Source organism: Haliea sp. (assembly GCF_040221975.1).
Lineage (GTDB): Bacteria > Pseudomonadota > Gammaproteobacteria > Pseudomonadales > Halieaceae > Haliea.
In genome coordinates this window covers 1-56191 of sequence record NZ_JAVJWR010000018.1, presented here as the reverse complement: position 1 = coordinate 56191, position 56191 = coordinate 1, and the positions used below count along the sequence as shown (strand labels likewise).

At 64.5% G+C, this 56191-nt stretch carries 56 protein-coding genes and 1 other RNA gene (1 of these 57 cut by a window edge); 37 read left to right on the top strand and 20 right to left on the bottom strand.

Features of this window, described 5'->3' with window-relative positions:
* Both RLO07_RS07430 and RLO07_RS07425 read left to right on the top strand, forming a co-directional pair.
* Positions 1 to 109, top strand: the 3' portion of a protein-coding gene (locus RLO07_RS07430; RefSeq protein WP_462291507.1) for an Rne/Rng family ribonuclease. It extends 1130 nt beyond the left edge of the window; the window shows 109 of its 1239 coding nt (coding positions 1131-1239); the start codon falls outside the window, past its left edge; its stop codon occupies positions 107 to 109.
* A gap of 1 nt (position 110) precedes the next feature.
* Positions 111 to 4052 carry a YhdP family protein gene (locus RLO07_RS07425; RefSeq protein WP_462291506.1) on the top strand — a complete coding sequence of 1314 codons (3942 nt, stop codon included), beginning with the start codon at positions 111 to 113 and terminating at the stop codon, positions 4050 to 4052.
* Here RLO07_RS07425 and yjgA read toward each other — a convergent pair.
* The 13 genes from yjgA to RLO07_RS07360 form a co-directional block, all read right to left on the bottom strand.
* Complete coding sequence (gene yjgA / locus RLO07_RS07420) at positions 3989 to 4546, bottom strand: ribosome biogenesis factor YjgA (protein WP_462291505.1); 558 nt, start codon at positions 4544 to 4546, stop codon at positions 3989 to 3991. The genes RLO07_RS07425 and yjgA overlap by 64 nt on opposite strands.
* Entirely contained in the window at positions 4539 to 5891 is a 1353-nt protein-coding gene (gene mgtE / locus RLO07_RS07415) for a magnesium transporter (protein ID WP_462291504.1), read from the bottom strand. The genes yjgA and mgtE overlap by 8 nt, the downstream gene beginning before the upstream one ends.
* A 5-nt stretch (positions 5892 to 5896) precedes the next feature.
* The gene (locus tag RLO07_RS07410) at positions 5897 to 6166 is read right to left on the bottom strand and encodes an HPr family phosphocarrier protein (RefSeq protein WP_462291503.1); all 270 of its coding nucleotides are present in this window, start codon (positions 6164 to 6166) and stop codon (positions 5897 to 5899) included.
* Positions 6167 to 6177: 11 nt separating this feature from the next.
* Positions 6178 to 7032 carry an RNase adapter RapZ gene (gene rapZ / locus RLO07_RS07405; RefSeq protein WP_462291502.1) on the bottom strand — a complete coding sequence of 285 codons (855 nt, stop codon included), beginning with the start codon at positions 7030 to 7032 and terminating at the stop codon, positions 6178 to 6180.
* Positions 7033 to 7042: 10 nt separating this feature from the next.
* Positions 7043 to 7501 carry a PTS IIA-like nitrogen regulatory protein PtsN gene (gene ptsN / locus RLO07_RS07400; protein ID WP_462291501.1) on the bottom strand — a complete coding sequence of 153 codons (459 nt, stop codon included), beginning with the start codon at positions 7499 to 7501 and terminating at the stop codon, positions 7043 to 7045.
* A gap of 9 nt (positions 7502 to 7510) precedes the next feature.
* A complete protein-coding gene (gene hpf, locus RLO07_RS07395; RefSeq protein ID WP_462291500.1) occupies positions 7511 to 7798 on the bottom strand; it encodes a ribosome hibernation-promoting factor, HPF/YfiA family in 288 nt (95 codons plus the stop codon).
* A 106-nt stretch (positions 7799 to 7904) separates the two neighbouring features.
* Positions 7905 to 9410 (bottom strand): RNA polymerase factor sigma-54, encoded by a 1506-nt coding sequence (locus tag RLO07_RS07390; RefSeq protein ID WP_462291499.1) that lies wholly within the window; start codon positions 9408 to 9410, stop codon positions 7905 to 7907.
* A gap of 127 nt (positions 9411 to 9537) precedes the next feature.
* A complete protein-coding gene (gene lptB / locus RLO07_RS07385; protein WP_462291498.1) occupies positions 9538 to 10263 on the bottom strand; it encodes an LPS export ABC transporter ATP-binding protein in 726 nt (241 codons plus the stop codon).
* Entirely contained in the window at positions 10241 to 10825 is a 585-nt protein-coding gene (lptA, locus tag RLO07_RS07380; protein WP_462291497.1) for a lipopolysaccharide transport periplasmic protein LptA, read from the bottom strand. The genes lptB and lptA overlap by 23 nt, the downstream gene beginning before the upstream one ends.
* A complete protein-coding gene (gene lptC, locus RLO07_RS07375; protein ID WP_462291496.1) occupies positions 10806 to 11366 on the bottom strand; it encodes an LPS export ABC transporter periplasmic protein LptC in 561 nt (186 codons plus the stop codon). Before lptC ends, lptA begins: the two co-directional genes overlap by 20 nt.
* Positions 11366 to 11902: a KdsC family phosphatase gene (locus RLO07_RS07370; RefSeq protein ID WP_462291495.1), complete on the bottom strand. Its 537-nt coding sequence runs from the start codon at positions 11900 to 11902 to the stop codon at positions 11366 to 11368. The genes lptC and RLO07_RS07370 overlap by 1 nt, the downstream gene beginning before the upstream one ends.
* A gap of 1 nt (position 11903) precedes the next feature.
* On the bottom strand, positions 11904 to 12881 hold the full coding sequence (locus tag RLO07_RS07365; RefSeq protein ID WP_462291494.1) for a KpsF/GutQ family sugar-phosphate isomerase: 978 nt from the start codon (positions 12879 to 12881) through the stop codon (positions 11904 to 11906).
* A gap of 14 nt (positions 12882 to 12895) precedes the next feature.
* On the bottom strand, positions 12896 to 13876 hold the full coding sequence (locus RLO07_RS07360) for a calcium/sodium antiporter (protein WP_462291493.1): 981 nt from the start codon (positions 13874 to 13876) through the stop codon (positions 12896 to 12898).
* 160 nt (positions 13877 to 14036) lie between these two features.
* Here RLO07_RS07360 and RLO07_RS07355 point away from each other — a divergent pair, with 160 nt between their 5' ends.
* From RLO07_RS07355 to hisD, 5 genes are all read left to right on the top strand, one after another.
* Positions 14037 to 14714 (top strand): MlaC/ttg2D family ABC transporter substrate-binding protein, encoded by a 678-nt coding sequence (locus RLO07_RS07355; RefSeq protein ID WP_462291492.1) that lies wholly within the window; start codon positions 14037 to 14039, stop codon positions 14712 to 14714.
* A gap of 130 nt (positions 14715 to 14844) precedes the next feature.
* A complete protein-coding gene (locus tag RLO07_RS07350; RefSeq protein ID WP_462291491.1) occupies positions 14845 to 15087 on the top strand; it encodes a BolA family protein in 243 nt (80 codons plus the stop codon).
* Between the two features lie 25 nt (positions 15088 to 15112).
* The gene (gene murA / locus RLO07_RS07345; RefSeq protein ID WP_462291490.1) at positions 15113 to 16375 is read left to right on the top strand and encodes a UDP-N-acetylglucosamine 1-carboxyvinyltransferase; all 1263 of its coding nucleotides are present in this window, start codon (positions 15113 to 15115) and stop codon (positions 16373 to 16375) included.
* Between the two features lie 7 nt (positions 16376 to 16382).
* Entirely contained in the window at positions 16383 to 17018 is a 636-nt protein-coding gene (gene hisG / locus RLO07_RS07340) for an ATP phosphoribosyltransferase (protein WP_462291489.1), read from the top strand.
* A complete protein-coding gene (gene hisD / locus RLO07_RS07335; RefSeq protein ID WP_462291488.1) occupies positions 17018 to 18307 on the top strand; it encodes a histidinol dehydrogenase in 1290 nt (429 codons plus the stop codon). The genes hisG and hisD overlap by 1 nt, the downstream gene beginning before the upstream one ends.
* Positions 18308 to 18323: 16 nt before the next feature.
* Here the strand turns inward: hisD and RLO07_RS07330 are convergent, their stop codons facing one another.
* Positions 18324 to 19436, bottom strand: coding sequence for a S1C family serine protease (locus tag RLO07_RS07330; RefSeq protein ID WP_462291487.1), 1113 nt, complete (start codon positions 19434 to 19436; stop codon positions 18324 to 18326).
* 97 nt (positions 19437 to 19533) lie between these two features.
* Between RLO07_RS07330 and RLO07_RS07325 the strand changes: the two genes are divergently transcribed.
* On the top strand, positions 19534 to 20295 hold the full coding sequence (locus tag RLO07_RS07325; protein ID WP_462291486.1) for a Nif3-like dinuclear metal center hexameric protein: 762 nt from the start codon (positions 19534 to 19536) through the stop codon (positions 20293 to 20295).
* Between the two features lie 10 nt (positions 20296 to 20305).
* On the opposite strand, the gene RLO07_RS07320 is transcribed toward RLO07_RS07325, so the two are convergent.
* The gene (locus RLO07_RS07320) at positions 20306 to 20770 is read right to left on the bottom strand and encodes a Z-ring associated ZapG family protein (RefSeq protein WP_462291485.1); all 465 of its coding nucleotides are present in this window, start codon (positions 20768 to 20770) and stop codon (positions 20306 to 20308) included.
* 176 nt (positions 20771 to 20946) lie between these two features.
* Here RLO07_RS07320 and zapE point away from each other — a divergent pair, with 176 nt between their 5' ends.
* The 7 genes from zapE (at position 20947) to RLO07_RS07285 (ending at position 27052) form a co-directional block, all read left to right on the top strand.
* Positions 20947 to 22053 (top strand): cell division protein ZapE, encoded by a 1107-nt coding sequence (gene zapE / locus RLO07_RS07315; protein WP_462291484.1) that lies wholly within the window; start codon positions 20947 to 20949, stop codon positions 22051 to 22053.
* A gap of 143 nt (positions 22054 to 22196) precedes the next feature.
* Positions 22197 to 22625 (top strand): 50S ribosomal protein L13, encoded by a 429-nt coding sequence (rplM, locus tag RLO07_RS07310; RefSeq protein ID WP_462291483.1) that lies wholly within the window; start codon positions 22197 to 22199, stop codon positions 22623 to 22625.
* 12 nt (positions 22626 to 22637) lie between these two features.
* Complete coding sequence (rpsI, locus tag RLO07_RS07305; RefSeq protein WP_462291482.1) at positions 22638 to 23030, top strand: 30S ribosomal protein S9; 393 nt, start codon at positions 22638 to 22640, stop codon at positions 23028 to 23030.
* Positions 23031 to 23269: 239 nt separating this feature from the next.
* A complete protein-coding gene (gene petA, locus RLO07_RS07300) occupies positions 23270 to 23866 on the top strand; it encodes a ubiquinol-cytochrome c reductase iron-sulfur subunit (RefSeq protein WP_462291481.1) in 597 nt (198 codons plus the stop codon).
* Positions 23866 to 25905, top strand: a complete 2040-nt coding sequence (locus RLO07_RS07295; RefSeq protein WP_462291480.1) for a ubiquinol-cytochrome c reductase — start codon at positions 23866 to 23868, stop codon at positions 25903 to 25905. The genes petA and RLO07_RS07295 overlap by 1 nt, the downstream gene beginning before the upstream one ends.
* 80 nt (positions 25906 to 25985) lie before the next feature.
* Positions 25986 to 26618 carry a glutathione S-transferase N-terminal domain-containing protein gene (locus RLO07_RS07290; RefSeq protein ID WP_462291526.1) on the top strand — a complete coding sequence of 211 codons (633 nt, stop codon included), beginning with the start codon at positions 25986 to 25988 and terminating at the stop codon, positions 26616 to 26618.
* 32 nt (positions 26619 to 26650) lie between these two features.
* Complete coding sequence (locus RLO07_RS07285) at positions 26651 to 27052, top strand: ClpXP protease specificity-enhancing factor (protein ID WP_462291525.1); 402 nt, start codon at positions 26651 to 26653, stop codon at positions 27050 to 27052.
* A 27-nt stretch (positions 27053 to 27079) separates the two neighbouring features.
* On the opposite strand, the gene RLO07_RS07280 is transcribed toward RLO07_RS07285, so the two are convergent.
* Genes RLO07_RS07280 through RLO07_RS07265 form a run of 4 tightly spaced genes read right to left on the bottom strand, consistent with a single transcriptional unit; the run spans position 27080 to position 30486 of the window.
* A complete protein-coding gene (locus tag RLO07_RS07280; RefSeq protein ID WP_462291479.1) occupies positions 27080 to 27652 on the bottom strand; it encodes a BON domain-containing protein in 573 nt (190 codons plus the stop codon).
* The gene (locus tag RLO07_RS07275; RefSeq protein ID WP_462291478.1) at positions 27649 to 28257 is read right to left on the bottom strand and encodes an SIS domain-containing protein; all 609 of its coding nucleotides are present in this window, start codon (positions 28255 to 28257) and stop codon (positions 27649 to 27651) included. Before RLO07_RS07275 ends, RLO07_RS07280 begins: the two co-directional genes overlap by 4 nt.
* A 23-nt stretch (positions 28258 to 28280) precedes the next feature.
* A complete protein-coding gene (locus RLO07_RS07270; RefSeq protein WP_462291477.1) occupies positions 28281 to 28640 on the bottom strand; it encodes a YraN family protein in 360 nt (119 codons plus the stop codon).
* A gap of 31 nt (positions 28641 to 28671) precedes the next feature.
* Positions 28672 to 30486: a penicillin-binding protein activator gene (locus RLO07_RS07265; protein WP_462291476.1), complete on the bottom strand. Its 1815-nt coding sequence runs from the start codon at positions 30484 to 30486 to the stop codon at positions 28672 to 28674.
* An 85-nt stretch (positions 30487 to 30571) separates the two neighbouring features.
* On the opposite strand from RLO07_RS07265, the gene rsmI reads away from it, so the two are divergent.
* From rsmI to mutT, 22 genes are all read left to right on the top strand, one after another.
* Positions 30572 to 31405: a 16S rRNA (cytidine(1402)-2'-O)-methyltransferase gene (rsmI, locus tag RLO07_RS07260; RefSeq protein ID WP_462291475.1), complete on the top strand. Its 834-nt coding sequence runs from the start codon at positions 30572 to 30574 to the stop codon at positions 31403 to 31405.
* 113 nt (positions 31406 to 31518) lie between these two features.
* Positions 31519 to 31864: RNase P RNA component class A (gene rnpB, locus RLO07_RS07255), an RNA gene on the top strand.
* A 349-nt stretch (positions 31865 to 32213) separates the two neighbouring features.
* Positions 32214 to 32669 (top strand): division/cell wall cluster transcriptional repressor MraZ, encoded by a 456-nt coding sequence (mraZ, locus tag RLO07_RS07250; RefSeq protein ID WP_462291474.1) that lies wholly within the window; start codon positions 32214 to 32216, stop codon positions 32667 to 32669.
* Positions 32670 to 32678: 9 nt separating this feature from the next.
* Positions 32679 to 33596 carry a 16S rRNA (cytosine(1402)-N(4))-methyltransferase RsmH gene (gene rsmH, locus RLO07_RS07245; protein WP_462291473.1) on the top strand — a complete coding sequence of 306 codons (918 nt, stop codon included), beginning with the start codon at positions 32679 to 32681 and terminating at the stop codon, positions 33594 to 33596.
* Positions 33596 to 33922, top strand: coding sequence for a cell division protein FtsL (gene ftsL, locus RLO07_RS07240; RefSeq protein ID WP_462291472.1), 327 nt, complete (start codon positions 33596 to 33598; stop codon positions 33920 to 33922). The genes rsmH and ftsL overlap by 1 nt, the downstream gene beginning before the upstream one ends.
* Complete coding sequence (locus RLO07_RS07235) at positions 33919 to 35646, top strand: peptidoglycan D,D-transpeptidase FtsI family protein (protein ID WP_462291471.1); 1728 nt, start codon at positions 33919 to 33921, stop codon at positions 35644 to 35646. The genes ftsL and RLO07_RS07235 overlap by 4 nt, the downstream gene beginning before the upstream one ends.
* Positions 35643 to 37136, top strand: coding sequence for a UDP-N-acetylmuramoyl-L-alanyl-D-glutamate--2,6-diaminopimelate ligase (locus RLO07_RS07230; protein ID WP_462291470.1), 1494 nt, complete (start codon positions 35643 to 35645; stop codon positions 37134 to 37136). The genes RLO07_RS07235 and RLO07_RS07230 overlap by 4 nt, the downstream gene beginning before the upstream one ends.
* Positions 37133 to 38494 carry a UDP-N-acetylmuramoyl-tripeptide--D-alanyl-D-alanine ligase gene (locus RLO07_RS07225; RefSeq protein ID WP_462291469.1) on the top strand — a complete coding sequence of 454 codons (1362 nt, stop codon included), beginning with the start codon at positions 37133 to 37135 and terminating at the stop codon, positions 38492 to 38494. Before RLO07_RS07230 ends, RLO07_RS07225 begins: the two co-directional genes overlap by 4 nt.
* A gap of 1 nt (position 38495) precedes the next feature.
* The gene (gene mraY, locus RLO07_RS07220; protein ID WP_462291468.1) at positions 38496 to 39578 is read left to right on the top strand and encodes a phospho-N-acetylmuramoyl-pentapeptide-transferase; all 1083 of its coding nucleotides are present in this window, start codon (positions 38496 to 38498) and stop codon (positions 39576 to 39578) included.
* Between the two features lie 14 nt (positions 39579 to 39592).
* Positions 39593 to 40963, top strand: coding sequence for a UDP-N-acetylmuramoyl-L-alanine--D-glutamate ligase (murD, locus tag RLO07_RS07215; RefSeq protein ID WP_462291467.1), 1371 nt, complete (start codon positions 39593 to 39595; stop codon positions 40961 to 40963).
* On the top strand, positions 40960 to 42117 hold the full coding sequence (gene ftsW, locus RLO07_RS07210; protein ID WP_462291466.1) for a putative lipid II flippase FtsW: 1158 nt from the start codon (positions 40960 to 40962) through the stop codon (positions 42115 to 42117). Before murD ends, ftsW begins: the two co-directional genes overlap by 4 nt.
* Positions 42114 to 43217, top strand: a complete 1104-nt coding sequence (gene murG / locus RLO07_RS07205; protein WP_462291465.1) for an undecaprenyldiphospho-muramoylpentapeptide beta-N-acetylglucosaminyltransferase — start codon at positions 42114 to 42116, stop codon at positions 43215 to 43217. The genes ftsW and murG overlap by 4 nt, the downstream gene beginning before the upstream one ends.
* Complete coding sequence (gene murC / locus RLO07_RS07200; RefSeq protein ID WP_462291464.1) at positions 43210 to 44646, top strand: UDP-N-acetylmuramate--L-alanine ligase; 1437 nt, start codon at positions 43210 to 43212, stop codon at positions 44644 to 44646. The genes murG and murC overlap by 8 nt, the downstream gene beginning before the upstream one ends.
* A complete protein-coding gene (locus RLO07_RS07195) occupies positions 44643 to 45575 on the top strand; it encodes a D-alanine--D-alanine ligase (protein ID WP_462291463.1) in 933 nt (310 codons plus the stop codon). Before murC ends, RLO07_RS07195 begins: the two co-directional genes overlap by 4 nt.
* Entirely contained in the window at positions 45568 to 46446 is an 879-nt protein-coding gene (locus tag RLO07_RS07190) for a cell division protein FtsQ/DivIB (RefSeq protein ID WP_462291462.1), read from the top strand. The genes RLO07_RS07195 and RLO07_RS07190 overlap by 8 nt, the downstream gene beginning before the upstream one ends.
* Positions 46447 to 46469: 23 nt before the next feature.
* Entirely contained in the window at positions 46470 to 47708 is a 1239-nt protein-coding gene (gene ftsA, locus RLO07_RS07185; RefSeq protein WP_462291461.1) for a cell division protein FtsA, read from the top strand.
* 60 nt (positions 47709 to 47768) lie between these two features.
* Positions 47769 to 48929 (top strand): cell division protein FtsZ, encoded by a 1161-nt coding sequence (gene ftsZ / locus RLO07_RS07180; protein ID WP_462291460.1) that lies wholly within the window; start codon positions 47769 to 47771, stop codon positions 48927 to 48929.
* Positions 48930 to 48997: 68 nt separating this feature from the next.
* Complete coding sequence (gene lpxC, locus RLO07_RS07175) at positions 48998 to 49909, top strand: UDP-3-O-acyl-N-acetylglucosamine deacetylase (protein WP_462291459.1); 912 nt, start codon at positions 48998 to 49000, stop codon at positions 49907 to 49909.
* A gap of 161 nt (positions 49910 to 50070) precedes the next feature.
* Positions 50071 to 51003: a M23 family metallopeptidase gene (locus tag RLO07_RS07170; RefSeq protein ID WP_462291458.1), complete on the top strand. Its 933-nt coding sequence runs from the start codon at positions 50071 to 50073 to the stop codon at positions 51001 to 51003.
* 84 nt (positions 51004 to 51087) lie between these two features.
* Entirely contained in the window at positions 51088 to 53805 is a 2718-nt protein-coding gene (gene secA / locus RLO07_RS07165) for a preprotein translocase subunit SecA (protein WP_462291457.1), read from the top strand.
* 20 nt (positions 53806 to 53825) lie between these two features.
* On the top strand, positions 53826 to 55052 hold the full coding sequence (argJ, locus tag RLO07_RS07160; protein WP_462291456.1) for a bifunctional glutamate N-acetyltransferase/amino-acid acetyltransferase ArgJ: 1227 nt from the start codon (positions 53826 to 53828) through the stop codon (positions 55050 to 55052).
* Positions 55053 to 55484 carry an 8-oxo-dGTP diphosphatase MutT gene (gene mutT, locus RLO07_RS07155; RefSeq protein ID WP_462291455.1) on the top strand — a complete coding sequence of 144 codons (432 nt, stop codon included), beginning with the start codon at positions 55053 to 55055 and terminating at the stop codon, positions 55482 to 55484.
* Between the two features lie 211 nt (positions 55485 to 55695).
* On the opposite strand, the gene RLO07_RS07150 is transcribed toward mutT, so the two are convergent.
* Positions 55696 to 56191 (bottom strand): HNH endonuclease signature motif containing protein (locus RLO07_RS07150; protein WP_462291454.1); only part of this gene is annotated, 496 nt, incomplete at its 5' end.

Genomic DNA, 56191 nt, shown 5'->3' with positions numbered 1-56191 from the left:
CCTCACCCGCAGGCAGACCCGGCCACCACTGGCAGAGGTGCTGCGGGTGCCCTGCCCCGAGTGCGCTGGCAGTGGCCGAGTCGCCCGGCCTGCCGCAGGGGGGCTCTGAAGTGACGGCAGGTTCTGTGCAGGCATCACTCTACCACCGCTTGAGCAGTGCGCTCTGGGTGGGCATTGTCGGCTTCGTGGTGCTGCTGGCGGTGTATGTCAGTAGTGGACGCCTGCTGGTCTCCATGGTGGCGGACAACCAGGCCTGGGTGGTGAAGCAGGTGAATTCCCGTGCTCCTTTTGTCATCGAGGAGGGGCACTTGTCTGCCGAGTGGCAGGGTTTCAGCCCGGTGCTGGTATTTGCAGACCTGCGCCTCGGGTTTCCCGATGGTGAGCCGCTGCTGCTGGGCGGTGGCCGGGTGACGCTGGATATCTGGCACAGCCTGGTCAGCCGCTCGCTGCGGTTCAGTCGCCTGCGCCTGCAGGACCTGCTGCTGACGGGGGAACTGGGCGCGGATGGCAGTTTCCGGCTGCAGGGCCTGGGTGGCGGTGGTGGCGCTGCCGCTGCCTGGTTGCAGGCCGTGCTGCTGGACATAGAGCGGGTAACGCTGGTGGCCAACACTCTGCAGCTGACGGGACCGGCTGGGGAGCAGGAACAGCTGGCCCTGGACCTGACGCTGTTGCGGGATGGCGCCCGGCGCCAGCTCCGGGGGCAGCTGACCTCGGTGGATGGGTCCCAGGTGCTGATTCTGGCTGATGGACTCGGCAATCCGCTGGTGCCGGAAAACTACAGCGGCGATGTCTATGTTCGTGCCGAGCTTGCCGATCTGGCGCAGTTGGCGCGCTGGCAGCCGCTGCTGGGAGAAACGCTGCCGCTCAAGGCAACAGGCGAGGCAGTTGTCGAGGGTTGGCTGGCCTGGTCTGGCGGCATATCCGGGTTGCAGCTGCGCCTGATCGGCGAGGACTTGTTGCTGCAAGGCAACAACGAGCGCTGGTCGTTGCCACTGGCGTCGCTGCGGCTGGAGTCCAGCCTGCTGCAGCGCGGCCAACGCCTGACCCTGTTTACCTCGGACCTGGAGATCGGTCACGGTGGTACGGTAATAACCCTGCCGCGCCTGCAAGTGGATCTCTGGGGAGATTCGCTGCGCGTGCGTGGCAGCGGACTGCCCCTGGCAGACAGCAGTGGGTTGCTGAGCCAGGCGCGGCTGCTGCCCCCGGCTCTGGCAACGGCAATGGCGGAGCTGACGCCGTCCGGCAAGGTGGGTGCCCTGCAGTTGTATCTGGAGGATGTGACCAGCGGCAGCAGGGCGTGGACACTGGATCTGGGCTTTGACAACCTGGCGCTGAACTCCTGGCGTGGCGCTCCGGGTGTCAGCGGAGCCAGCGGGTTTCTGCACCTGGCACCCGGTCGTGGCGAGCTGATCCTTGACAGCGATGCGGTGGTACTGGATTTCCCTTCAGTGTACCGGGAGCCCCTCGCCTACCGGGAATTGTTCGGCAGTCTGGACATGGCCTGGGACGGCGACGGCCTGCGCCTGCAGAGCGGATTGCTGACCGCGATCGGTGAGGAGGGTACGGCGCGGGCACTGCTGGGTCTGTCGATACCGTTCGCCGCCAGCCCGGCGGGTGTGGAAATGGACCTGCTGGTGGGATTGCGCGACACGGATGCAGGCTACCGGGCTCGCTACCTGCCCTACATGTTGAACGAAAACCTCCTGGCCTGGTTGCAAGCCAGCCTGGAGCACGGTGTGGTGGATGCCGGCGCATTTCTGTGGCGCGGCAGCCTGCGCCGCGGTGCCGGCGCATTGCGCACTGTGCAGCTGTTCTTCGACGTGCGTGACGCACAACTGGAATATCATCCGGACTGGCCGGCGCTGGCGGATGTCCAGGGCACTGTGCTGATTGATGACACCAATGTCAGCGTCTGGGCCGATCGCGCGCGCCTGTACGATACCGAGATCGAGACGCTGTCTGCGGAGGCCTGGCGGGATAGCGGGGGCGACATGCGCCTGGCCATCGCCGCAAGTCTTGCGGGCACTGCCAGCGATGGCTTGCAGTTGCTGAACCAATCACCTGCCGGCACCGGCCTGCGGGGCGCCCTTGCCGACTGGCAGGCGCAGGGGAGCATGGCGGCAGAGATTCGCCTGCAGTTGTTGTTGGCAGCAGCACCACCACCGCCTGCGGTGGAATTGACCGTGGTGGTGAGCGATGCCGAGCTGGATATTCGCCCGGGCAATCTGCAGCTCAGGGATATCAGCGGCACGCTGTTCTACAATTCGGCCAGCGGCTTCAGCGCCGAGCAGCTGACGGCCAGCCTCTGGCAGCAGCCTCTGTCGCTCGGGCTGAGACAACTCCCGGCCCTGCCGGCACCGGATGGTGGCCGAGCGGGGGGCATGGCGCCGGTGCAGCTGGCTTTTGCCACCGAAGTCCAGGTGGATGCCCTGCGGGAGTGGCTGGGGCCGGAGCTGCCGCCTCTGGTCAGCGGTGCGGCGTCAGTCGCCGGCACCCTGGACTTTGCCCCGGGACGGTTGCCGCGGCTGCAACTTGAGTCTGACCTGCAGGGCCTGGCGCTGGACCTGCCGGCGACCTGGGCCAAGCCCGCAGACTCAAGACTGCCGTTCCAGTTGCGGACCGAACTCGGAGCCAGACCGCTGCAGCTGGAGGTGAGTGGCGGGCGCCGCTGGCATGCACGGCTGGGTATCGGCGAGGCGGGGCTTGAGGGCGCTGCGCTTGGACTGCAGGATCGCTCCCTGCCGCTGTTGCCCGGCCGGCTGCGGGTTTCCGGCCACGCCGCGCTGATCGATGTCGCCGCCTGGCAGGCCTTGTTTGGGGATCTGTTCGGACAGGCTCGCAACGGACAGGTACCGGCGGGGCTGCGTTTGACGGTGGAGCAGCTGCTGATCGACAGTCTTCAGTTCCGTGGTCAGGACTGGCGCAGCGTGGTTGTGGATCTGGAGCAGGAGCCGCAGCATTGGCGCATCGGGCTGGAGACGGACTGGGTCCAGGGCGCCGTCACGGTAGCTGCTGATCGCACTCGCGCGGCCGTCGACCTGTCCTATCTCGACCTGTCCGGCTGGCGAACCGGCGGCGACGCTGAAGCCGATCCCGCACAATTCCGCGACTGGCCTGCTCTGGAAGTGGACATTGCCGACCTGCAGCGCGGTTCGCGACCGCTCGGGCATCTGGCCTTTGCCCTGCAACCGGGTGAGGGCCGCCTGGAGGCGCAGCGCATCCGCGGTGAACTGCTCGGCTTGACGCTGCCGGCGGAAAACCCGGGCGAGCTGGTGTGGACCGCGGAGGGCACCCGCCTGCAGGCACAACTGCAGGCTGCTGATCTTGGTGACACCCTCGCAATGCTGGACTATGAACGCATCCTCGAGACCAGCAGCGGGCGTTTCGCGCTGGATCTCCGCTGGCCGGGAGCGCCGCAGGCGTTTGCCCTGGCGGCCAGTACCGGCACGTTGTCGGTGGCGGTGGAGGAGGGGCGTTTTCTGACCGCGTCCGCAGGTGCTTCGGGCACCCTGCGGGTGGTCAGCATTCTCAATCTCGCCGACATCATCCAGCGTCTGAGCCTGACCCAGCTGTTCGAATCCGGAATCCCCTTTGACAGCATGCAAGGGGAGGTGAATTTCGCCAACGGCAAGATTGAGGTGCCGCGACTGGACGTTGCCAGCGCCGCCACCGGCTTCCGCTTCAGCGGCAGTTCGGATATTGCGTCCCGCAGTCTCGATGGCGAGCTGGTGGCCACGCTGCCGGTGGTCAACAACCTGCCATGGGTGGCGGCGCTGACGGCGGGTCTGCCGATTGCCGCGGGTGTCTTTGTCGTCAGCAAGCTTTTTGAAAAGCAGGTGTCGCAACTGGCCAGTGCGGTCTACAGCATCGGCGGCAGCTGGGATGATCCACAGATCCGCCTCGACCGCATCTTCGATACCGGCAATGGACGGGATGGGCGCAGTGATGAGGCCAGCGGTGACGCTGCTGCTGGCGCAGAGGCTGCGGCTCAGTCTGCCGGGGGCGAATCCGCGTCCGGCCCGGCTGCTGATTCGTCCAGCTCCCGCAGATAACGGAACAGCTTGCGCCTCGCGCCCGGCGCCTGCTTGCGCTGCTGCTCGCGCTGGTCCTGCAACAGCAGCTGGCGCAAGTGCTGGCGGTCGGCATCTGGCCAGCGCCCGACGATATCCTCTATGCCGGGCAGTCCCGCTGCCAGCAGCCGGTCGCGCACTTGCTCGAGCTCCTGGAACTGCTCCGCGGCCTGGTTGCGCTCCCGGTCCAGGGCGGCCAGTGCCTCGGCAATCGGCTCGGCGTCAATATCGCGCATCAACTTGCCGATAAATTGCAGATGGCGCCGTCGGGCGCTGTTGGACGTGATGCGGCGAGTTTCCTGGATGGCGTCGGCGAGCCGCTGGTCGTCAATCGGAATCTTGCGCAGCTGCTTGTCGCTGAGTCCGGTCAGGGTTTCGCCCAGCGCCTGCAGGGCGGTCATGCGTCGCTTGAGCTCGCTCTTGCTGGGCCCTTCGTGCAGGTCCCCGCAGTCGTCGGTGGAATCATGATCAGGCATAGAACCAGGTCGCCAGGCCGAGGAAAGAGAAAAACCCGACCACATCCGTCACTGTGGTCAGGACCACGCCGCCGGCCAGCGCCGGGTCTATTTTCATGCGCTTGAGCAGTAGTGGCAGGGCGGCGCCGGTGAAGGCCGCGGTCACCAGGTTGATGACCATTGCCAGTGCAATGATCAGGCCCAGGCTCCAGTCGCCGAACCAGAGTGACGCGGCGACCGCCACGACCGAGGCCCACAGCATGCCGTTCAGTGCGCCGACCGCAACCTCGCGGTTGATCAGCCACGACTCGTTGTTCTTGCTGACCTGCCCGAGCGCGATACCGCGAACCATCACGGTCAGGGTCTGGGTGCCGGCAATACCGCCCATGGAAGCGACGATCGGCATCAACACCGCCAGCGCTACCACTTTTTCGATAGTGTCCTGGAACAGGTTGATTACCGAAGAGGCGAGGAAGGCGGTCGCGAGGTTGGCACCCAGCCAGATGGCCCGGCGGCTGGCAGTATGCATCACCGGCGCGAAAGTATCGGTGTCGTCCGAGAGGCCTGCCATGGAGGTCAGCGAGTGGTCGGCGTCCTCGCGGATCACGTCTACCACGTCGTCAATGGTGATTCGACCCACAAGCCGGCCGTCATCATCCACCACCGGTGCCGATACCCAGTCGTTGCGCTCGAACAGGCGCGCCACCTCGTCGTCCGCCATCCAGGCCGGTATCGGGGCGATGTCGGTGATCATCATCTCGCGCACGGTCGAGTTGGGGTCCGATACCAGCAGCGTGTTCAGCGGCAGCAGGCCGATGAATTGATCATTGCGATTGACCACGAACAGGTTGTCGGTCATCGCCGGTATTTTGTCGTGCCGGCGCAGGTAACGCAGCACCACATCCAGGGTCAGCGGCGGGCGGATGGTGATGGTATCCGTGCTCATCAGGCCGCCGGCTGTATCGTCCGGGTAGGTCATCACCTGTTCCAGGCGTGCCCGGTCCCGGTAGTCCATGGAATCGAGGACTTCCCGGGTTATCCGGTCCGGCAGCTGCTGCAGGATGTCGGCGAGGTCATCGTCCTGCAGGTGTTCGGTGATCTGCGCGACCTCGGCGGCGTCCATGTCGCTGAGGAAGTGGCCCCGCAACTCTTCGCCAAGCTCATTGATGACGTCGCCTTCGTTCTCCAGCTCCACCATCTGCCAGAGAATGTGGCGGAACTTGGGCGGCGAGGACTCCAGCAGGTGGGCAACGTCGGCAGCCGGCAGGCCATTGAGCATCCGCTTGACGTCGGCAAACGTCCCGCTACCGAGAGCTTCGGACAGGCGCTCGAGGCGCGCCTGGGATGTCGTGGAGCGTTGGGCCATGGAGGCTACTCGGCTTCGTCGAAGCGGTTGTCGATGAGCGTTTGCAGCGCCGCAAGGACGGCGTCTTCATCTTCGCCATCGATTTCGAGATCGAGCACCGTACCCTGGCCAGCGGCCAGCATCATGACGGCCATGATGCTTTTGCCATCGACCATCTGGCCATCGCGGCCGGCCCTGACAGCGCTGGCATAAGTCGTGGTGCAACCGACAAACTTGGCGGCGGCGCGGGCATGCAGGCCCAGCTTGTTGATGATTGTGACTTGTGTCTGGATCACTGTTCCCGCTGCTACTGCAGCTCCCTGTGTCGAACGTGTACTTGCGGAAACTCCTGTTGATAGTGCCGGAACAGCCTGGCCGCGAGATATACTGACCGATGTTGGCCACCGGTACAACCGATCGCCACGGTCATGTAGCTGCGGTTGCTGTCCCGGTAGTGGGGCAGCCAGCGGTCAAGGTACTCGCAGATACTGGCAAACAGGTCGCCGGTCATCGGCTGTGCTTCGAGAAACGTACTGACATCCTCATCCAGGCCGTTCTGCAGGCGCAGCTCCTTGACCCAGTGCGGGTTGGGCAGCATGCGCACGTCAAAGACAAGATCCGCGTCAGTGGGGACTCCGCGCTTGAAGCCAAAGGACTGTATCAGGATCGACATGCTGCCGGACATGTCCCCTACCAGGCGCTGGCGCACGGCGTCCCGCAGCTCATAAATCGTCATCTGGCTGGTATCCAGCACCAGGGCTGCGGCACTGGCGATGGGTTCCAGCAACTGCCGCTCGCGCTCGATCGCCTCGGCCAGCGGCATGCGCTCATCGCTCAGCGGGTGTTTGCGCCGGGTTTCACTGAAGCGCTTGATGAGGACACTGTCCTGGGCGTCCAGAAACAGGATTTCGCTCCTGACCGTGTCCGGCAGCGACTCGACAATGGCGCTGAAGTTCTCCAGGTTACGCCAGGCGTTGCGGGCGTCAATGCAGACTGCCGCGCCGCGGAAGTGTTCGAATTCGGGCCGGCTGGCTTCCTCGACCAGGGCCGGCAGCAGTGCCACGGGCAGGTTGTCGATGCAATAGTAGCCCTCGTCCTCGAGCTGGTGCAGGGCAGTACTCTTGCCTGAGCCGGAGCGACCTGAAATGATGACCAGCTGCATGCCAGGCAACTCAGTCGCTCCACTCGGTGGCCCTGCGGTACAGGGTATCGGCATCGGGGGCGCTGCGCAGCTGTGCGCAAAAATCGGACTGGCTGAACAGGCGGGCGATACGCGCCAGGATATCCAGGTGCTCCTGGTGCGCCTGCTCCGGGACCAGCAGGACGAACAGTATGTCCACCGGGATATCGTCCGGGGCATCGAAGTCGATGGCCTCTTCCAGGGTGGCCAGGCAGCCAACCGGCTCGCTGCAGTTGGCGATGCGACAGTGGGGTATGGCGATGCCGGCGCCGAGACCCGTACTACCCAGGCGCTCGCGTGCAATCAGCTGGGCAAATATGTCGGTGTCAGCGAGATCGGGGTTGTTCTCGCTGATGACCTGGGCCAGGGTCTCGAACAGTCTTTTCTTGCTGCTACCCGGCGCACGACAGACCGTGCGTCCGGGAGAGAGTAGTTCCGAGAGAACTTGCATGATGGGATCCTAGTGACCTCGGGCCTTTTCCTTGTGCTTGATCAGCTGGCGGTCCAGCTTGTCGGCGAGGGCGTCAATGGCGGCATACATGTCCTCTGATTCGGCAGCGGCGAAAATATCGGCGCCGGAGATGTGAATGGTGGCCTCGGCCTTCTGTACCATTTTTTCCACGATCAGGGTCACGTCGGTATTGGTGATCTGGTCGAAGTGTCGCTGCAGCCGTTCGAACTTGCTGGCCACGTACTCGCGCAGCGGATCGGTGACGTCTACATGATGACCACTGACATTCAATTGCATACCTGACTCCTTCTTCATCGATAACCCGGGCAGTTGTCCCCGGAACTGGCGAGCCGACATGTCAACGGCCGCCTGCTAACGTACTGCAGGGCAGTACTCTGGCATTCTAGACCAATCTCTTGCGCTCGTTGGAAGGGGGGATCAACAGCATCTCCCGATACTTGGCCACTGTTCTTCGCGCTACCTGCATGCCCTGTTCTTCCAGCAGACTGGCGATCTTGTTGTCGCTGAGGGGTTTGCGCGGGTTTTCCGCCGCTACCAGCTTGCGAATCAGCGCCTTGATCGCGGTGGAGGACGCTTCGCCGCCAGCGGTGGTGCCGACATGGCTGGAAAAGAAATACTTGAGCTCAAAAATGCCGCGGGGGGTGTGCATGTACTTGCGGGTGGTCACCCGCGAAATGGTGGATTCATGCATCTCGACGGCATCGGCAATGTCGTGCAGCACCAGCGGTTTCATCGCCTCCTCGCCGTGTTCCAGAAAGTTGCGCTGGTGTTCGACAATCTTGCTGGCCACCTTCATCAGGGTCTCGTTGCGGCTGTACAGGCTTTTCAGGAACCAGCGCGCCTCCTGCAGGTTGTCCTTGAGGAAGGTGTTGTCGGCGCTGCTGTCGGCGCGCTTGATGAGGCTGGCATAGCTATCGTTGATGCGCAAGCGCGGGGCGATGTCAGGGTTGAGCTCCACTATCCAGCGGCCGTTGCGCTTGCTGACGAACACGTCCGGGATTACATATTCGGTAGTGTCATCGCCAAGGTTTTCACCCGGGTTGGGATCCAGTGAGCGGATCAGGTCCAGCACTGCCTTGAGCTGGTCCTCGTCCAGGCGCATGCGCCGCATGATCTGCCGGTAGTCGCCGCTGCCCAGCTGCGCCATGTGCCGGCTGACCATCAGCCTTGCCTGCTCCAGCCAGGGGGTGTCGGCAGGCTTCTGTTGCAGTTGTACCAGCAGGCACTCCTGCAGGTCGCGGGTACAAACGCCCGCGGGTTCGAATTGCTGCAGGCAGTGCAGTACGGCAATGACCTCGTCGACGTCGATATCCAGCTCCGGCGTCAGCGCCTGATGGATGTCCTCGACGCTGGTCTGCAGCCTGCCGTTGCTGTCCGTGGCGTCGATCAGGGCCAGTGCGATCACCCTGTCGGTATCCGACAGTCGGGTCAGGTTGAGCTGCCAGCGCAGCAGATCCTGCAGGCTTTCGCTGGCATTGTTGCGGCTGTCGTAGTCGCCGTCGAAGCTGTCTTCACCGCCGCCGCCGGGAGCCGCGGAGGAGGAGGGCATCAGGTCCTCCCACTGGGTGTCCACCGGCAGCTCCTCGGGCATGTTGGCCGGCTGCCAGTCCTCAGCCAGGTTCTGACTGCTGGCGGAGTCACTCTCCAGGCTGTCCAGCAGGCTGTCGCCGGTCTGGTCGCTGCTGCGCTCGAGGCGCGTGGTATTGTCCACCTCCACATCGCCGTCAAAATCGTCTTCCGCCAGCTCCAGTAGCGGGTTGCTGTCCAGGGCTTGCTGGATTTCCTGCTGCAGATCCAGAGTGCTCAGCTGCAGCAGCCGGATAGCCTGCTGCAGCTGGGGTGTCATGGTCAGCTGTTGGCCAAGCTTGAGCTGAAGCGACTGTTTCATCGGTGTGCTGGTGTCATCCCGGGTACCATCTTGGATGGGGTTGTCGGCTGAGTGTAGCGCCGGCCGGCGTGGCCGCGCAACAGTGTGGCGCGAATTTTGCTAGAGCGCCCCTGGCCAGGGGCCGGGATCACAGTCGGAAGTGTTCGCCCAGGTACACCTTGCGCACGCGCGGGCTGTCCAGCACCTCCTGGGCGGTACCCTCGGCGATGATGTGGCCTTCACCGACGATGAAGGCGCGCTCGCAGATATCCAGAGTGTCGCGCACGTTGTGATCGGTGATCAAAACCCCGATACCGCGCTTGCGCAGATGGGTAATGATGTCCTTGATGTCACTGACCGAGATCGGGTCAACGCCGGCGAAGGGTTCATCCAGCAGGATGAAGTCCGGCTCGGTGGCCAGCGCCCTGGCGATTTCCACCCGGCGGCGCTCGCCGCCAGACAGGGATTGCCCGAGATTGTTGCGCAGGTGGGTGAGGTGGAATTCCTCCAGCAGGCGGTCACAGTGGCTGTGGCGCTCCTGCCTGTTCAGGTCAGGCCGTGTTTCCAGTATTGCCAGCAGGTTGTCCTGCACCGACAGTTTGCGAAAGATCGATGCTTCCTGGGGCAGGTAGCCCAGCCCCCGGCGTGCGCGCTCATGCATGGGGAGGGCAGTGATGTCCTCGCCGTTCAGCTCGATCCTGCCATCATCGGCGGCGATAATGCCGACGATCATGTAAAAACAGGTGGTCTTGCCGGCGCCGTTGGGACCCAGCAGGCCCACGACTTCGCCGCTGCCGAGTTCCACGGAAACGTCCACCACGACCTTGCGCCCGCGGTAGGCCTTGGCCAGATTACTTGCTTTGAGTCGCGCCACTGGCTGCTCCGTTTGCCGCGTCGCCCTCGAGGACCTGTGCGGGTATCACCACCTCGACCCTGCCGCCGTCCTCGCGCCGACCGGAATCGGCGCGCACCCGCTGCTCGGCCATATAGTAGTCGATGCTGTCACCGGTGACGATCGAGCCTTCCTGTTCGATACGGGCCTGCCGCGTCAGGTTTACCCGTTCTTCCGCCTTGAAATATTCAATGCGCTGGGCGGCGGCGTGGACGATGCCCTTGTCGGCCTCGGGCTGTTGCTGCAGGCGCGCGGGGTTGCCCTCGGCGAGGATACGGTCCGCGGCCACCTGTTGGTGGAAAACAGTGATTTTCTCCGCCTCTATTTGCAGGCTGCCCTGCTGCAGGCGCACGTTGCCGGTATATTCGGTGAAGCCCTGGCGCTCGTCCCGCAGGGCCTGATCGGCGCTGATGCGGATGGGCTGTTGCCGATCCTCGGGCAGGGCGATGGCGCCCGGGGCCAGCAGCAGCCAGGCCGCGGCGGCGACTGCCACCCGCAGCGATCGGCAGAGAGCACGTCCCGGATCAGGACCCTGTCGGAACATAAATGCCCTCCACATTGGGCTGCAGCAGAATGGTTTCGTTGGCGAGGTCGGTGAACATGCCGTCGGCTCGCAGGATATTGCCGCCCAGTTGCGCGGTCACCGCAACTTGCGATCTGGCGGTCCGCAGCCTGAGATTCAGGGTCATGGCCTCCGCTTGCAGGGTGCCCCCTGACTGGTCGTTGCTGAGCACCACGTCCCGGCGCAGGATCAACAAACCGCCGGGATGTTCGAGCCTGCCCTGTTCTGACCTCGCAGACCAGGTACGGTTGTTGCCGTCGTGCGAGTAGAAGCGTGGCTGCTCCAGTTCTGAGACATTCTCCCGCGCGAAGTGTTCAATTCGCTCGGCCTCCATGACCTCGGCCAGTGCACCGTCTTCCGCAAAGGACATACTGCGGGTATCGAGCAAGTAGGTCTGCACCAGTTCCGCGTCCCCCTGCAACAGGGTGCGGTCGATGCCGCCGTCCCCGACCAGCGACCAGTACCACAGGGCGAGTGAGGCCAGCACCGCAGCCAGCAGCCAGGTTCTCTTGCCGCCGCCCATCAGTTGAACTCCGCGACGATGGCCAGCCACTCGCCCCGCAACTGCAGCAGCCACTCGCAGGCCTCCCGTACCGCCCCGGCACCGCCGTTGGCGGTACTGCACCAGTCGGCTGCCGCCCGCACCTCGGCCACCGCATCGGCTACCGTCAGCCCCAGCCCGGCGGCCCTGATGGCGCCGAGATCGGGCAGGTCGTCGCCCATGTAGGCACACTGAGCAAGATCCAGGTCCAGGCTTGCACACAATTCGTTCAGGGCGGTCAGCTTGTCCTCCCGGCCCTCAACGAGGTGAAATATGCCCAGTTCCGCGGCGCGGCGTCCGACGACCCCGGATTTGCGGCCGGTAATGATGGCTATCGTGATCCCGGCGCGTTGCAGCAACTTGATGCCGAGGCCGTCCTTGATATTGAAGGCCTTGAGTTCACTGCCGTCACTGGCGTAGATCACGCGGCCATCGCTCAGCACCCCGTCGACATCCAGTGCCAGCAGCCTGATGCCCCGTGCCATTGCAGCGGCGGTGGTGTTCCCGATGATGGTCATATCAGGCAATACCCGCCTGCAGCAGGCTCATCAGGTGCAGTACTCCCACCATCCCGTTGTTGTCCTTGACCACGAGGGAGCTGATCTTGTTCTCCTCCATGATCCGCAGGGCTTCCGCCGCCAGCATGTTGGGGGCAATGGTCTTGGCGTTGTGAGTCATCAGGGCGCTGATCAGGGTGCTGCGGACGTCGACGTTTTCATCCAGTGCCCGGCGCAGGTCACCGTCGGTGAAGATGCCGAGCAGCTGGCCGTCGGCGCCGGTGACCGTGGTCATGCCCAGGCCCTTGCGGCTGATTTCCAGCAGCGCCTCTGCCAGTACGGTGTCTGCCTGCACCCGGGGGATGGCGGCGCCGGTGTGCATGACATCCTCGACCTTGAGCAGGAGTTTCTTGCCGAGGGTGCCGCCGGGATGGGAGAAAGCAAAGTCTTCCGCCGTGAAACCGCGCGCTTCCAGCAGGGCAATGGCCAGCGCATCGCCCATGACCAGCGCGGTAGTGGTACTGGAGGTGGGCGCCAGATTCAGCGGGCAGGCCTCGGTCGCCACGCCGGTATTCAGGTGCGCATCGGCCGCCTCGGCCAGCGGGGAGCGCGAGTCCCCGGTCATGCTGACCAGGGGAATGCCCAGGCGCTTCAGCAGTGGCAGCAGGGTGACGACTTCCGGGGAGCGACCGCTGTTGGACAGGGCGACGACGGCATCATCGGCGGTAATCATGCCGATATCACCGTGACTGGCTTCTGCCGGATGCACGTAGAACGCGGGTGTGCCGGTGCTGGCCAGCGTGGCTGCGATCTTGGTGGCGATGTGGCCGGATTTGCCCATCCCGGTAACGATCACCCGGCCGCGTATTTCCAGCAGCAACTCGCAGGCTGTGACGAAGCTGCCGTCTATGCGTTGCTCGAGTGCGGCCACCGCATCGCACTCCATGCGGATGGTGCGCCGCGCGGAAGCAACGTAGCTGTCGTGATCGTGTGCGTGCATGATGGCCAGGTGGCTCAGCGGGTCCGGTACAGCCAGTAATAGTACAGGGCGTACAGCGAGAGTAACAGTACGCCCACCGAGCGGCCCAGATAGGCTTCCCCGCCGCCGCCGCCCGACCTGCGCCGGCCGCGGCTGAGGAAGATTGCGGCGGCGAGCAGCACTGTGAGGGCGGTCATGGTCAGGTAGTCCCGGTACAACACCATGGGTTCGAGCACCTCCGGCGTGACCAGGCCCGGTATTGCCATTACTGCCAGCAGGTTGAACAGATTGGAGCCAATGATATTGCCAACGGCGATATCGGTGTGACCGCGCAGGGCGCCAGCGAGGGTTGCCGCCAGTTCGGGCAGGCTGGTGCCGATGGCGACCACGGTCAGGCCAATCACCAGTTGCGACACGCCGAGGTATTCCGCCACATCAGTGGCCCCCCAGACCAGCAGCCGGGAACTGGCCACCAGCAACAGCAAGCCGAAAAAGAAGGTGAACCAGGCCTTGCCCGGACCGAGCGGAGCCGCCGTGATGCTGGACACCTCCTGCAGCAGTTCGGGGTCGGCCTCCTCGCTGCGCACGATCTGGATCATGATGATGGTGAGGGTTGCCAGCATGATCAGGCCGTCCACGCGCGACAGCACACCGTCCAGGATCAACAGGGCAGTGCCCAGGGTCACCATCAACAGTGCCGGCAGCTCGCGCCGCATGCAGCCCGGCTGCACCGTCATCGGGGCAAGTATCAGGGTCGCTCCCAGGACCAGGCCAACATTGGCAATGTTGGAGCCGATGGCGTTGCCGATGGCAAGTTCACCGGCATCCGTGAGCGCCGCCATGACCGACACCAGGATCTCCGGCGCCGAGGTGCCTATGGAGACGATGGTAAGGCCGATGATGATGGGCGAGAGCCCCATGTTGGAGGCGATCGCTGCTGCGCCGGTGACAAACAGGTCGGCGCTCTTGATCAGGACGACGAATCCGACAAGGATGGCGGCTGTGGCTAACAGCATAAGTCTGGAAATCCTGTTAAAGTAGGGGGCTGCCGGGTGATTGAACTGTACCCCTGTGGGGTTGTCAAAAGCCGCGCCGGGTGGAGTCGCCGGGTACTAGCGTAGCGCCGGTAGTATACAGAGCGTCAGCAAACTTGTAATTCAATTCAAGGATCATGTTATGAAGCGATTGCTGCATTTTGCCGCGACGTTGGTGCTGGCTGGAACGGCAGCCATGGCCGGCGCAGTGGACACCAATCCACCCGAGGGTGCTCACGAAGTCGTGCGCCAGGCGACGGAAGCGGTCATGTCGACGGTAGACGAGGCACAGGCTTATATCGATGCCGAGCCCGACCGATTCTACGATCAGCTGCAGGACATTCTCGACCCGGTGGTCGACTTCCGCGGCTTTGCTCGCGGTGTCATGGGGCCCTACGCCAGCAGCGAGCGCTACCGCTCCCTGGATCCCGAGGGCCGCGAGCAGCTGCGCGGGCAACTGGAGCGGTTTACCGAGGTGATGCGTGTGGGCCTGGTGCGCACCTATGGCAAGGGACTGCTGGCCTTTGGCGGTTCCCGCATTGAGGTGCCCGAGCTCAGCGAGGAGGAGGCCGCCGGTTCCCGCGCGGCGGTGCGGCAGCTGATATTCAGCGACGGCAGTGAGCCCTATGTGCTGGTCTACCACATGGGGCGCGACAAGGACGGCGCCTGGAAGCTGCGCAACATGGTTATCGAGAATGTGAATCTCGGCGAGATCTACCGCAGCCAGTTCGAATCCGCCGCTCGCAAGCATGACGGTGACCTGGACCAGGTGATCGCGGGCTGGACCGCGGTCGAGATCGAGACCGAAACCGAGACCTGAGTCCACGCCCCGGGCCGAGTGGCCTGCGCGGCCCGACCCGACCCGACCCGACCGGACTCGCCATGGCGGGTGAATTCTCCTAGAATGCGCGTCTTTTGGCCCCGATGGGTCGGTTGGCAGAGGGACAGACATGATGGATGCGGCAACGGTGACGGCACTGCTGGAGGCTCACCTCGAGGGCTGTCAGATTCAGGTCGAGGGTGCGGGTAACCGCTACGACATCACGGTCATCGGCGACCTCTTCGAGGGCAAGCGCCCGGTGCAGCGGCAGCAACTGGTGTACGCCGCGCTCAACGAACAGATAGCCAACGGCAGTATCCACGCGGTGAATATCCGTACCTTTACCCCCGGGCAGTGGCAGGCCGGCGCCTGAGGCGCGGCACCAGCAGGAGCAGCAAGTGGACAAACTGGCTATTCGCGGCGGGCGTCGCCTGGATGGGGAATTGCGAATTTCCGGCGCCAAGAATGCGGCGCTGCCCATTCTCGCGGCAACTCTGCTGACAGAGGAGCTGGTCACCATTCGCAATCTGCCGCACCTGAACGACATCACCACCATGATCGAGCTGCTGGGTTGTCTGGGAGTGGACCTGACCCTGGACGAAAACCTCAGCATCGCGGTCAACGCCAGCTGCTTGACAGGGTTTTCGGCGCCCTACGAGCTGGTCAAGACCATGCGCGCCTCGATCCTGGTCCTCGGGCCCATGGTGGCGCGTTTTGGCAGGGCCCATGTCTCCTTTCCCGGTGGCTGTGCGATCGGCAGTCGCCCCGTCGATCTTCATCTCAAGGGCCTGGAGGCCATGGGTGCGACCATTGCCGTGGCCAACGGCTATATCAACGCCGAGGTCGAGGGGCGCCTGCAGGGTGCCCGTATCGTGATGGAGACGGTCACTGTTGGCGGCACCGAAAACCTGATGATGGCGGCCACCCTCGCCAATGGTCGCACGGTCCTGGAGAATGCGGCCCGGGAGCCCGAGGTGGTGGACCTGGCGGAGTGCCTGATTGCGATGGGGGCCCGGATCAGTGGCCACGGCACTGACACCATTGTCATCGATGGCGTCGAGCGCCTGCACGGCTGTGATTACACGGTAATGCCGGATCGCATCGAAACCGGCACCTTCCTCGTCGCTGCGGCGGCGACGGGTGGTCGGGTGCTGTTGAAGGGAACCTGTCCGCACACCCTGGAAGTGGTACTGGCCAAGCTGGAGGAAGCGGGCGCCCTGATAGAGCAGGGTGAAGACTGGGTTTCCCTGGACATGGCGGGCAAGCGGCCCAGGGCTGTGAGCATCAAGACCGCGCCCTATCCCGGTTTTCCGACCGACATGCAGGCCCAGTTCACCGCCATGAATGCCATTGCCGAGGGCACGGCGACGGTCACTGAAACCGTGTTCGAGAACCGCCTGATCCAGACCCATGAGATGAACCGCATGGGTGCGCACATCGTGATCGAGGGCCACACCGCGATCATTACCGGGCAACCTGGTCTGCAGGGCGCTCCGGTCATGGCCAGCGACCTGCGCGCATCCGCCAGCCTGGTGATCGCCGGCCTGGTTGCCCAGGGCGAAACCGTCATCGACCGCATCTACCACATCGATCGCGGTTACGAGCGCATAGAGGAGAAGCTGCAGACCCTGGGGGCGGATATCCGCCGCCTGTCGAGCTGAGACTGCCATGACCAAGCCGCTGACCATGGCCCTGACCAAGGGCCGCATCCTCAAGGAAACCCTGCCGCTGCTGGCGCGGGCGGGCATTGAGCCGCTGGAAGACATCCACAGCAGCCGCAAGCTGATCTTTGCCACTACCCGCGCCGACCTGCAGCTGGTGGTGATCCGCGGCACCGATGTCCCCACCTACGTGCGCCACGGTGCCGCCGATCTGGGCGTGGTGGGCAAGGATATTCTGCTGGAGCACGGTGCCGAGGGCCTGTACGAGCCCCTGGATCTGGGTATCGCCCGCTGCCGCCTGATGACCGCGGGGCCGGTGGGCTGGCAGGGTGGCGGCGCCCGGGTGCGGGTCGCCACCAAGTTCGCCAATATCGCCCGGCGTTATTTTGCGGCCCAGGGTGTTCACGCCGACGTCATCAAGCTCTACGGTGCCATGGAACTGGCGCCGATGATGGACCTGGCTGATCTGATCGTGGATATCGTTGATACCGGCAACACCTTGCGTGCCAATGGCATGGAGCCACTGGAGGAGATCGCCCATATCAGCTCCCGCCTGATCGTCAACAAGGCGGCCATGCGCTCCCAGTATCGCGCTATCCAGGGGCTGGTGGACCAGCTGGCGGCTGCCGCGGGAGAGTGCTGATGCAGCGCCTGGCGACCACGGATGCGGATTTCGCGGCGCGCCTGCGGGCGCTGACCGAGTGGGAGGCGGGGCTGGATGCCGCGGTAGAGCAGACCGTCGCCGGTATCCTGGCGGATGTCCGCGCCCGCGGCGATGCCGCCCTGCTCGAGTACACGGCCCGGTTTGATCGCCTGCAGGTGGCGGCTGCCTCCGAGCTGGAAATTTCCCGCGAGCGAATCGACGCGGCGCTGGCGGCGATTCCCGCCGCGCAGCTCGGGGCACTCGAACAGGCCGCTGCCCGGGTACGCAACTATCACGAACACCAGCGCCAGGACAGCTGGCAGTACCGGGACGCCGAGGGCAACCTGCTGGGTCAGCAGATTACCGCGCTGGATCGGGTCGGGATCTACGTGCCGGGAGGCAAGGCCAGTTACCCGTCATCGGTACTGATGAACGCGCTGCCGGCCCATGTGGCCGGTGTCGGGGAAATCATCATGGTGGTGCCGGCTCCCGGCGGCGAACTCAACGACCTGGTGCTGGCGGCAGCCGCGATCGCCGGTGTAGACCGCGTCTTTACCCTTGGCGGCGCCCAGGCGGTGGCGGCGCTGACCTACGGTACCGCCACGGTGCCGGCGGTGGACAAGATCGTGGGCCCCGGCAATATCTTTGTTGCCACCGCCAAGCGTCAGGTGTTCGGCCGGGTCGGCATCGACATGGTGGCGGGGCCATCCGAGATTCTGGTGATCTGCGATGGTTCCACCGATCCCGACTGGGTGGCGATGGACCTGTTCTCCCAGGCCGAGCATGACGAGAATGCCCAGGCCATCCTGCTGTGTCCGGACGCCGACTATCTCGCGCAGGTGGAGGCGAGTATCCAGCGCCTGTTGCCCACCATGGAGCGCGCCGACATCATTCGCGCCTCCCTGGCGGGCCGCGGCGCCATGGTGTTGACCCGCGACCTGGAGGAGGCGGTGGCGGTCAGCAACCAGCTGGCGCCAGAACATCTGGAGCTGTCTGTGGCGGATCCGGAGTCGCTGCTGCCCGCCGTGCGCCACGCCGGTGCGATTTTCATGGGTCGCTATACGTCTGAAAGTCTGGGCGATTACTGTGCTGGCCCCAACCACGTGCTGCCGACCTCCCGTACCGCGCGTTTTTTCTCGCCGCTGGGGGTCTATGACTTCCAGAAGCGCAGCTCGCTGATCATGTGCAGCGAGCAGGGAGTGCAGGCACTGGGCCGGATCGCCTCCGTGCTGGCTCGGGGCGAGCAGCTTACCGCGCATGCCCGCAGCGCCGAGTACCGGTTGAAGTAGCCCTCGTCTGTTCCGCTTACAGCATCGGCGATTGCCGCAGGGTGCCGACGATGGCCTGCAGGTCCAGTGACTGGTTGTTGCGCACGACCGTGATGTCAATCTTGTCGCCGGGGCGCAACTGGGCAATGCGGTGCATGGTCAGGCGACCGTCCTGTACCGGCTCGCCGTCGATATGAGTGATGATGTCCCTGACCTGGATGCCCGCTCGCTGGGCGGGGCTGTCAGCGGCGACGGCGGTTACCTCCAGTAGCTGCAGACCCGGCCGCTGCTCGTTCAGGCCCCGCACCGGCGTCACGCTCACGCCGAGCCAGCCGCGAATGACCTCGCCGTAGCGGATCAGGTCCGTCATCACAAAAAGTGCCAGATTGGACGGGATCGCCAGGCTGATGCCAATGCCGGTAGAGGCCCCCCTGGACTGGTCCGCGCCGGTGTAGATCAGCGTATTGATGCCCAGCAGTTCACCCCTGGCGTTGATCAGCGCGCCGCCGGAGTTGCCCAGGTGAATGATGGCGTCAGTCTGGATGTAATCCTCGTACACTGACAGTTGCAGGCCATAGCGGCCCAGGGCGGAGACGATGCCCTGGGTTACCGAGTGGCCAAAACCCAGGGGGTTGCCGATGGCCAGCACCACATCACCGGCCCGGGCGGTGTCGGAATCGGCGATGGCGATGGGCTGCAGGTCGGGCAGTTCAACGCGCAGTACCGCGAGGTCAGTGGCCGGGTCGGTGCCAATGACCACGGCATTGGCCGAGCGGCCATCGTGCAGCAGGACCTGGATCAGTTCGGCCTCGTGGATAACGTGGTTGTTGGTGAGAATGTGGCCCTCGGCGGTCATGATGACGCCCGACCCCAGCGACCGTTCGATCCGTTGCCGCTGACCGGGGGAGGGGTCAAAGTGGCGATTGAGCATTTCGTCCCGCAGCGGGTTGCTGCGGCGCGGGACCAGTTTCGCGGTATAAATGTTCACGACTGCCGGCGCGGCGCTGCCCACGGCGGCGGCGTAACTTTCCATGGCGCCGTCATCGCTGACCGCTACGGGCCGCGGCAGCACCCAGCGGTCCAGGATCAGCAGCGCTGCCAGCAGGCCGGCAATGGCTGGCCAGATCATGAAACGGAGGCTGTTGGTCATAGGGCAGAGGCCGTGTGTCGGTTCGCGCCTGCATTGTATATGATGGCGAGCATTACAGCAGCCGTGAACCCGTCATCATCTGTCCCGGAACGTCTTTATGCCTGTCGATCTCCAGCAATTGGTTACCTACACCGACAACCTGCTGCAAGCGGGGCGCTTCGCCGACTACTGCCCCAACGGCTTGCAGGTGCAGGGGCGCCCACAGGTCGTGCGCGTGGTCAGCGGGGTGACGGCCTGCCAGCCCCTGCTGGATGCCGCCGCGGAGCTTGGCGCGGATCTGGTGCTGGTGCACCACGGTTTTTTCTGGCGCGGCGAGGCTCAGCCGGTGGTGGGAATGAAGCGACGCCGGTTGGGCGCGCTGTTGCAGCACGACATGAGCCTGTTGGCCTACCACCTGCCGCTGGACGCGCACCCGGAGCTGGGCAACAACGCGCGGCTGGGGGCCCTGCTGGGGATTCGCGACCAGCAGCCTCTCGACCAGGACAGCCGGGAGGCGGTGGGCAACATCGGTAGCTTGCCGGCGCCGCTGGAAGCAGCTGCCCTGGTGGCGCAGCTGGAGGCCCTGACCGGACGTGCAGCGCTGCACATTGGCGATCCCGCCCTGTCGGTGCAGCGCATCGCCTGGTGCACCGGCGCCGCCCAGTCCTGGATCGGCGCGGCCGTTGCTGCGGGGGCAGACCTGTTTCTAACTGGCGAGGCCTCGGAACAGACTGTGCATATAGCCAGGGAAGAAGGCATACAGTTCATCGCCGCGGGGCACCATGCCACCGAGCGCTATGGCGTCCAGGCACTCGGTGAGCATTTGGCGGCGCGCTTTGGGCTGGAACACCGGTTTGTGGATATCGACAACCCGGTCTGAATGTCGCCTCTCAAGCTTCGGATTCTTTGTTCTCCCGCTTGTGGCTGCGGTCAATCCCGAATTCCTCATTGAGCATGCCCGTTTCTTCCGGCGATGATTTGGGAGCGTAATCCAGAGGTGGCTGGATGCGGGCCAGGTGGGCGGGAATCTCGGCGTCGTCGGCGCGGCCCTGCAGGCGCCCCAGGGATACCGGCCCGTTCTCATGACACAGGGTCTCGGCGCCGCTGGCAAGGTGGTTGTGCACGTTGCGGTAGCTGTCGGTCAGCGTATTGAGCAGCGCTGCGGTCTGGGTAAAGTGCTCTACCACCTCCTCTTCATAGGCCCGCTTGTCCTGGGTCAGCTGGTCCAGCTTGCGCTCCGTATCGCGCAGCCGCTGCCCATCGGCAGATGTCCTCCGACCCAGGAGCAAGCCGGCGCCGAGGCCGACCAGGAGTGAGATGGCGCCGGTGGCGACCAGAATTGTCAGGCTATACACGGGAATCCCTCTTTCCAGCAGTTCGGACCTGACAAGTATACCGAGGCGAGGGGGGTCAGGTCTCGCTTTGTTGCATGTGGCGTAAAATCCGGCCTCCGCACCCGTGTTGCCAAGGCCGCGGGGCGCCGTTAGAGTGTGCCGCCGACGCAATCACCCAACTTTTACCGGACGATCGCTTGAGCCAGTCATCAGTCAGCCCCTGGCAGCGCTACCAAGCCGACCTGCAGCGGGAGGGGTTCTCCCGCGATCCTGCCCAGGAGACAGCGGTGCGCCTGCTGCAGGACCTGTACGAGCGCCTGCTGGCGCGGGAGTCGCAGCGTCAGTCCTGGTGGCGGCGCTGGCGCTGGCGGCGGCGGCCGCCGGAGCCCGAGCAGGGGCTTTACTTGTGGGGCGGTGTCGGTCGCGGCAAGACCTACCTGGTGGACACGTTCTACGAGTGTCTGCCCATGGAGGCCAAGCTGCGGGTGCATTTCCATCGCTTCATGCAACGGGTGCACGCCGAGCTCAAGGCGTTGGCGGGAGAGAAGAACCCGCTGCCGCTGATCGCGGACCGACTCGCCGCCGAAGCCCGGGTGATCTGCTTCGACGAGTTCTTTGTCACCGACATTGCCGATGCGATGATTCTCGGCGGTCTGATGGAGGCCTTGTTTGCCCGCGGGGTGACCCTGGTGGCCACCTCCAATATCGAGCCTGCCCACCTGTACGAAAACGGCCTCCAGCGCCAGCGTTTCCTGCCCGCCATCGCGTTGCTTGAGCGCCACACCCGGGTGGTGAACGTGGATGCCGGTATCGACTACCGGCTGCGCACCCTGGAACAGGCCGAGCTCTACCACCACCCCCTCGACGAAGACGCGGACCGCAGCCTGCGGCAGAGCTTCGAGCGCCTGGCGCCCCACCCGGGCCAGCCCGATGAGGACCTGCTGATCAACGGTCGCCAGATCCGCTGCCGCAGCCTGGCTGATGACGTGGTGTGGTTCGATTTCGACGAGCTCTGTGGTGGGCCACGATCCCAGAATGACTATATTGAACTGTCCCGGATCTTCCACGCGGTCGTGCTGTCGGGGGTTCCGGCCCTGGGAGCCGGCAACGACGATGCCGCCCGTCGCTTCATCAACCTGGTGGATGAGTTCTATGATCGCAATGTAAAACTGGTAATGGCTGCTGACAGGCCCCTGTCCGGCCTGTATGATGGCTACCGTCTGCAGTTCGAGTTCCAGCGTACTGTGTCCCGCTTGCAGGAGATGCAGTCCCACGAATACCTGGCCAGGGAGCACCGCCCCTGAGGCGATGTGATCCAGTGGTACAACGCCTTGACAGTCCCCGCAACGGGGCTGGCAGAGGTCGTTATTTTTGAGCTTGAAAAGCCGGGTGCGAAGCAGTAGTATTCGCGCTCTCGAAATTGGAGCCCTCCAAGAGGCGTTTATTAATGAAAACTTTTAGTGCCAAAGCCGAAGATGTGACCCACGACTGGTTCGTGGTGGACGCTTCCGACAAGACCCTGGGGCGCCTGGCCAGCGAAATTGCTCACCGCCTGCGCGGCAAGCACAAGGCGGAATATACCCCGCACGTCGACACCGGCGACTACATCGTGGTCATCAATGCCGAGAAGGTGCGGGTTACCGGCGCCAAGGCGACAGACAAGATGTACTACCACCACACCGGCTTCATCGGTGGTATCAAGTCAATTTCCTTCGAGAAGTTGATCGACAAGGCGCCGGAGCGGGTGCTCCAGACCGCGGTCAAGGGCATGCTGCCCCGCAATCCGCTGGGTCGTGCCATGTTCAAGAAGTTGAAGGTGTATGCGGGCGCCGAGCATCCGCATACTGCGCAGCAGCCGCAAGCATTGAACATCTAACGGAAACTTTCTATGTCAGCAACCCAATATTACGGTACCGGCCGTCGCAAGACCTCAACGGCGCGCGTGTTCATCAAGAATGGTGGTGGCAGCATCACGGTCAACAAGCGTCCCCTCGACCAGTATTTTGGTCGTGAGGTCGCGCGCATGATCGTGCGTCAGCCCCTGGAACTGGTGGAGCTGGTCGACAAGTTCGACGTCAATGTCACGGTGGAAGGGGGTGGCAGCTTCGGTCAGGCCGGCGCCATCCGTCACGGCATTACCCGTGCGCTGATGGATTACGACGAGTCGCTTCGCGGCACCCTGCGCCGCGCGGGCTATGTGACGCGTGATGCCCGGGAAGTCGAGCGGAAGAAAGTGGGTCTGCGCAAGGCGCGCAAGCGTCCCCAGTACTCCAAGCGCTGATTGTCTGGTTGGCCCCCGGGGCCGCCGGCTGCCGCGTCTCGAGAACGTCCGGTTTGGATTACAGGCCGGGCGTTTTTTTGTTTTGAGAAACAGGCGCTTGCGTGCCCCGTCTGATTTGTCGGAGGGGCTTTACCTTGTCATGAACGGGCAAAGTCATTACTATTTGCAGCATTTTTTGCGAAGTGGTCCCTACGGTCTGTGAGCCCTGTGCGACCGGCCGGTAATCAGGAGAAAAAAGCATGAGTAGCGATGGCGTGAATACCGGCAGGAGACGCTTCCTGACGGCCGCGACGAGCGTAGTTGGCGTCGCTGGCGCTGTGGGTATTGCGGTACCCTTTGTCGGGTCCTGGAACCCCTCGGCCAAGGCCAAGGCCGCCGGGGCGCCGGTCAAGGCGGACGTCAGCAAACTCGAGCCCGGCCAGATGGTGGTGGTCGAGTGGCGCGGCAAGCCTGTGTATGTTGTATACCGGACCGAGTCCCAGCTTGAGGATCTCGACAAGCTGACTGATCAGCTGAAGGACCCGGACTCATCGATTTCCAGTCAGCCTGATTACATCGATGGCGCCGCGCGGGCCATCCGCCGCGAAATCTTTGTTGCCGAAGGCCTGTGTACCCATCTGGGGTGCGCCCCCAAATTCCGGCCTGAAGTCGGGGCTGCGGATCTCGGTGGCGACAAGTGGCTGGGCGGGTTTTTCTGTCCCTGTCATGGCTCCAAATTCGACTTGTCCGGACGCGTCTACAATGGTGCGCCGGCATCAACCAATCTGGTGATTCCGCCCTACTTTTACGAGAGCGAGAATGTCATGGTAATTGGCATGGACGCGGAGGCAGCCTGATGATCAATATGCTTGTTGGATTGCGGGACTGGGTGGACGAGCGGCTGCCTATCGTCCGCGCCTGGAATACTCACATGGGCCAGTACTACGCGCCCAAGAACTTCAACCTCTGGTATTACTTCGGTGTGCTGTCCCTGCTGGTGCTGGTCAATCAGCTGCTGACCGGCATCTGGCTGACCATGAACTACACCCCCAGCGCGGAGGAGGCCTTTGCCTCGGTCGAGTACATCATGCGCGATGTCGATTACGGCTGGATGCTGCGCTACATGCACTCCACTGGCGCCTCGGCGTTCTTTGTGGTCGTGTATCTGCACATGTTCCGCGCCCTGATCTACGGTTCCTACAAGAAGCCGCGCGAGCTGATCTGGATCTTCGGCATGCTCATCTTCGTGGTGCTGATGGCGGAAGCCTTTGTCGGCTATGTGCTGCCCTGGGGCCAGATGTCCTACTGGGGGGCGCAGGTGATCATCTCCCTGTTCGGCGCCATCCCGGTGGTGGGCGAGGACCTGGTGACCTGGATCCGCGGTGATTACCTGATTTCCGGGGTGACCCTGAACCGCTTCTTCGCATTGCATGTCGTGGCCCTGCCCATCGTGCTGCTGGCGCTGGTGGTATTGCACCTGCTGGCCCTGCACGAAGTGGGCTCCAACAACCCCGACGGCGTTGAAATCAAGAAAAAGAAGGGCCCCGATGGTATCCCCCTGGACGGCGTGGCTTTCCATCCCTACTACACGGTGCACGACCTGCAGGCGATAGGCGTATTCCTGTTCATTTTCTGTGCGGTCATGTTCTTCATGCCGGAGATGGGTGGATACTTCCTCGAACACGCCAACTTCGAAGAAGCGAATGCGCTGAAGACCCCTGCTCACATTGCCCCGGTCTGGTACTTTACGCCGTTCTATTCCGTGCTGCGGGCAGTACCGGACAAGTTCTGGGGCTTCGTGGCCTTCGCCGCCTCGGTGGCGATCCCGTTCCTGCTGCCGTGGCTGGATCGCAACCCGGTCAAGTCCTGGCGCTATCGCGGCAACCTGAACAAGGTCATGCTGGTGCTGTTCGTCGCGTCCTTCCTGATACTCGGTGTGCTGGGTGTGAAGGCGCCGACGCCTGAGCGTACCTTCCTCGCACAGGTCTGTTCGGTGTTCTACTTCGCGTTCTTCCTGCTGATGCCGATCTGGTCGACGCTGGACAGGACCAAGCCGGTGCCCGAGCGTGTGACCATGGACGGTGGCATCGGTATCTGGGGCAGCCTCGCTGGCCTGGCGCTGATCCTGGCCCTGACCATTCTGCCGCTGAAAGCGGTAGGCGCGACCGGTGACTACAATTGTGGCTCCATTCCCTGTGACGAGATCACCGTCGACCCGTCGGACAAGCCCTCGCTGCAGAATGGCGCCAAGCTGTACATGAACTACTGCATGGCCTGCCATTCGATGAAATTTTCCCGTTACAATCGTGTGGCCGCAGACCTTGGTATCCCGGAAGACCTGTTCCAGGAAAACCTGATCTTCGATCCGGAGGTGAGTATCGGCTCGCTGATGGACAATGCCATGGATGATGCCTTGTCCAAGGTCTGGTTCGGCGTCACACCACCCGATCTGACCCTGGTGTCCCGGGTCCGTCAGCCCGAGTGGGTGTACACCTATCTGCGGACCTTTTACAAGGATGACAGCCGACCGTACGGGGTCAACAACAAGGTCTTCAAGGATGTGGGCATGCCCCATGTCTTGCTCGAACTGCAGGGCCTGCAGGAGTGTGCCATGGGTCCGGTCAAGGCGGACAATGGCGGGGTGAAGCGCGATCCGTTGACGGGCGAGGCCCTGCTGGAAAAGCCCTGTGGCCAGTTCACCCTTGCCAGCGAAGGTGCGATGGCGCCGGAAGAGTTCGATGACGCGATGTACGATCTGGTCAACTTTCTCGCCTATGCTGCGGAGCCGATAGCGGCCGAGCGCAAACGTATCGGCATTTACGTGCTGCTGTTTATCGCGCTGTTCTTCATCTTTGCCTGGCTGCTGAATCGCGAGTACTGGAAAGATATCCACTGATTTCCCCCCAGGCTGTGGCCTAGCGGCCATGGCCCCTCACTGTTCTGGACTGCACTATGAAACGAGTTGATGAAAACGCAATGGGTGCCGTCGCCAAGCGGTCCTCCATGACTTTCTTTTCCGACAGCACCAGCCAGTACAGCCACCGGGTCCGCATCGTACTTGCGGAAAAGGGGGTGACGGTGGACATGATCGAATCCGACAGTGCGCACCCACCGGCGGAGCTGGCTGACCTCAATCCCTACAATTCCCTGCCCACCCTGGTGGACCGGGACCTGGTGCTCTACGAATCCAAGGTGATGATGGAGTACCTGGACGAGCGCTTTCCGCATCCGCCCCTGCTGCCGGTATACCCGGTGGCCCGGGCCGAGAGCCGCCTGTATATCTACCGGATCGAAAAGGACTGGTGTTCGCTGGTGGATTCCATCCTGCATTCCCGCAGCGAGAATGTGGTCAGCAAGGCGACCAAGGAACTGCGTGAGGGCATTCTCGGCATAGCGCCGATTTTTGCCGAGAAGCCGTTCTTCATGAACGAGGAGTTCACCCTGGTGGACTGTTGCCTCGCTCCCATTCTCTGGCGACTGCCTTCCCTGGGCATAGATATCCGCCCGGGCAAGCAGTCCAAGCCTCTGCTGGCCTACATGGATGCCCTGTTCAACCGGGAATCCTTCCAGGAGAGTCTGTCCGAGCAAGAGCGCGAGATGCGCTTGTAGCGCGTTGCCGGCCTGTGACTACCCCCCCCAGCATGTCCGCCAGTCGCCCCTATATCATGCGGGCGCTGTACGAGTGGATCGTCGACAATGACTGCACGCCCTACCTGCTGGTGGACGCCACGCGGCCCGGTGTCGAGGTGCCCAGCCAGTACATCAAGGACGGCCAGATCGTGCTCAATGTCAGCCCCAGTGCGGTGATCGACCTGCTGATTGGCAACGAGTGGGTGAGCTTCAATGGTCGCTTTGGCGGTACGCCAACAGACATTCTGGTCCCGGTCGCAGCGATCGTGGGAATCTACGCTCGCGAGAACGGCCAGGGTATGGTGTTCGAGCCCGAGGAACCGCCCGAAAGTCCTGATGATCCGCCCGGGGGTGACAGCGGGCCGACAGCGGGCAAGCCCGAGGCCAGGCCAGCCCTGAAGATCGTCAAGTAACGCTGCGCAGCAGGAGGCCTGCCCCGGTCAGGGCAGGATCTCAAACAGCTGCACCACGCGACGCACACCCGTGACCGAAGCCGCGACATCGGCGATGCGCCGGGCTTCTGCCTGGGACACCAGGCCCATGAGATACACTACCCCGTTTTCGGTGACCACCTTGGTGCGCACTCCGGGGGTGTCGACGTTGGCGAGCAGCCAGGACTTGATCTTGGTCGTAATCCAGGCGTCGCTGGTACGGATCATGGCACCTGTGGCCGGGCTCACTTCCAGCTCGTTGTAGATTCGGCGAACGCCATGAATCTTGCGCACCTCCTCCGCCGCCAGGGTTTTGAGGTGCTCGCTATCCACCTGTCCCGCCAGCAGGACGAAGCCGTTATAGCTCACCGCGATTATGTGGGCTTCATCGTAGCCCGTGTCCGCGGCGTGGATGTTGACGACGGCCTTGATTTCGATGCTCTCATCCTCCAGCCGCTGGGCCATGGTGCGCCGGCTGGGGTCGTCTTCAATGGGATTGGCCTCGACCGAGGCAAGCATGCTGCCACAGCCGCTGGCAAAGACACTGCCGATAAGGATGATAAAGGGCGCGATCAGTTTCATGGTGAGCTTCCGTTGTGGTTTCCAAACAGGCTGCGGTCAATCAATTCGCAAAGCAGATGAATGACCATGGTATGTAGTTCCGTAACTCTGGGGCGCCGCTCTGCGCTGCAATTTATGGCGACGTCATCACCCTGCAGGACCTCCGCCAGAGTGAAGTCCGCGCTGTTGGACAGTGCCACCACCACCATATTCCGGTCGTGGGCCGCCTGGGCGGCACGCAACACGCTGCCGGGAACAGTGCCGCTGCTGATGCAGACCAGGGTATCACCGGGCTGACCCAGCGCCCGTATCTGGCGGGCAAAGATGTCGTTGAAGCCCTGCTGGCTGGCGATGCCGGTGATGCTGCTGCTATCGCCGGCGAGCGCCAGCGCGGGCAGCGCCGGGCGGTCCTGCTCAAAGCTGCCCAGCAGGGTGGCGGTCAGCAGCTGGCTGAGGCTGGCGTCGGCGCCGTTGCCGCAGGCCATGATCTTGCCCTCGGCCAGAAGGGTCGCCGTCATCAACCCTGCCGCCTGCTGTATCGGGGCGGCGAGATCGTCCACGGCCATCGCCACTGTGCTGATGACCTGCTGGAAATTGGCGGCAATGAGCTGGTAGTCGTCATCCATGGGCCGGGTCCGGGGTGTGCGTGTCAGGCGGTGAAGGCACTGCGAATCCACTGTAGCTCCGCATCCTGCCCGGATTGTCGCGGGTCGAAGGCGATGACGTCAAATCGGCAGGGGAAATTTTGCCTGCTGCCGGCGTTGCGCAGGTACAGGGCAGCCGCACGCACAAGTTTCTGCTGCTTGCGCCGGTCCACGGAACCCGCCGCGGAGGCGAAGCGGCGATTGCTGCGCGCCCGCACCTCGATAAAGACCAGCTGCTGGTTGTCTTCGGCGATGATGTCGATCTCTCCCAGTTTACAGCGATAATTGCGCTGCAGAATCTGCCAGCCCTGGGCCTGCACCCACTGCGCCGCCCGCTCCTCGAAACTGTGGCCCAGTGCCAGCATGATTCCCCTCCCTGCAAAGCTGCAGTCTATGTCAGGGACGGGTCAGTTCGCTGCCATCAAATGTGGCCAGTTCCGGCTCGCGCAGAATACGCAGTCCCGGGTCCAGCCGCAGCAGGCCGGTACTGCCGCGTATCAGGGTATCCGCGCCGCCCTGCAGTTGCGCAAAGCGCGCCTGCAGCAGCCAGGCATCAGCGCCCAGGGCATTGAGCCGGGCAAAGTCGTCACTGCCGGTGCCACCCGCGGCGATGGCCACCCGCAGCGACGGGTTGCTTCCCAGGAGCCAGGGCAGCTCCACCAGGCGGGCGCCGCTGAGATCGCGGTCGCGCGGGTCCGGGAGGCCGCCGTAGATACTCGAGGTGGCATAGACAGGCAGGGTGCCGGCGTAGTGGAAAGGCAGCAGGGGCTTCAGCGAGCGCGCCTCCGCCGGCGTGCCGGCGAGCAGGAATACCACGTCGATATCCTGTCGACGGCGCGCGGTAAATTCGATATTGGTCGCCAGCATGCTGCGCATATCCCGCGCCCGCTGCTCGCTGGCTCCCAGGTTGAGGGCGTTCTTGATCTGGTCGGAATAGGCTTCCGGGGAGCTGTAGCTCGCGGTCGTGGCGATGCTGCCTCCCAGCGCCTGCCAGCGCTGCCGCAGTACCTCTTCCAGGCGGGCGCCGCGGGCGCCGGCGGGGCGCAACACCAGCGCCCGCCGGGCGCCCTGACCAAAGGCCAGTTCGGCAATCCGCGCAGTATCATCTTCCGGCGCCAGGGAGAGCTGGACCAGTGCGCTGACATCCTGCTTGATCGCCTCGTCAATGCGATTCAGGGCCAGCACCGGCACCGGCCGCGGACTGTACTGGCCCAGCTCGGCAAGCCTTTCCTTGCTCAGGGGGCCGATCACCAGGTCGGCGCCGGTGGCAACAGCGTGCTGGTAAGCAGCGATGGCAGAGGGGAACTCGTCTGTGTCGACGATCGCCACCTCGTGGCTGGCATCACCTCGGGCCCGGGCCGCGTAATACTGTGCCAGGTAGCCGTCGCGTACTGCCCTGGCCGCGGGCTCCAGGGGGCCGCTCAGCGGCAATAGCAGTGCGACCTTTTGCAGGGGCTGCAGGGCCTCGTAGAGAAACTCCAGCCCGCCGGGCAGCGTGGCTGCCGCTGCGTGCCCGGGGTGCTCTCGGCGCCATTGCCGCAGGCCCGTCTGCAGCTCTTCCAGGCTGCCCGCAGTCGCATCCAGCAGGGCCAGTTGCAACCATGCCCGCCAATCCTGGGCATCGGTCTGGGCCAGGGCCGCAGCCAGCTCCGTGTCCCGAAGCCGGTTCAGGTCATGCCAGATTTCGCGCTGCAACAGGGTGTCGTCCAGCCCCTGGCCCAATTGGCGAGTCCCGATTCGCGCGCTCTCCAGCGAGCGCCCGGCGAGTGTCGCGACCCGGCGGGCGAAGTCACCCCTCTGCAGCAACAGCGCTTTTGCCACCCCCTCATCGGGAATGCCCTGCAGCAGGGTCTCAACCCGGTCGTTGTCACCGCGCAAGAAAGCGGCCCGCGCCAGCAGGTAGTCCCTGCGCGCGTGCTCGTCCAGATTCAGTGGCGGTTCCAGCGCGGCCAGTGCCTGCTCTGCCCGCATCCAGTCGGAGCCCGCGAGAGCAGCCTCCGCCGCGCTGAAAGCCGCATCCCAGCGGCTGTCGGGCATGAGCGGCGGCAATACCCGTGCCGACTCGGCGTCGACCTCGACCGCGGGCTCCGCGGCGGGTTCCGGCTCCGGCGCCGGTGGCGACGGCGTGGCGGCACAGCCTGCCAGCAGTACCAGGGCCAGGGCCGGCCAGAGCCGTGCCGTCGTGTATTTGCTGGTGATCAACGTGGTCATGGTATCCTTCCGGACCGGATGCGGCGGCGACTGCCAGCTGCACCGGGAAATTCACAGGCAGTCATTATAAGGCCAGGGGCGAGCAGTGGAATCGGGACTATATGTTGTTGCCACGCCGATCGGCAACCTGGGCGATATCTCGCAGCGCGCCCTGGCGGTGCTGGCAGCCGCCGACCTGGTGGCCGCAGAGGATACCCGCCACAGCGCTCGCCTGCTGCAGCACTTCAGTATCGACGTGACACTGCAAGCCTACCACGATCACAGTGATGCTCGCGCCCATTCCCGGATAATGGCCTGCCTCGCCGCAGGCGGTGTCGTGGTGCTGGTGTCCGATGCGGGCACCCCGCTGATCTCCGATCCCGGTTACCGCCTGGTGCGCGAGGCCCAGGAGTTTGGTTACCGGGTTATTCCGGTGCCCGGCGCCTGCGCCGCCATCGCCGCCCTCAGCGCTTCCGGCCTGCCCACCGATCGTTTCCTGTTCGAGGGCTTCCTGCCCGCAAAGGCCGGCGCCCGGGCGGCCCGCCTGCAGGCCCTGGCGGCCGAGACCGCCACCCTGGTCTTCTACGAGGCACCACACCGGGTCGCCGAGACCCTCGAGGCCATGGTCGCGGCCTTTGGCGCGGAACGCGAGGCCCTGCTGGCCCGCGAGTTGACCAAGACCTTCGAGACCCTCAGGCGTGCGCCGCTGGCGGAGCTCGCCGCCTTCGTCGCTGCCGACAGCAACCAGCAGCGCGGCGAGATCGTGCTCGCGGTCAGCGGCCAGCGCGGGCGCGACCAGGAGCTCACTCCCGACATCGCCCGCCTGCTGCTGCGCCTCGCTGAAGAACTGCCCGCCAAGCGCGCTTCCGCCGTGGTTGCCGACCTCACCGGGCTGCGCAAGAAGGTGCTGTATGACTATTTGCTGGAGCAGAAGGGCTGACATCAATCCGGTTGGGCGGCTGTTGCGTGTCTTGGGGGGGAAGGTCGCCCGGCGCGGGTGACGGCCCGGAAGTTTGTGTTGCCCGGGCCGCCCGCAGCGGGTAGGCTTGCCGCCGAGTCGGTCAGGCGATCGCTTCTGGTTTCGGCCAGGGGAGGAAAGTCCGGGCTCCACAGGGCAGGGTGCCAGGTAACGCCTGGGGGGCGCGAGCCTACGGAAAGTGCAACAGAAAGGATACCGCCCGGCTCACGCCGGGTAAGGGTGAAAAGGTGCGGTAAGAGCGCACCGCGCGGCTGGTAACAGGCGTGGCGATGGTAAACCCCACTCGGAGCAAGACCAAATAGGAATCCGTATGCTGCGGCCCGCAGTGGATTCGGGTAGGTCGCTACAGGCCGGCGGTGACGTCGGTCGCAGATGAATGATCGTCCACGACAGAACCCGGCTTATCGACCGACTCATTTTATTCTGTTCGCCCCAGTGCCCCTCGGCGGCACTGGGGCGCTTCCTCGTATATGATTTTTTCTGCTAACGCGGGCGCTCTTGAAGAAGTAAAAAGCCTTTAAGTTAAAGTGAATCCTTAACACATGATGTTACTGTCATGTTTTGTGGAATTATTTGCTTGTTGCAGCCGTGGTTTTCTTCCTTCGCAGCCCCACCAAACCGCGCTAATTAGCTGAAATTAAAACGTTTTTCTCGAGAGCCTCGCTTGACACCCGGATCGACGCAGACCTATAGTGTTGAAAAGTGGGAATAAGTGGAGATATCTGGCTTTTTGTGGTTTTGAGAAGCTGGATAAGAGGGAAAGACTGCCGTGTTTCGTGGGGTACAGCACATCAATATGGACGCGAAGGGGCGCCTGGCCATGCCGGCCCGCCAGCGCGAGCCATTGCTGTCCCAGTGCAGTGGCCAGATTGTTGCCACCATCGATACCCAGGCGACCTGCCTTGTCATTTACCCGTTGCCCGACTGGGAGCGCATTGAGCAGCAGATTCAGGCGCTGCCCGCGCTCAAGCCCGCGGTCAAGCGTTTCCAGCGCCTGGTGCTCGGCTACGCCACTGACCTGGAGCTGGACGGCAACGGCAGGATCCTGCTGCCCCAGCCCCTGCGCGACTACGCGCGGCTGGACAAGAAGCTGGTGCTGGTGGGGCAGGGCAACAAGCTGGAATTGTGGGCGGAGGAACTGTGGCTGGCAGAGTGCGAACAGGCGCTGCTGGACTCCGGTCCCGAAGCGGAGTTGCCCGACGAATTGATGTCCCTGACTCTGTAGGTGAGCGGCATGCATCAAACAGTCCTGTTACGAGAAGCGGTGGACGCTCTGGTGACAACAGCCAGTGGTACGTATGTCGATGGCACCTTCGGGCGCGGCGGGCACAGCCGGGCACTGTTGCAGTGCCTCGACGACCAGGGTCGCCTGCTCGGGGTCGACAAGGATCCCGAGGCCGCTGCAGCGGCCGCACAGTTGGCCGCGGAAGATCCCCGCTTCACCTTTTTCCACGGTTCCTTTGCCCTCCTGCCCGAGCAACTGCGCGTTCTGGGTATCGGTGCTGTCGACGGTATCCTCCTGGACCTGGGGGTCTCCAGCCCGCAGCTGGATGACAGCAGCCGCGGCTTCAGCTTCCAGCACGACGGCCCCCTGGACATGCGCATGGATACCAGCTGTGGAGAAACGGCTGCCGAGTGGCTGGCGCGGGCGACCGCGGGTGACATTGCCGCGGTGCTCAAGGAGTACGGCGAGGAGCGCTTTGCCAAGCGCATCGCCGGTGCCATCGTTGCCGCGCGCGCCGAAGCCCCGATTACCACCACTGGCCGGCTGGCCAGGATTGTCAGCGAGGCCAACCCGCGCTGGGAGAAGCACAAGAATCCGGCCACGCGCTCGTTCCAGGGGATCCGCATCTACATCAACCGCGAGCTGGATGACCTGGCGCAACTTCTGGCGCAGGCGCTGACCCTGCTGCAGGTCGGTGGTCGCCTGGTGGTGATCAGCTTCCACTCTCTCGAGGACCGGTTGGTGAAGCGCTACATGCGCGACATGGCCCGTGGCGATGCAGTTCCCGCCGGTGTCCCGGTATTGGACAGTGCCCTCAACCGGCGCCTGCGCCTGTTGGGCAAGGCGGTGCGCGCCAGTGCTGAAGAAGTCGCTGCCAATCCGCGGGCGCGCAGCGCAATCATGCGCGTTGCGGAGAAGATCAACTGATGCCCGCGCAGCTGTCAATCATGGATCAGCGGCGGGCAGCCGGTGAGGGGGGCGCGGCTGCGGTCTCGCCGCTGTCTGTCGCCGCGCTCGTGGCGCTGATCCTGGGCTCGGCCCTGGCTGTCATCCAGAGTTCCCATGAGTGCCGCAAGCTCTATACCGTGCTGCAGCAGCTGGAGGCGGACCAGTGGCACCTGCAGGAAGATTACGGCCGGCTGCTGCTGGAGCAGAGCACCTGGGCTTCGCACTACCGGGTAGAGCGGGTGGCCACTCGCGAGCTCAACATGCAGGCGCCGCTCTTGACCGAACGCAAGGTAGTCACCCCGTGAGCCGTGCCCGTCAGCCCGCAGTCGCCCCCTGGCGCTTTTACCTGGTCGCCGTCGCCCTGCTGGCGCTGCTGGCGCTGCTGGTGGGTCGGGTGTTGTCCTTGCAGGTGCTGGACACCGATCGCGGTCGCAGTTTCCTGCAGAGCCAGGGTGATAACCGGGCAGTGCGGACAGCGGAAATACCCGCCTATCGCGGCGTGATTACTGATCGCCGCGGCGAGCCGCTGGCGGTCAGCACGCCGGTGATCTCGCTGTGGGTGGATCCGGTCATGCTCGCCACGGTCGAAGACCTGGCGCCGCTGGCGGCTGCACTGGACATGCCGCTGGCCGAGCTGCGTGATCGCCTGCAGCGCTTCGCCGGCCGTCGCTTCATGTACCTGCAGCGCCACCTTGTGCCGTCGGCCGCGCGCGAAATCCTGGCCCTGCGGATTCCCGGTGTCTTCGGCGAGCGCGAGTACCAGCGCTATTATCCGGCGGGCGAGGTGGTAGGCCACCTGGTGGGCTTTACCAATGTCGACGGCAGTGGCATTGCCGGTCTGGAGCTGGCCTACGATGACTGGTTGCGGGGCACCCCGGGCAAGAAGCAGTACATCAAGGACTTGCACGGTGATGCCGTGCGCGATATCGGGGTGCTGGAGCCGGCGCGGCCGGGCAAAGATCTGCGGCTTAGCATCGACCTGCGCCTGCAGTACCTGCATCACCAGGAGCTGCAGCGGGCAATCGCCATGACTGGCGCCACCTCCGGCACCATTGTGACTCTCGACGCCCATACCGGCGAGGTGTTGGCGATGGTCAACCACCCGGTCTACAACCCCAACAGCCGTCGCGGCATCAGCGCCGATCTGACCCGCAACCGGGCGCTTACCGACATGTTCGAGCCTGGCTCGACCATGAAAACCTTTACTCTGGTGGCTGCGCTGGAGAGTGGTCGCTACTCCACCGAGACCATCATTGATACCTCCCCCGGGCATATCCGCGTGGGTCGCAAGAACCTGCCTGATCCGCGCAACTACGGCGCAATCACCGTATCCCGGGTCATCGAGAAGTCGAGCCAGGTCGGGGTCACGATGATAGCCCAGGAGCTGGGCCACGAACCGATCCGGGAAGTGTTCGGACGCTTTGGCTTCGGCCAGAGTCTCGGAACCGGCTTTCCCGGTGAGAGTGCGGGCCAGCTTCCCAACCGGCGCCGCTGGAGCGAGATTGAGAAGGTCACTCTGGCCTTTGGCTATGGCCTGACCGCGACGCCGTTGCAGCTGGCCCACGCCTATACCGCCTTTGCCAATGACGGTGTGCTGCAGCCCGTGAGCCTGCTGGCCGCCGAGGACACGCTGGCGCCGGGCAAGCGGGTAGTAAAGTCCGATATCGCCCGCGAGGTGCTCACGGTGCTGCAGCGGGTCACTGGCGAGCATGGTACGGCGCGGCGCGCGCGCGTGGCCGGGTACGAGGTGGGGGGCAAGACCGGGACTGTGCACAAGGTCGGTCCGGGCGGCTACCAGGAGAACAAGTACATCGCCTTCTATGCGGGGGTGGCGCCCATTGCCGATCCGCGATTCGTCACCGTTGTGGTGATCAATGAGCCACAGGGCGAGGCCTACGGCGGCGGTGCGGCCGCGGCGCCAGTATTTGCCCGGGTCGCGGAGGGCACCTTGCGCCTGCTGAATGTAGTGCCGGATGAACCCGAGGCTGTGGTCGCGTTGGCCAGCACCAGGCCGGGGGTGTCGGGATGACGGCTGTGGTTCCCGAGGCAACACGCAGCATGGCGTTGCCTGCTTTGCTGGGCAGCTGTGCCGATGCCTGGCCGACAGTGCAGGTGCGGGGCGTGCAGCTCGACAGCCGCCGGGTGCATCCTGGCGACCTGTTCCTGGCTGTGTCTGGAGGCAGCCACGACGGCCGCCAGTTCATCGAGCAGGCGATTGCCCGTGGGGCGGTGGCGGTGGCAGCGGAGCCACCAGTTGCCGGCTTTGTCGACGCCGTGCAGGTGCCCCTGCTGGAAATTCCGGAACTGGCCCGGGAAGCCGGAGTGATTGCGGCACGCTTTTACGGCGATCCTAGTCTCGAACTGGACATGGTGGCAATCACCGGCACCAACGGCAAGACCACGACCACTCGTCTGCTGGCGCAGCTGCTGCGGGCATGCGGCCGGCGCTGCGGGGTTATTGGCACTTTGGGCGCGGTTCTCGATGACGCGGTAGCCGCCGCGATCAATACCACGCCAGACGCGGTCGCACTGCAGCAGCAACTCGCCGCCTGGCGCGATGACAGCGTGGCGGCGGTCAGCATGGAAGTCTCATCCCACGCGCTTGACCAGGGCCGCGTCAACGGCACCTGCTTTGACATTGCGGTCTTTACCAATCTGTCGCACGACCACCTCGACTATCACGGCAGCATGGCAGCCTATGGTCGCAGCAAGCAGCAGCTGTTCCGCAGTCCGGGTTTGCGCCATGCAGTGGTCAACCTCGACGATGACTACGGTCTGGAGGTCCTGGCGGGATTGCCCGCAAGCGTGCAGGCCTGCACTTTCTCCGCCAGCGGTCGCGGCGACGCGCAGATTCGGGTGACCGAGGCGCAGTTCCATCCGGGTGGGGTGCGGGCGAGCCTGGCAACCCCCTGGGGTTGCGGCACCTTTGCCAGCCCGCTGCAGGGTGACTTCAACCTTGCCAACGTGGTAGCTGCCGTGACCTGCGCCCTGTTGCTGGATCATGAATTGGCGTCGGTACTGGCAGCGGTTGCCGGACTCAAGCCAGTGCCGGGACGCATGCAGCCGGTGCCCAACGGCGCGGGATTGCAGGTCATCGTGGATTACGCCCATACCCCGGATGCGCTGGCACAAGTGCTTGCGGCCCTGCGTTTGCACGTGGCCGGGCGGCTGCTGGTGGTGTTCGGCTGCGGCGGTGACCGCGACCCTGGCAAGCGTGCGCCCATGGGCCGTATTGCCTGCGCCGCGGCGGACCGGGTGATACTGACCTCGGACAATCCGCGCCATGAGGATCCGCTGGCAATTTTGCGGGATATCCAGGGCGGCTGCAGTGGCGACGTCCAGGTGCAGCCCGATCGCGCCGCCGCCATCGCCGCGGCGATCGCCGGAGCCGATGCCGGCGACTGTGTGCTGATCGCCGGCAAGGGTCACGAGGACTACCAGATTATTGGCAGCGAGCGCCATCCATTCAGCGACGTTGCTGTTGCTGAACGCGCCCTGCAGGGGAGGATCTCCGCATGATGCGCAGCTTTTGCCTCAGTGAGCTGGAGCAGCCCCTGCAGGCGCTTCGCGCCGGCGCTGACGTCGAAATCAGCGGTGTGACCACCGATAGCCGCCAGGTGCAGGCAGGTGACCTGTTTGTGGCCCTGCGCGGCGAGCGTTTTGACGGTCACCAGTTCCTGCCCGCGGTGGCTGCTGCCGGGGCTGTGGCGGCAGTGGTCAGTGACGCTGTGTCCAGCCCGCTGCCGCTGTTGCGCGTCGCTGACACCCGGCATGCGCTTGGACATCTGGGCGCCTTTAACCGCGCGCTGTTCCAGGGGCCGCTGGTGGCCATCACCGGCAGCTCCGGCAAGACAACGGTGAAGAATCTGGTCAGTGCGGTACTGGCGCGCCGGGGGCCGACCCTGGCTACTGCGGGCAATCTGAACAATGAGATTGGCGTGCCCCTGACCCTGCTGCGGCTGGCGCCCGAGCACCAGTTTGCGGTGGTGGAAATGGGCGCCGGCCGTGCCGGCGACATCGAGCTGCTGTGCGGGTTTGCGCGTCCCACGATCGCCTTGTTGCTGAATGCCATGCCCGCCCACCTGCAGGGTTTTGGCAGTGTCGAGGACGTGGCCAGGGCCAAGGGCGAGATCTACGATGGCTTGCACGGCAGCGGCACCGCGATCATCAACGCCGACCAGTCCTGGGCCGGACGCTGGCGCAGCCGCGCGGCGGGCGCGATCACGCTCGATTACGGCCTGCAGAATCCGGCCGCCATCAGCGCCAACAGTATCCAGTCCCGGGGGGTGGCGGGGATCAGCTTTGTCGCCACCACGCCTGCCGGCGATGCACCCATCCGCCTGCAGCTGCCGGGCCTGCACAATGTGTCCAATGCCCTGGCCGCGATCGCGGTCGGTCTCGCCTGTGGCCTGACACTGGCGGAAATCACGGCCGGCCTCGCCAGCGTAGCGCCGGCTCCCGGCCGCGGCGCGCTGTTGCGGGGCCGCTCCGGCGCCACTCTGGTGGACGACACCTACAACGCCAATCCTGGCTCGGTGCGCGCGGCCATCGATCTGCTGGCCGACTGCGGCGGCCGTCGCACCCTGGTGCTGGGTGCAATGCTGGAGCTGGGCGAAGACAGTGAGCAGATGCACCGGGATATCGGCAGCTACGCCCGCGAGCGCGGCCTGGACCGGTTTGTCGGCGTTGGTGCCGCCCTTGCCGGTGCCGCGGCAGCGTTTGGCGGCGACTGGTTCGAAGACTGTGACGCCGCGGCCGCAGCGCTGGCAGGCACGCTGAGTGCGAACGATACCGTGTTGATCAAGGGCTCGCGTGGCGCTGCCATGGAACGGGTCCTGACGGCGCTCAGTGAACCATCAGCGGAGGTCGGGAACTGACATGTTGCTGTTTATTGCAGAGTATCTGACCCAGTTTGCCACCGGCTTCCAGGTGTTCCAGTACCTGACCCTGCGCAGCATCCTGGCCGCCCTGACCGCGCTGGCGATTTCCCTGCTGGTGGGGCCCGGCATGATCCGCAGGCTCAACCACTACCAGGTGGGGCAGGCGGTACGCAGCGACGGGCCCCAGTCCCACCTCAGCAAATCTGGTACCCCGACCATGGGTGGCGCCCTGATTCTGGTGGGCATCGCGGTCAGCAGCCTGCTGTGGGCGGATCTGCGCAACCCCTATATCTGGATCGCCATGGGTGTCACCGGCGTGTTTGGCGCGGTCGGCTGGGTGGACGATTACCGCAAGGTGGTGGAGAAGGATTCCCGCGGCCTGCCCGCACGCTGGAAATATTTCTGGCAGTCGCTGGCGGGGCTGGCGGCGGCGCTGTACCTGTATCTTGCCTTTGACACCGCGGTCACTACGCAGCTCTACATTCCCTTCTTCAAGGATGTTGCCTGGAGCATGGGGCCGCTGTTCATCCTGCTGACCTATTTCGTCATTGTCGGCGCCAGCAACGCCGTGAACCTGACCGATGGTCTCGATGGGCTGGCAATCCTGCCGACTGTGATGGTTGGTTCCGCCCTGGGTATCATCGCCTACCTTACCGGCAACGTGAACTTCGCCGATTATTTGCACATTCCCTATGTCGCCGGCAGCGGCGAGCTGGCGGTCTTCTGTGGCGCCATGGCCGGTGCCGGCCTCGGCTTTCTCTGGTTCAACACCTATCCCGCCCAGGTCTTCATGGGCGATGTCGGCGCACTGGCGCTGGGCGCCGGCCTGGGTACGGTGGCGGTCATTACCCGCCACGAGATCGTGTTCTTCATCATGGGCGGAATCTTTGTGCTGGAGACCGTGTCGGTGATCCTGCAGGTGGCGTCATTCAAGCTGACTGGCAGGCGCATCTTCCGCATGGCGCCGATCCACCACCATTTTGAGCTGAAGGGCTGGCCCGAACCGCGGGTGATCGTGCGCTTCTGGATAATCACCGTGATGCTGGTCCTGTTCGGGCTGGCCACATTGAAATTGCGCTAGGCGACTACGGAGTTATGGCAACCGTGACACAGGATCTGATAGCGAGCAGCGGCGACGGGGTCATCTTTGGCCTTGGCGCCACCGGCTTGTCCTGTGCCCGTCACCTGTATCGCGAGGGCCGCCGCTTCACCGTGATCGATACCCGCAGCGCCCCGCCAGAGCTGGCCACGCTGCAGCGGGAAATGCCCGAGGTCCCTGTGTTCGCCGGCGACATTCCGGAAGCGATTGTCAGCCGGGGTGGCGAGTGGGTGGTGAGTCCCGGTATCGCGCTGGACGATCCGCTGGTACTACGGGCGCTGGCGGCCGGTGCCGAGGTGGTGGGCGACATCGACCTGTTCATGCGTGCGGCGCGGGCGCCGGTGGTGGGGATCACCGGTTCCAACGCCAAGTCCACGGTGACCGCGCTGCTGGGCGAGATGGCACTGGAGGCGGGGCTCAATGCCGGTATCGGTGGCAACCTCGGGACGCCGGCCCTGGAGCTGCTGGCGGTGGACCGGGAGCTGTACGTGCTGGAACTGTCCAGCTTCCAGCTGGAACGCGCCGGCGACCTGGGCCTGGCGGTGGCGACGGTGCTGAACGTCAGCGCCGATCACCTGGACCGGCATGGCACGCTGCCGCGATACCACCAGGCCAAGCACCGGATTTTCCGCGGCTGCCGCAAGGCGGTCGTCAACCGCGACGACCCCCTGACCCTGCCGCTGCTGGCGGCGGATGTGCCGGTGATCAGCTGGCGCCCGCGCGAGCCGGAACTGAACGGCTTTGGTTTGCGGCCCATGGATGGCAAGGAAACACTCTGTTTCGGTTTCGAGCCCTTGCTGCCGGTGGCGGAGCTGGGTATCCAGGGTCGCCACAATGTCGCCAATGCCCTTGCAGCCTTTGCTCTCGGGCATGCCGCGGGATTGTCGCCGGATGCCATGGTGGCGGCGGCACGGCGCTTCCGGGGGCTGCCGCACCGCTGCCAGCTGGTGACTGAAGCCGATGGCGTACGGTTCGTGAATGACTCCAAGGGCACCAACGTGGGCGCGACAGTCGCGGCCCTCGACGGGCTTGCCCGTGATCGCAACGTGGTGCTGATCGCGGGCGGTGTCGGCAAGGGCCAGGATTTCCGTCAGCTGCGCAGCGCCTTGCAGTCCCACTGCAAGGCGCTGGTGCTGATCGGCGAGGCCGCGGCGGCGATCGAAGAGTGCGTGGTCGATGTGGTGCCGCTGGAGCATGCGACGGACATGGCGGACGCGGTTGCCCGGGCCAGCGCGCTGGCGACGGCCGGTGACGTGGTACTGCTGTCCCCGGCCTGCGCCAGTTTCGACATGTTCAGCGGCTATCAGGCTCGCGGTGAGGCGTTTGTGTGTGCAGTCGAATCCCGGATCGGGGAGGGCAGGGCATGAGCCAGCTGACAGGCAGGCGTTTCGCCGCCGACCCCGCGTTGTTCCTGCTGGGGCTGGCGCTGCTGCTGGTCGGTCTGGTGGCGATCAGCTCGGCATCGATTGAGTACGCTGACTGGCACTATCGCGATGCCTGGCATCACACCCGGCGCCATCTCATGTACGTCGCGATATCTGTCACTGCGGCAGTCGTAGTCTACCGCCTGCCGCCAGGGTTCTGGCTGGCCAGTGGCTGGATGTGGCTGCTCGCGGGCCTGGCTGTCCTGGTGTTGGTACTGCTGCCGGGGATCGGCAAGGAAGTGAACGGCGCCCAGCGCTGGCTGCCGGTGGGGCCGTTTACCCTGCAACCCTCCGAGTTTGCAAAATTCACCGTGGTCATTTACCTGGCCGGCTATCTGGTGCGGCAGGCGCAGGAGGTGCGCAACGAACTCACTGGCTTCCTCAAGCCCATGGGTGTGCTGGGGCTGGTCACCGTATTGCTGATGGCAGAGCCCGACTTTGGCGCTACCGTCATTGTTGTGGCCACCGCTTTCGGGATGCTGTTCCTGGCCGGGGTCAAGCTGGTCCATTTTCTCTCAGTGCTGGCATTGAGCCTGCTGGGCCTGATGGGGCTGATCTTTGCTGCACCCTACCGGGTGGCACGCCTGACCGCCTACACTGACCCCTGGGCCGACCCCTACGGCAGCGGCTTCCAGCTGATCCAGTCGCTCATTGCCTTCGGCCGCGGCGAGTGGCTGGGCGTGGGCCTGGGCAACAGTGTGCAGAAACTGTTCTACCTGCCGGAAGCCCACACCGACTTCGTGTTTTCCATCTGGGCCGAGGAAACCGGCTTCCTCGGCTCCCTGCTGGTGATCGGCCTGTTCAGTGCCCTGATCGGTCGCATTCTCTGGGTGGCACGGCGTGCCCAGGCGGTGTCGGAGGATTTCGGTGCCTACCTCTGTTACGGCGTGGCGCTGGTGTTCTCCGGCCAGGCCTTCGTCAATATGGGGGTCAGTTCCGGGCTGCTGCCCACCAAGGGTTTGACCCTGCCCTTTGTCAGCTACGGCGGTACCAGCCTGATTGTCTGTTGTTGCATGCTGGCGCTGGTGCTGCGCATTGAGCGGGAATTGCCGACGGCGCCGGTACGCAAGCCACACGCGGCGGGGGCGGGCGCATGAGTGCCGCGGCCCCACTGGTGTTGATCATGGCGGGTGGTACCGGCGGACACGTGTATCCGGCGCTGGCGGTGGCAGAAGAGCTGCGCCAGCGCGGCTACCGGATCGCCTGGATCGGGACCGCCCGTGGTCTCGAGGCGCGAGTGGTGCCCGCGGCCGGCTTCGCGCTGCACACGCTGGCGGTGCGCGGTGTCCGCGGCAAGAATCTGCTGCAGACGGCGCTGGGGCTGTGGCTGCTGCTGTGGTCTTCGCTGCAGGCCCTGCGGCTGGTGTGGCGCCTGTCCCCGGCCTGCGTGGTGGGCATGGGGGGCTACGTGGCCGGCCCCGCCGGACTGGCGGCGTGGATGCTGCGCAAACCGCTGCTGATTCACGAACAGAATGCCGTTGCCGGCACCACCAACCGCCTGCTGGCGCCGCTGGCGAGCGTCGTTGTGTGCGGATTCCGCGGCGCCTTCCGCGACGACCAGCCGCTGCGGGTGCTGGGTAATCCGGTGCGGCAGACGCTGCTGGACGCCGCTCTTGAGCACCAGTGGGACTACCACGGCCAGCGTCCCCTGCAGGTGCTGGTACTGGGTGGCAGCCTCGGTGCCCAGGCGATCAACCAGCTGCTGCCAGAGGCCCTGCGACAGCTGCGCCAGCGGGTGGGCGAGGGCGCGGTCAGTGTCTGGCACCAGTCCGGGGTTGCCCATGTCGACAGCCTGCAGCAGGAATACGGGCCCCTGCTCGAGCAGGCGGTGCGGGTGAGCGCCTATATCGAGGACATGGCGGAGGCCTACGCCTGGGCCGATATCGTGGTCTGCCGGGCCGGAGCGCTGACGGTGTCGGAGCTGGCGATCATGGGGCGTCCTGCGCTGCTGATTCCCCTGCCCAGTGCCATCGATGATCACCAGACCGGAAATGCCCGCGCCCTCTCTGATCGCGGTGCCGCCTTGCTGTTGCGCCAGTCCGAGCTGCAGGCGAAGGATCTTGCCGCCACCCTGGCTGGCTATATTGCAGCCCCGAAGCGCCTCGCGGCGATGGCCCACGCCGCCGCGGCGGCGGCCCTGCCGCAGGCCACCGTGCAGGTTGCCGACCTGTGTGAGGAGCTGATGCGCCATGACTGAGAGAAATCCCTACACAGTGCCGGAAATGCGTCGCATCCGCCGCATTCACATGATCGGCGTTGGCGGTACCGGCATGAGCGGTATTGCCGAGGTGCTGGTCAACCTCGGCTACGAGGTGTCGGGGTCAGACCTGCGTGCAAGCTCGGTAACCGAGCGTTTGCAGCACAAGGGAATCCGCGTGTTTATCGGCCATTCCGCCGACAATCTGCAGGCAGCTGACGTGGTAGTGAGCTCCAGCGCGGTCCACGCCGACAACCCGGAAGTGGTGGCGGCCCGGGCGGCGCGGATTCCGGTGGTGCCCCGCGCCGAAATGCTGGCGGAGTTGATGCGCTACCGCCACGGTATTGCGGTAGCCGGCACCCACGGCAAGACCACCACCACCAGCCTGATCGCCGCAGTATTCGCCGAGGCCGGCCTGGATCCCACGTTTGTCATCGGCGGTCTGGTGAACTCCGCCGGCAGCAATGCGCAGCTCGGTGCCAGCCGTTTCCTGGTGGCAGAGGCTGACGAGAGCGATGCCTCCTTCCTGCACCTGCAGCCCATGGTCACGGTGGTGACCAACATCGAAGCGGACCACATGGAAACCTACGGTGGCGACTTTGCCGCCCTGCGCGGCACCTTCCTGGAGTTCCTGCACAATCTGCCGTTCTACGGCCTGGCTGTACTCTGCATCGACGACGCGGTGGTCGCCGGGCTGGTACCGGATCTGTCGCGGCAGTTCCTGACCTACGGCTTTGCCGACGACGCCGACTACCGGGTCACCAATGTCCGCAAGCAGGGGCTGACGACTGCATTCACGGTGCAGCGTCCCGCTGGCATGGCACCGCTGGAAATACTGTTGAACATGCCCGGTGCGCACAACGTCCTCAATGCCACCGCGGCCGTGGCCGTGGCCTGTGACGAGGGCGTTGACGATACGGCGATCCAGCGCGGCCTGGCTGGTTTTGCCGGCGTCGGGCGCCGCTTCAACGTGCTCGGCGAGCTGGTCTTCGCTGGTGGCAGCGCGCTGTTGGTGGATGACTACGGACACCATCCCACCGAGGTGCGGGCAACGCTGGAGTCAGCGCGCCAGGCCTGGCCGGAGCGGCGTGTGGTCATGGTCTACCAGCCGCACCGCTATTCCCGTACCCGCGATCTGTACGAGGACTTCGTGGCGGTACTGTCCCGTTGTGATGTGCTGCTGTTGCTCGACGTTTATCCCGCGGGGGAAGAGCCGATTCCGGGCGCCGACAGCCGCAGCCTGACCCGCAGCATTCGTCAGCGCGGGCAGATGGAGCCGGTTTTTGTCGACAGTATTGACGAGGTGGCGGCGGTTCTGCGCGGGATTCTGCGCGATGGCGACGTGGTCATCACCCAGGGCGCGGGCAATATCGGCCGGCTGGCGCAGGATCTGCAGGCCCTGGGCAATCTCGGGGAGAACACGCAATGAGCTGGGAACTGGCCACAGCCGGAACAGTCGCGGTACTGCTGGGCGGTCGCTCGGCGGAGCGGGAGATTTCCCTGCAGACCGGCGCCACCATCGTCGCCGCGCTGTCCAGCCTCGGCTGCACGGTGCGGGAAGTGGACCCGGCCGTGGATGGCTGGGTAGCGCAGCTCGAGGGTGTCAGCTTTGCCTTCAATGCCCTGCACGGTCCCGGCGGCGAGGACGGTGTCATCCAGGGCGCGCTGGAGACATTGCGGGTGCCCTACTCGGGTTCCGGCGTGCTCGGTTCGGCCCTGGCCATGGACAAACAGCGCAGCAAGCAGCTGTGGCAGGGCGTCGGCGTTGCCACCGGCGGTTTCGTCACGCTCGCTGCAGACACTGACTGGGAAGCGGTGATTGCACGCTTTGGCAAGGTGTTCGTGAAGCCGGCCTGCGAGGGGTCCAGCGTGGGCATGGCCCCTGCGGCAACCCCCGTTGCGCTCGCCGCTGCGTATCGCAAGGCCGCCGCCTTTGGCAATACGGTGCTGGCGGAACAGTTCATCAACGGACCGGAATACACCGTCGCGGTACTCGGGAACGAAACCCTGCCCTCCATTCGCATGGAGACTGATCGCGAGTTCTACGACTACGAGGCCAAGTACCTCGCCGACGACACCCGCTACCACTGCCCCAGCGATTTGAACGCGGCGGACGAGGCGGAGGCCAGTACTCTGGCCCTGGCGGCATTTCGCAGCCTGGGCTGCTCCGTGTGGGGGCGCGTCGACCTGATGCGGGACGCCGACGGCCGCTTTTACGTGCTGGAGGTCAACACCATTCCGGGCATGACCTCGCACAGCCTGGTGCCGATGGCGGCGCGGGCGGTGGGAATGTCCATTGCCGCACTGGTGCGGCGCATCGTCGAACTGAGCTGGGAGGGCCGCCAGCACCATGGCTGAAGCGCACACATCCGGCAAAGCGCGCGCCCGCGGCAAGGTCCGCCGACGCAGTGCTGCCGGCGCGACCCGGCGGCGGCCGGCGCAGGCGCCGCGCAACGGCGCCCGGGCGCGGTTGGGCCTGCGCCTGCTGGACGGCTGGTTCAACCGCATGCTGGTACTGGTTGCGGTGGGTGTCGTGGTTGTCGCGGGGCTGCAGGGCTGGATCGTACTGCAGGAGATCCCGGTGGAGCGCATCAGCGTTACCGGCACCTTGCACCGGACCCAGACTGAGGTGGTGCAGGAGATGGTGCAGCCGGCACTGGTCGGGGGCTTCCTCGGTGCCGACCTGGAGCAGGTGCAGACGCAGCTGCAGGCTCTGCCCTGGATCTACCGGGTATCCGTGCGCCGGCGCTGGCCCAACGCGCTGGAGATCAACGTGCAGGAGCAGTTGCCGATCGCGCGCTGGGGCGAGGGTGGCTACCTGAACCACGAGGGCGAGGTGTTCCACTCCGCGGGCATCCAGGGCGAAGAGGCCTTGCCCCGGCTGGAGGGGCCGGCCGGCTCGACACGGCAGCTGATCGTCAGCTACCAGCAGCTGGGGGAATTGCTGCAGCCGCTGTCGCTGGAGCTGCGGGAACTGTCCCTGGACGATCGCGGGCACCTCCGGGCGGTGCTGGCGGGGGGCATGGAACTGGTGCTGGGCAATACCGAATTTGGCGAGCGCCTGCAGCGCTTCGCCACCGTCTACCGCAGTGAATTGGCGGAGCGTGCCGGTGCGGTGAAGCGGGTGGACCTGCGCTATGAGAGCGGTCTCGCGGTAGCGTTCCGCGAGCCGGAACTACCGGCCCGGGAAGAGCCTGGCACCCAGGTGGCGGGTATCGTCAATGACTGATTCAGTGGGGGAGTGACACTGCCATGGGCAGCGGACAGGACAGACGGATGATCGTGGGACTGGATATCGGCACCTCCAAGGTGGTCGCCCTGGTGGGCGAGTTCAACGCCGAGGGCGGCATCGAGATCGTGGGCATTGGCTCGCATCCCTCGAAGGGGATGAAGAAGGGCGTGATCATCAACATCGAATCCACCGTGCAGTCGATCCAGCGCGCGGTGGAGGAGGCCGAGCTGATGGCGGGTTGCCAGATTCACTCCGTGTATGTGGGTATTGCCGGCAGCCATATCCGCAGCCTGAACTCCCATGGCATCGTCGCGATTCGCGATCGCGAGGTGCAGGGGGCGGATCTGGAGCGGGTGATCGACGCCGCCCAGGCGGTGGCCATCCCCGCGGACCAGAAGATCCTGCACATCCTGCCGCAGGAATACGTGATCGATAACCAGGAGGGCATCAAGGAACCGCTGGGCATGTCCGGAGTGCGGCTGGAAGCCAAGGTGCACCTGGTGACCTGCGCGGTGAACGCGGCGCAGAATATCGAGAAATGCATCCGCCGCTGCGGCCTGGACGTGGAGGAAATCATTCTCGAGCAGCTGGCGTCGAGTTACTCGGTGCTGACTGATGACGAACGCGAACTGGGCGTCTGCCTGGTCGACATCGGCGGCGGCACCACCGATATCGCCATCTTCACCGATGGCTCCATCCGGCATACCGGGGTGATCCCGATCGCCGGTGACCAGGTGACCAACGATATCGCCATGGCCCTGCGTACGCCGACCCAGCACGCGGAAGAAATCAAGATCAAGTACGCCTGTGCCCTGACCCAGCTGGCGGGGCCGGACGAGACCATCAAGGTACCCAGCGTCGGCGATCGGCCGCCCCGGGATCTGTCGCGGCAGTCCCTCGCGGAAGTCGTCGAGCCACGCTACGACGAGCTGTTCACCCTGATCCAGGCCGAGCTGCGCCGCAGCGGCTACGAGGAGATGATCCCGGCCGGCGTGGTGCTCACGGGCGGTACGGCCAAGATGGAGGGCGTGGTGGAGTTGGCCGAGGAGATATTTCACATGCCGGTGCGGGTAGGTTACCCGCAGTCGGTGAAGGGCCTGAACGACATTGTCCGCAACCCGATCTATGCCACCGGCGTGGGGTTGCTGCAGTACGGGCAGAAGAACAGCAGTGAGCGCGCGGGCAGTGCCAGCCGGGGCAGTGTCCCCGGCGAGGGCATGCTCGCGCGCTTCAAGGGCTGGATACAGAGCAATTTCTAGGATTTCAGGCGGTAAACTGTCGCGCTTCGGTGCGGCATCACAGCAAAGGGGAGAAACACCATGTTTGAACTTATCGACAACGTACCACAGAACGCGGTTATCAAAGTCATCGGAGTCGGTGGTGGCGGTGGCAACGCGGTGAAACACATGATCGAGAATCTGGTCGAGGGTGTGGACTTCATTTGTGCCAACACCGACGCCCAGGCGCTGTCGGATATCCGTTCCAAGACGGTCCTGCAGCTGGGTGGCGCCATCACCAAGGGCCTCGGTGCCGGCGCCAATCCGGATATCGGCCGGGCGGCGGCACTGGAGGACAGGGACCGGATTGCGGAAGCCCTGCGCGGTGCCGACATGGTGTTCATCACCGCCGGCATGGGTGGCGGTACCGGCACCGGCGGCGCCCCGATCGTGGCGGAAGTGGCTCGCGAAATGGGTATCCTGACCGTGGCGGTAGTCACCCGTCCGTTTCCCTTCGAAGGCAAAAAACGGCTTGCGATTGCCGAGGCCGGAGTGCGTGAACTGCAGCAACACGTGGACTCGCTGATCACCATTCCCAACGAGAAATTGCTGGAGGTTCTCGGAAAAAGTACCAGTTTATTGGATGCCTTCAAGGAAGCGAATGATGTATTGTTGGGCGCAGTTCAGGGGATCGCCGACCTGATTATCCGCCCCGGCATGATCAATGTGGATTTCGCCGATGTGCGCACGGTGATGTCGGAAATGGGTATGGCGATGATGGGTACCGGCAGCGCCCGCGGCGAGAATCGCGCCCGGGAAGCGGCGGAACGCGCCATCAACAGCCCGCTGCTGGACGATATCGACCTGCGCGGGGCCCGCGGTATCCTGGTAAACATTACCGCGGGGCTGGATCTGTCGCTGGGTGAATTCTCTGAAGTTGGCGACACCATTGAGGAATTTGCCTCGGACGACGCCACCGTGGTGGTCGGAACAGTCATTGATCCGAACATGACGGACGAGATCAAGGTCACTGTGGTTGCTACGGGTCTGGGCGGCGAAGTGGTGAGAGCGGCTACACTGCAGGTCGTGGATTCCGCGCCGCGTACGGTAGAAGTGGCAGCGGATGAGCCGGATTACCGGGAGCTGGATCTCCCCACCGGCCTGCGTCGAGCGCGCTCTGCCGGTGGCGCTCAGGCTGCGGCCACAGGTGGCGGTGGTGATTATTTTGACATTCCCGCATTTTTGCGGCGACAGGCGGACTAGCGAGGCCCTTCCGACACTCTGATCGGGTGCCCCGCAGGCTGCAGAGCACCGAAAATGGGTGAAGGACTATGATTCGACAGCGCACATTACGCAATGCCATCAAGGCGACGGGCGTGGGTCTGCACACCGGTGAGAAAGTGTACCTCACGCTGTGCCCGGCCCCGGTCAACGCCGGGATTGTGTTCAGGCGCGTGGATCTGGATCCGGTGGTCGAGATTCCGGCGCGGGCCGAGAACGTGCGGGAAACCACTCTGTCGACAACCCTGATCGCCAATGGTGAGAAGGTATCGACGGTGGAACACCTGCTGTCCGCCATGGCGGGCCTCGGTATCGATAACGCCTTCATCGATGTCAGTGCGTCGGAAGTGCCGATCATGGACGGCAGTGCAGGCCCCTTTGTGTTCCTGATCCAGTCCGCTGGCATCGAGGAGCAGAACGCGGCAAAGAAGTTTATCCGCATCAAACGTCCGGTCACGGTGGAAGACGGGGACAAGACAGCCAGCTTTCTCCCCTTTGATGGCTTCAAGGTCTCGTTTTCCATCGATTTCGACCACCCGGTGTTCCGCGAGCGCTCACCTCATGCCGAAATCGATTTTTCCAGCAGTTCCTTCGTCAAGGAGGTGAGCCGCGCCCGTACCTTCGGTTTCATGCACGAGATTGAGTACCTGCGCTCCCAGGGCCTCGCCCGCGGCGGCAGTGTGGACAACGCCATCGTTGTGGACGAGTATCGCATCCTCAACCAGGACGGCCTCCGTTACGACGACGAGTTCGTCAAGCACAAGATCCTCGACGCCATCGGCGATCTGTATCTGCTCGGCTACGGCGTGATCGGCGAGTACCGCGCGCACAAGTCCGGCCACGCCCTCAACAATGCATCCCTGCGGGCGCTGATCGCGCAGCCCGATGCCTGGGAAATGGTCACCTTCGAAGACGAGGCCACCGCCCCGATCTCCTATTCCCTGAGCCCGGTCGCGGCCTGATCCCCGGCAGCGCCCGTGCCCGGCACCCGGCAACGCACGGGCCCGGAACCGCCCGCCACCGCGTCGGGTGATCTGTCCTCTCCGGCGTTCGATTATTGGTGTTGGTAATATTCACGTGACTATGGCACACTCCGCCGTCAGTTCATTGCAGCCGGTTGCAAATGAAGGTCATCCTGATAAACCGAAAGCACGGCGGCTCCCGCTCGATTGAGTTAGGTCGCTGGTCCCGTGCCCTGGTATCCCTGTGCTGTCTCGGACTGCCCCTGGGTCTGGTGGCACTCGGGTACCTGGTCGGTCAGGAGTCCCAGGCCCGGGACATTCGCGACGCCTCGCTCGATACCCTGCAGGACGAACTCGCCTCACAATCTACCGAACTCGATTCCCTGCGCCTTGAAGCCGAGCGCAAGCTGCAGGCCATGACCATGAACCTGGCCGAGTTGCAGGCGCGGATGACCCGTCTTGACGCACTCGGTGAGCATCTGACTGCGATGGCCAATCTGCAGGATGGCGAGTTCGATTTTGGCCAGCCCCCGGCGATCGGCGGTCCGCTTGCCGGTGAGTTCAGCGTCGAGTACCTGGCGCCTGACCTCACCGGTGAATTGCAAAGCTTTGCCGACAAGCTCAACCAGCGCGAACAGCAGCTGGAGATTCTCGAATCCCTGCTGACCCACCGCAAGCTCGACGAGCAGGCCTGGGTCTCCGGCCGGCCGGTGGAGAAAGGCTGGATATCCTCCGGCTTCGGCGTGCGCACGGATCCATTCACCGGCAAGCGCGCAGCCCACTACGGCATCGATTTTGCGGGCAAGCCCGGTTCCAGCGTGATCGCCGTCGCCGGCGGGGTGGTCACCTTCGCCGGCAAGGACGGCAGCGGTTACGGCAAGATGGTGGAAGTGTCCCACGGCGATGGTCTGCTGACCCGCTATGCCCACAACCAGGAGAATCTGGTGCAACCGGGCGACGTTGTGCGCAAGGGCCAGCCTGTGGCGCTGATGGGTTCCAGCGGCCGCGCCACGGGTCCCCACGTTCATTTCGAAGTGTACAAGCACGGCCGTCCGGTCGATCCTTCCAGCTACGTACATCGCACCAGACGCTGAGCCCGCTCCATCCCTGAGACTATTCCTCCGCCCGGCACTCCCGTGACCTGGGTGGCGCCCTGACGTTTAACGCAGTGACCCACGATGATTACGAATACAATGAAGAAGATTTTCGGCACCCGCAATGACCGGGAGCTGAAGCGCATGGGCAAGGTGGTGCGCCAGGTCAACGGTCTGGCCGAGGCCATGAAAGCCCTGGACGACGCCGCCCTGGCGGCGAAGACGGACGAGTTCCGCCAGCGCCTGCAGGCCGGCGAAACCATGGACAACATCCTGCCGGAGGCTTTTGCCGTGGCCCGCGAGGCCGGCGAGCGCACTCTGGGTATGCGCCATTTTGATGTCCAGCTGATTGGCGGCATGGCCCTGCACGAGGGCAAGATTGCGGAGATGCGTACCGGTGAGGGCAAGACCCTGGTGGCAACCCTGCCTGCCTACCTCAACGCGCTCGCCGGCAACAGCGTGCACCTGATTACGGTCAACGATTATCTGGCGGGGCGCGACGCCCACTGGATGTCGCCCCTGTACCGGTTTCTCGGTGTCTCGGTCGGCGTGGTAAAATCCGGCCAGACCCAGGAGCAGAAGCGCGAGGCCTACAGCGCCGACATTATCTACGGCACGAACAACGAATTCGGCTTTGATTACCTGCGCGACAACATGGCTTTCCGGCTGGAAGACAAGATGCAGGGCGAGCTGGCCTTCGCCATTGTCGACGAGGTGGACTCGATCCTGATTGACGAGGCGCGGACACCGCTGGTGATTTCCGGTGCCTCCGAGGACAGCTCGACCCTGTACCAGAAGATCAACAAGCTCATCCCCTCCCTGCGCCGCGATACCGAGGAAGAGCCCGGGCACTACTCCGTCGACGAAAAGCAGCGTCAGATCGAGTTGACCGAGGCCGGGCACGAGCAGGTGGAGGAATTGCTGACCGCGGAAGGGCTGCTGGAAGAGGGTGACAGCCTGTACGCGGCCACCAACCTGAACCTGTTGCACCATGTCTACTCCGGCCTGCGCGCCCATGCCCTGTTTCACCGCGATGTGGAATATATTGTCCAGGATGGCCAGGTGGTACTGATCGATGAGCACACCGGTCGCACCATGACCGGCCGGCGCCTGTCAGAGGGACTGCACCAGGCCATCGAAGCGAAGGAGGGCGTGCGTATCCAGAGCGAGAGCCAGACCCTGGCCTCCACCACCTTCCAGAACTATTTCCGCCTCTACGGAAAGTTGTCGGGCATGACCGGCACCGCCGACACCGAGGCTTTCGAGTTCCGCCAGATTTACGGTCTGGATGTGTTGGTCATCCCCGCCAACAAGCCGCCGCAGCGCGTCGATCTCAACGACCTGGTGTACCTGACCCGGGAGGAGAAGTTCGAGGCGATTCTCGCCGACGTCAAGGACTGCATGGAGAAGGGGGCCCCGGTTCTGGTGGGTACTGCCTCGGTGGAGACTTCCGAGGAGCTGTCCCAGCGCTTCCGCAAGGCAAACATCCAACACAAGGTGCTGAACGCCAAGTATCACGAGCAGGAAGCGGAGATCATTGCCCAGGCCGGCCGTCCCGGGATGGTCACCATTGCCACCAACATGGCGGGCCGGGGCACCGATATTGTCCTGGGCGGTAATCTGGATGCCGAACTGGAAGCCATGGGTGATATCAGTGCCGAGCGGCGGGAGGAGCTGACCGCGGCGTGGCGCCAGCGCCACGAGCAGGTACTGGCCGCCGGTGGCCTGCACATCCTCGGCACCGAGCGCCATGAGTCCCGCCGTATCGACAACCAGCTGCGGGGCCGTGCCGGCCGCCAGGGGGACCCGGGTGTGTCCCGCTTCTACCTGTCGCTGGAAGACAGCCTGATGCGCATTTTTGCTTCCGATGGGGTCAAGAGCTTCATGCAGCGCCTGGGTATGGAGAAAGGCGAAGCCATCGAACACCGGATGGTGACCAACGCGATCGAGAAAGCCCAGCGCAAGGTGGAGGGTCGCAACTTCGACATCCGCAAGCAGCTGCTGGAATACGACGATGTTGCCAATGACCAGCGCCAGATCATCTACAACCAGCGCAACGAGCTGTTGGGCGAGGCGGACATCGGCGACACCATTACCGCAATCCGCGTGGATGTGGTCAACGACGCGATTTCCAGCTACATCCCGCCGATGAGCGTGGAAGAGCAGTGGGATGTGCCCGGTCTTGAGCGCCAGCTGGAGGCGGAATTCGCGATCAAGCTGCCCGTGCAGGAATGGCTGGACGCGGACGACAACCTGCATGAGGAGGCCCTGCGGGAGAAAATCGTGGCCGAAGTCCAGGCCGCCTATGATGCCAAGTGCGAGAGCGTGGGCCCGCCCATGCGCAAGATCGAGAAGCAGATCATGCTGCAGGTGCTGGACAACCTGTGGAAGGACCACCTGGCGACCATGGATCACCTGCGCCAGGGCATTCATCTGCGCGCCTACGCACAGAAAAACCCCAAGCAGGAATACAAGCGCGAATCCTTCGCCCTGTTCGAGCAGCTGCTGCAGAACCTGAAGTATGAGGTGGTCAAGTTTCTGAGCCATGTGGAGATCCAGCATCAGGACGAGTCCGCACTGATCGAGGCCCGGCGCCGGGAAGCGGCGGAGCGCGAGAAGCTGGCATTCCAGCACGCGGCGGCGTCAGCCATGGCGGAAGAGGCGCTGACCGAGGGCGCTCCGCCGCGGCAGCCCGAGCCGCCGCAGACCTTTACCCGGGAGCAGCCCAAGGTCGGGCGCAACGAGCCCTGCCCCTGTGGCAGCGGCAAGAAATACAAGCAGTGCCATGGGCGGATTGAGTAGCCGGTAAGCGGAGAACAGGCATGGCGGTAGGGGAACAGACCCTGGGGGAGCTGCTGCCGGTGCCCGGCCTGCGGCTGGCGACGGTAGCGGCTGGAATCAAGAAACCGGGGCGTAAAGACCTGGTGCTACTGGAGCTGGCGCCGGGCAGCCACTGCGTCGGTGTGTTCACCCGCAATGCCTTCTGCGCCGCACCGGTGACGGTGGCCAGGGCGCACCTGCAGGCGGTGGCCAGCCGCCCGGCGTACCTGCTGGTCAATACCGGCAATGCCAACGCCGGTACCGGTGAGCGGGGCCTGGCGGATGCGCGTCGCTGCGCCGCGGCCCTGGCGGAGATGGCCGGGGTGGAGGCGGAAGCGGTGCTGCCCTTTTCTACCGGCGTGATCGGCGAGCCGCTGCCAGTGCAAAAAATTGTCGAGGCCCTGCCCAATGCCCTGCGGGACCTGCGCAGCGATGGCTGGCTGGATGCCGCCCACGGCATCATGACCACGGATACCCGGCCCAAGGCCCACTCCCTGCGCTTCCACTGCGAGGACCGCGACTACGTGTTGACCGGTATCGCCAAGGGCGCCGGCATGATTCGCCCCAACATGGCGACCATGCTCGCCTACCTGGCGACCGACGCCGCGGTCAGTGTACCGCTACTGCAGGCACTATTGAGCGAGGCGGCGGAGCTGTCCTTCAACCGCATCACCATTGATGGCGATACCTCCACCAATGATGCCTGCATGCTGGTGGCTACCGGAGCTGCCGGCAATCCGCTGCTGGACTCAGCTGACGCTCCTCTCCATGGCGCCCTGCGTGAGGCGCTGCAAACCCTGTGCGTGGAGCTGGCCCAGGGCCTGGTGCGCGACGGCGAGGGTGCCAGCAAGTTTGTCACCGTCCAGGTCAACGGCGGTCGCGGCGAGCAGGAGTGCCTGGATGTAGCCTTCACCATTGCCCATTCCCCGCTGGTGAAAACCGCGCTGTTTGCCTCCGATCCGAACTGGGGCCGGCTGCTGGCGGCGATCGGTCGCGCCGGCCTTGAAGCGCTGGACGTGAGCCGGGTTGGCGTCTATCTCAACGAGGTGCTGATTGCCGAGAACGGCTGCCGTGCCGCCAGCTACAGCGAGGAGCAGGGGGTTGCGGCCATGGCGCCGGAAGAGATCGTCATTCGCATCGAGCTGCACCGCGGCAGCGCCAGCGCTACCGTCTGGACCACAGACTTCTCCTACGACTATGTGCGCATCAACGCCGAGTACCGTACCTGAATGGCGGCGGTGCATGTGGCCGTGGGCGTGGTGGTCGACGAGCAGCAACTGATCCTGATCAGCCAGCGGCCGTTTGCTGCCCATCAGGGCGGCCTGTGGGAATTCCCCGGCGGCAAGGTGGAAGCCGGCGAATCTGTCACCCGGGCGCTGGCGCGGGAGCTGCGCGAGGAACTGGGCATTGGTTTCAGCGAGTCGCGGCCACTACTGATCGTGCCCTGGGACTATGGCGACAAGGCGGTGCTGCTGGATGTGCACCTGGTCACGGGGCTCCGCGGCAAGGCTCGCGGGCTCGAGGGTCAGCCGCTGGCCTGGGTGAGCGTCGAGGACCTGGCGCGCTATGAGTTTCCAGCGGCCAATGTGCCCATAGTTCAAGCGCTTCGCAACGAGCTGGAGGGTCTACGCGGCGAATGGTCCCGTCCGGTCATCCAGTGAGTTCACCCCAAACGCTGGTTTACAATAAGGCTGAATCCAGGCACAGCGATCTTGCCAGCCTAAATGCCCACCCCTCGATTCCGGTCTTGGGCGCCAGAATAACCTCGCCACTTTCAAGGGGGCCGCTTTTTCCCCGGAAGCCACTGCCGCTGAAAACCCTCCGGTACCAGAACTTCAAGGGGGCGCTCTTTCCCGTCGGAAGCCACGGCCCCTAACCATCATCTGGCACCAGAATCTCCGCGGAGGTGCCGTTGAGGCGAATATCGAAGCAGCCGCGGTGCAACTGCCGGTGATGGAATCGGCACAGGGTCACCAGGTTGTCCAGCCGTGTTTCCCCGCCCTCGGCCCAGTGCCGGATATGATGGGCATCCACGTACTCGGATTCCTGGCAGCCAGGATACTGGCAGACCCCGTCCCGCTCACGCAGCGCCCGGCGAATACGTTCCGGCACAATCCGCGACTTCCTGCCCACGTTCAGCACCTTGCCGGCGTCATCCTCCAGCACCGTGACCAGGGACGCATCACAACTCAACCGCCGCGCGGTGGCCGGCGCCAGCCACGGTTTATCCTCGAAGTGCGCCCGCCCGTGCGTACAACACACCCCCGAGCGCTGCTCGCGCAGGGTATTGACGTCTACATGCATCACCACCTGGCAGCGCTCCGCCCCCTTCAGGCCCCGCAGGCCCCGATAATCGGGGCCCGAGGCC

What these genes read in the sequence shown, in the direction of transcription:
- RLO07_RS07195 (WP_462291463.1), top strand. Translation starts at nt 44,643, where the DNA reads ATGAGCTGGGAACTGGCCACAGCCGGAACAGTCGCGGTACTGCTGGGC.
- RLO07_RS07390 (WP_462291499.1), bottom strand. Translation starts at nt 9,410, where the DNA reads ATGAAACAGTCGCTTCAGCTCAAGCTTGGCCAACAGCTGACCATGACA.
- argJ (WP_462291456.1), top strand. Translation starts at nt 53,826, where the DNA reads ATGGCGGTAGGGGAACAGACCCTGGGGGAGCTGCTGCCGGTGCCCGGC.
- RLO07_RS07290 (WP_462291526.1), top strand. Translation starts at nt 25,986, where the DNA reads ATGGGTGCCGTCGCCAAGCGGTCCTCCATGACTTTCTTTTCCGACAGC.
- RLO07_RS07170 (WP_462291458.1), top strand. Translation starts at nt 50,071, where the DNA reads ATGAAGGTCATCCTGATAAACCGAAAGCACGGCGGCTCCCGCTCGATT.
- rapZ (WP_462291502.1), bottom strand. Translation starts at nt 7,032, where the DNA reads ATGCAGCTGGTCATCATTTCAGGTCGCTCCGGCTCAGGCAAGAGTACT.
- ptsN (WP_462291501.1), bottom strand. Translation starts at nt 7,501, where the DNA reads ATGCAAGTTCTCTCGGAACTACTCTCTCCCGGACGCACGGTCTGTCGT.
- RLO07_RS07275 (WP_462291478.1), bottom strand. Translation starts at nt 28,257, where the DNA reads ATGGATGACGACTACCAGCTCATTGCCGCCAATTTCCAGCAGGTCATC.
- RLO07_RS07355 (WP_462291492.1), top strand. Translation starts at nt 14,037, where the DNA reads ATGAAGCGATTGCTGCATTTTGCCGCGACGTTGGTGCTGGCTGGAACG.
- RLO07_RS07360 (WP_462291493.1), bottom strand. Translation starts at nt 13,876, where the DNA reads ATGCTGTTAGCCACAGCCGCCATCCTTGTCGGATTCGTCGTCCTGATC.
- RLO07_RS07365 (WP_462291494.1), bottom strand. Translation starts at nt 12,881, where the DNA reads ATGCACGCACACGATCACGACAGCTACGTTGCTTCCGCGCGGCGCACC.
- murD (WP_462291467.1), top strand. Translation starts at nt 39,593, where the DNA reads ATGGCAACCGTGACACAGGATCTGATAGCGAGCAGCGGCGACGGGGTC.
- secA (WP_462291457.1), top strand. Translation starts at nt 51,088, where the DNA reads ATGATTACGAATACAATGAAGAAGATTTTCGGCACCCGCAATGACCGG.
- hisG (WP_462291489.1), top strand. Translation starts at nt 16,383, where the DNA reads ATGACCAAGCCGCTGACCATGGCCCTGACCAAGGGCCGCATCCTCAAG.
- RLO07_RS07270 (WP_462291477.1), bottom strand. Translation starts at nt 28,640, where the DNA reads ATGCTGGCACTGGGCCACAGTTTCGAGGAGCGGGCGGCGCAGTGGGTG.
- ftsA (WP_462291461.1), top strand. Translation starts at nt 46,470, where the DNA reads ATGGGCAGCGGACAGGACAGACGGATGATCGTGGGACTGGATATCGGC.
- murG (WP_462291465.1), top strand. Translation starts at nt 42,114, where the DNA reads ATGAGTGCCGCGGCCCCACTGGTGTTGATCATGGCGGGTGGTACCGGC.
- lpxC (WP_462291459.1), top strand. Translation starts at nt 48,998, where the DNA reads ATGATTCGACAGCGCACATTACGCAATGCCATCAAGGCGACGGGCGTG.
- RLO07_RS07370 (WP_462291495.1), bottom strand. Translation starts at nt 11,902, where the DNA reads ATGACCATCATCGGGAACACCACCGCCGCTGCAATGGCACGGGGCATC.
- lptA (WP_462291497.1), bottom strand. Translation starts at nt 10,825, where the DNA reads ATGTTCCGACAGGGTCCTGATCCGGGACGTGCTCTCTGCCGATCGCTG.
- ftsZ (WP_462291460.1), top strand. Translation starts at nt 47,769, where the DNA reads ATGTTTGAACTTATCGACAACGTACCACAGAACGCGGTTATCAAAGTC.
- hisD (WP_462291488.1), top strand. Translation starts at nt 17,018, where the DNA reads ATGCAGCGCCTGGCGACCACGGATGCGGATTTCGCGGCGCGCCTGCGG.
- rplM (WP_462291483.1), top strand. Translation starts at nt 22,197, where the DNA reads ATGAAAACTTTTAGTGCCAAAGCCGAAGATGTGACCCACGACTGGTTC.
- lptC (WP_462291496.1), bottom strand. Translation starts at nt 11,366, where the DNA reads ATGGGCGGCGGCAAGAGAACCTGGCTGCTGGCTGCGGTGCTGGCCTCA.
- RLO07_RS07295 (WP_462291480.1), top strand. Translation starts at nt 23,866, where the DNA reads ATGATCAATATGCTTGTTGGATTGCGGGACTGGGTGGACGAGCGGCTG.
- yjgA (WP_462291505.1), bottom strand. Translation starts at nt 4,546, where the DNA reads ATGCCTGATCATGATTCCACCGACGACTGCGGGGACCTGCACGAAGGG.
- RLO07_RS07280 (WP_462291479.1), bottom strand. Translation starts at nt 27,652, where the DNA reads ATGAAACTGATCGCGCCCTTTATCATCCTTATCGGCAGTGTCTTTGCC.
- RLO07_RS07225 (WP_462291469.1), top strand. Translation starts at nt 37,133, where the DNA reads ATGATGCGCAGCTTTTGCCTCAGTGAGCTGGAGCAGCCCCTGCAGGCG.
- mutT (WP_462291455.1), top strand. Translation starts at nt 55,053, where the DNA reads ATGGCGGCGGTGCATGTGGCCGTGGGCGTGGTGGTCGACGAGCAGCAA.
- RLO07_RS07190 (WP_462291462.1), top strand. Translation starts at nt 45,568, where the DNA reads ATGGCTGAAGCGCACACATCCGGCAAAGCGCGCGCCCGCGGCAAGGTC.
- RLO07_RS07330 (WP_462291487.1), bottom strand. Translation starts at nt 19,436, where the DNA reads ATGACCAACAGCCTCCGTTTCATGATCTGGCCAGCCATTGCCGGCCTG.
- ftsW (WP_462291466.1), top strand. Translation starts at nt 40,960, where the DNA reads ATGAGCCAGCTGACAGGCAGGCGTTTCGCCGCCGACCCCGCGTTGTTC.
- RLO07_RS07350 (WP_462291491.1), top strand. Translation starts at nt 14,845, where the DNA reads ATGATGGATGCGGCAACGGTGACGGCACTGCTGGAGGCTCACCTCGAG.
- murC (WP_462291464.1), top strand. Translation starts at nt 43,210, where the DNA reads ATGACTGAGAGAAATCCCTACACAGTGCCGGAAATGCGTCGCATCCGC.
- rsmH (WP_462291473.1), top strand. Translation starts at nt 32,679, where the DNA reads ATGCATCAAACAGTCCTGTTACGAGAAGCGGTGGACGCTCTGGTGACA.
- RLO07_RS07325 (WP_462291486.1), top strand. Translation starts at nt 19,534, where the DNA reads ATGCCTGTCGATCTCCAGCAATTGGTTACCTACACCGACAACCTGCTG.
- mgtE (WP_462291504.1), bottom strand. Translation starts at nt 5,891, where the DNA reads ATGGCCCAACGCTCCACGACATCCCAGGCGCGCCTCGAGCGCCTGTCC.
- ftsL (WP_462291472.1), top strand. Translation starts at nt 33,596, where the DNA reads ATGCCCGCGCAGCTGTCAATCATGGATCAGCGGCGGGCAGCCGGTGAG.
- petA (WP_462291481.1), top strand. Translation starts at nt 23,270, where the DNA reads ATGAGTAGCGATGGCGTGAATACCGGCAGGAGACGCTTCCTGACGGCC.
- RLO07_RS07265 (WP_462291476.1), bottom strand. Translation starts at nt 30,486, where the DNA reads ATGACCACGTTGATCACCAGCAAATACACGACGGCACGGCTCTGGCCG.
- hpf (WP_462291500.1), bottom strand. Translation starts at nt 7,798, where the DNA reads ATGCAATTGAATGTCAGTGGTCATCATGTAGACGTCACCGATCCGCTG.
- RLO07_RS07230 (WP_462291470.1), top strand. Translation starts at nt 35,643, where the DNA reads ATGACGGCTGTGGTTCCCGAGGCAACACGCAGCATGGCGTTGCCTGCT.
- mraY (WP_462291468.1), top strand. Translation starts at nt 38,496, where the DNA reads ATGTTGCTGTTTATTGCAGAGTATCTGACCCAGTTTGCCACCGGCTTC.
- rpsI (WP_462291482.1), top strand. Translation starts at nt 22,638, where the DNA reads ATGTCAGCAACCCAATATTACGGTACCGGCCGTCGCAAGACCTCAACG.
- RLO07_RS07285 (WP_462291525.1), top strand. Translation starts at nt 26,651, where the DNA reads ATGTCCGCCAGTCGCCCCTATATCATGCGGGCGCTGTACGAGTGGATC.